The organism is Haloarchaeobius litoreus (genome assembly GCF_024495425.1).
In the GTDB taxonomy this organism is placed as follows: domain Archaea; phylum Halobacteriota; class Halobacteria; order Halobacteriales; family Natrialbaceae; genus Haloarchaeobius; species Haloarchaeobius litoreus.
The window spans coordinates 670,386-725,711 of the sequence record NZ_JANHJR010000001.1; the positions used below are offsets into that span (position 1 = coordinate 670,386).

A 55,326-nucleotide genomic window follows, 5' to 3' on the forward strand; every position below is an offset into this window, starting at 1 on the left:
TCCGGCTCGGTGATGTCGCCGTTCTGAATCATGCTCTCCGGCGCGCGGACGACCGGGAACACGATCTGGGAGGTCGCGACGTCCATCGGGACGAACGGGTTCTCCGCCGCCTTGTCGAACATGTACTCCAGCTCGTAGATGTCGCCGTTCATCTCCGTCGCGACGGCGGGCGTGAAGTGGTAGGAGCCGTACTGGCGCGGGATGGTCACCAGGTCCTCGACGTCGATGACGCCGTGGGTCTCGCGGCCCGCGCCGATCATCAGGTCGACCGCCTCGATGATGAGCTCGTTCACGCGGTCGTAGTCGCTCCCGTTCTCGCCGTCGAGGTGGGAGTTCGCCGCGAGCATCACCATGTCGGCGTTCTGCCCGCCGTCCCGGTTCCGAAGCAGCCGGGAGAGCCCCGACACCGCGTTGAAGTGGCGCTGGTCGGGCTCCCAGTAGTACGGCCAGACCGCCATCGCGACGTGGATGACGCTGTCCATCCAGGGCTCGCTCTCGCTGACCGTGAGCCCCTCCTTGAACTGGTCGACGACGAACGGGATGGAGCCGTTGCCGGTCCCGCCGCCGAGCGTGGCGACGTAGAGGAACGCGTCGGCCGTGTTGAACGTCTGCTTGATGTGGTTCGTGATGCGGTCGAGGTCCTGCTCTGCGGCCTGTCGGCCGTAGTAGTAGGAGTTGCCCGCACCCTGCTTGTCGCCGAACTCGAGCGCGTGGTTCTCGCCGATGTCGTCCGCGTCGGTGATGCTCGCGTCGATGCGGTCGATGGTGTTCCGGATGTCGTTCCGGTTCGTGTTCATCACGAGGATTCGGTCCTCGATGCCCGGGTTCTCCGACCGGTTGAAGAACTGCGATGCGATACGGCCGCCACCCTCGCCGGAGGCGATGACGGCCCAGCGCGTGTACTGTCCGCGCGACATCAGGCCTCACCCCCTGCAGGCTTCAGCAGGCCGTCGGCGGTCGTCTCCACGTCCAGCCCCGTCCCGGCGGCGAGCTCCTCGATGACCGTGTTCGGCACCGGAACCGAGAGGTAGTTCGACCGGATGCGTTCGTAGCTGAGCCGTTCCCCCTCGTCGAGGTTGTACTGGATGACGTTCATTATCTCCTGGGAGAGCTGCGAGTCGTCGTAGACGATGACCGTGCCGTCGTCGGTGCGGGTGACGGCGTACCCCTCGCGGTCCGCCCACTTCGCGAGCAGGCCGGGCACGAAGTCGTCGGTGATGGGGAACGCCATCTCCGTGCTGAGATAGCCCTCCTCGTCGAGGCGGTCGCGGAGCCTGGGCGCGAACTCGGTGACGTGCTCGGCGATCTCGTCGCCGCGGCCGTCGACGAGCTGTTCGACCAGCGTGACGGGCTCGAGGTCGACCGATACGTCGGTGTCTCCCTCGACGTGGACGGTCCGCTCGACGCGGCCGTAGTCGTCCTCGTCGGGGGCGACGACGAGCTCGTACTCGCCGAAGGGCACGTCCGCGAACGTCGCGGTGCCGACGAGGTGGGTCTCGACGACCTCGCGGCCGTCGTACTCGCCGCCGTCGAGCGTGACCGTCGCGCGTCGCTTGGCCTCGCTCCCCTCGTCGTATGACACCGTCACGTCGACGGCGTACGTCTCCACGTCGCCACGGTGGAGCGCCGGCGCGTCGGGGTCGAACTCCACGTCGGGGTTGCGCCGGAAGTAGAGGCCGAAGAACTGGCCGGCGTGGCGCACCGGGAGGTCGTCCTCGGTGACGGTGCCGTGCTGCCGGAGCTCCTGTTCGATGGTCTCGCTGACGTCGTCGTATGCCTCGACGACCGTCGCCTTCGTCTTCACCGTGCCGACGGCGTCCGCGAGGTCGGTGGCGGCCCGTTCCCACTCGCGGTCGAGGTCGCGGACGGGGCCGATGGCGCGCAGCTCGTCGACGTGGTCCTCGTCGACGACGTCCGGCCGACTGTAGTAGCCCGCGGGCAGGTCCGCGTCGTCGAGCGTCCGAACGTGGCGGTCGGCCTCGGCCTCGAGCGCCGAGACGATGTCGAGCGCGGCGGTCCGGACCGTCTGTCGGTGCTCGCTCAGCGAGCCCACGTCGAGCGCAGAGTCGAGCGCGTCGAGCTCGCGCTGGACCGAGCGAACCTGGTCGAACAGCTCGGCGTCGACGAACTGCTCGGCACCGGAGTCGAGGATGGTGTCGACGAACACGTCGAGCTCCTCGCGGTCCTGGTCGAACGAGCCCGAGAGCTCGCTCTCCAGCGTCGCCTGTGCCTCCAGCACCGCGTCGACGGCGTGCCCGAACTCGCCGTCGCGGCGGTCCGCCTCGGCGTCCTCGAGGTGTCGGTCGACGGCCGCCTCGTCGTAGGCGTCGGTCGCGTTGCGCTGGATGTCGCGGACCCGCGCGATGGCGTCGTCGACGGTCGCATCAGCCTCCGTACGGTAGTCGTCGAGCGCTTCGCCGACGGCGTCCCAGTAGGCGAGTCCGCTGGGTGCGCCCTGGTCCGGGGTCGGCGCCTCCGGCGGCTCCGGCGGTTCGGCAGCGATGTCGGCGTCCGCGAGCGCCCGCATGTCGCCGTGCAGTGCGTCGAGCTCGTCGCGGACGAAGTCGTACAGCTGGTCGTCGCGGTCGGCGGCGAGCGTCGTCACCTCGGCGTCGATGCGCTCCAGCTCCTGCAGCTCGCCGCTCGAAGCGCCCTTGCCGACGCTGAACGAGCCCGAGCTGCGGTCGAACTGGCCGCCCTGTCCCTCGTAGTCCGAGACCAGCGAGTCCGCCCGGGAGCGGAGCGTGCTCGCGTCGAATCTGGGATAGGCCTCCTCAATGGTCGAGAGCGACCGCCAGAAGTCCCGCAACGACTCCCCCACCTGTTTCGTGCGCTGTTCCACGTACTGTCCCGTGTTGTCCTCGCCGCTGAGGACGCCGCGGACGTACGCGACGGCCACCACCAGCAGGACGACCGGGATGCCACCGACCACGAAGTAGACGCCGAGTTGCGTGCTCGCGAACACGAACAGTCCGGCCCCCACCGCGGCCAACAGTACCGTCAGTGCGCCGATTCCGAGCGCGGCGCGCGTCTGTCCTTTCATAGTATCACCTGAAGTATCGAACCGCCGCTGGCCGCAGCCAGCACCCCGACCGTCGCCAGCAGGACGAGCACCCCGACGCCGACCGGGAGCCACTGCGCCTTCCGGCTGTACTCCGCCGACGAGTCGACCCGGATGCGGCCCTCGGTGTTCGACGCCGCCACGTACGGGACGACCCCGCCGAGGACGACACCGACCAGCAGGCCGCCGACGAGCCCGATCAGGAGGTTCCTCTGGACCGTCGACCGGGCGGCGTCGGCCCGGGAGTCGAGCGCCGACTCGTAGCTCGCCATCGCCTCGTTCGCGTTCGTCTCCGCGGTCCGTTCCTCGTCGCGAGAGGCGTCGATGGCATCGACCGCGACGCCCGGCGTGGGCGACTCGCCGGCCATCCGGAACAGGGACGACCGGTAGTCGTCGCCCTCGCTCGCCGTCGCGTTGGTCGCCGACGCGAGAGTCCGCAGCGTCTCCGTCGCGTTCGCCGCCCGAGCCCCGGTCAGTCCGCTGTCGTTCACCGTGGTCGCGAGCGACTCCAGTCGGTCGGACGCGGCGGCCGTCTCGTTCAGCGCCGTCCGGAAGCTCGCCTCGTGCTCGTCGTACACCTCGACGTCGTCCGCAGTCGGGAGGAACAGCGTCCCCTCGGCGAACGCCGGCTGGACGACGTTCGGTGATGGTTCGGTGAACGTCGGGCCGGTGTCGGTCTTCTCGGTCGGGCGAACCCGGTCTGCGAGCGCGAGCTGGCCGTACCCCTCGGTCAGCCGGATGGTCGCCCCGCTGTCGGTCGTGTTCAGTATCTCGTAGCCGTCGCCGTCCGTGAGGACCCAGGCTCCGTTCTCGCCGTAGGGCGTGACGACGCCGTCGGCGTCACAGAGCCGTATCGTGAGCACCGTCCCCGCGTACATCGCGCGGTCGTCGCGGATGGGCGCTTCGCCCCCAGCGACGGTCGCAACTGCGACCGTATCGGAGGCCTCGACGGAGTCACAGACGGCCACGTCGGTCGGCCCCGGCTGGGGGTGGGCGGTCACACCGCTACCGGTGACCGGCGCGGCGAACAGCAAGACGGCACACAGTGCGACGAACGTCGTTCGGAGGGCCGTCCCGTTCATTCGTAGGTCTCGTCGATCCGCGACTTCTGTATCCGGTACACCACCACACTCCCGAGCACGATGCCGAGCCCGAGCCCGATGCCGCCGCCGCCGAGGTACTGGAGCAGCGACCGGTCGGCCAGCGACTCCAGCTCGGCGACCCGTTCGGTCCGGTCGACCACGTCGGCGACGTTAGCGCCGTCCTGCGCCGCCACGGTTCCACCGACACCGGCGACGACGAGCAGGCCGAGGACGACCAGCCCCGCGAGGGCGATCCGACGTGTCCTCACTGGACCATCGCCTCGGTTCGGTCCTCGTACTCCGCGGCCTTCTCGTCGATCTCGGCGAGGCGGGAGACGTCCTCGCGCTCGTACGTGAGCAGTGTCGTCACCGTCGCGAGGTTGCGGTCGTTGAGCGCGACGCCGAGGTTCACCTCCTGCAGGGCGCACTGCGCCTGGAGGTACTCGCGGATGGTCGAGGTCTCGATGCGGTTGCCCCCACCGGTGAGGTAGCTCGACGGGGCGCGGACGAGCCCGATGGCCTTCTGGGCGTCGGACGGGTCGAGGTCGGAGACGGACTGCTTGCTCGTCGCCAGCCGCACGAGGGCGGCGCTGTCGACCTCCTTCTTGCCGACGAACGGGACGAGGTAGCCCGAGAGCGAGCGTGTCATCGTCGCGGCCCGGCCGAGTGCGGCGTAGCCGGCCTTCGAGTCGCCGCCGCCGACGCCGAACGAGAGCGACGTGACAACGTCCTGCACGTCGATGTCGGGCGTGTCGATGTCGGCGTAGTCGCTCGGGTCGATGCCGGAGAGGACGGGGCCGGCGACGAGGTCGTAGATGCCCGCCGCGACGTACTCGTTGTACTCGGCGAACTGGCTCTCGGCCGCCGCCTGGTAGGAGATGCGCTGGTTGTCGACGAGCACGATGCCGTCGACCTTCTCCTCCAGCCTGTCGAGTCCGTACCGGGCGTTCCAGGCCTGGCGGCCGGCACCGCCACCGCTCTCGCCGTCGCCGCCGGTCGTCATCGGGCCCATCGTGTTCGGGAGGATGGCAAGCGCGACGATGCTCGCCCGCCCGTCCGTGTACTCGTCGATGGCGTCGACGATGTGCGGTGCGATGCCACAGCCGGTGCCCCCACCGAGGCCGAGGCAGACGAACGCGAACTGGATCTCCTCGCTCTCGGTGGCGTCACTGGATTCTCCGCGAACCTCCGACTCCAGGTCCTGGACCTGGCGATCGACGTCGTCGTCCTCCCACCCATCGCCCGACTCCTCACCCCACTCGTCGTCGGGGTCGTCGTTCCAGCCGTCATCGCGTTCGTCGACGGGTTCGTCGTTCCAGCCATCGTCGCGGCCGTCGACGGGGTCGTCGTTCCAGCCGTCGTCGTACTCGTCGGTCCGGTCCTCCCCGTTCCAGCCGGGGTCGCCGCCGTCGGTCGCGAGTCCGCCACCCGACCCGAACCGGCGACGGAGCAGGTCGACGACCTCGTCGACGTGTTCGCCCATCACCTCGTCGGCCTCGACCGGGTCGCGCCCGAAGCCGCCGGTGACCCGCTCCTCGAACCCGGCGGTGGTCCCGTCGACGATCCCGTGCTGTTCGGCGATGCCGAACTGGTCCGCCTCGTCGACGTTCGAGAGGTTCTGCAGGTCTCGAATCGTCGAGTTGAACACCATGGGTTCTGCGAGCGCGGTGATGTCGTTGCCGCCGAACAGTCCGAGCGTCGAGTCGGACGTGTACTCGAACACGGCGTCGACGATAGCACTCCCGGCCTGTCCGGCCCCCACGAACAGATACGTCATTGATTCACTCGGGTGTCTGTTCCGCTATCTGGAATAAAACAGTACTGGCCACTGAAACGTTGTTTCACGTCGCCTGTTTTGCGTACGAAAGAGCGGGTGACGAGAACCGTCAGTTCGGGGACACACCCGGTATAAATCTCCCGGCCGATTCCCGTCAGCTCCCGCGGAGTCGGCGCAGCATGATGGAGAACTGGTTCCGCTCGTACAGCTGCTCCGTCGCGTCGAGCAGCTCGAGCGTCGCCTCCAGTGTCCCCTTCGCCCGCTCCGGGTCGCGCGGTGCCAGCCGCTCGCCTTCGTCGTGGAGCGAGCGCGCCAGCGAGACGAAGTGGCGGGGGATCGTATGGTTGTGGTCGTCGCGGAGCTCGTAGTACTCCTCGACCTCGCCGATACGGTCGCCCACCCGCTCGACGAGCCGGGACGGCGTCTCTGTGGCCGTCGCATCCGACCGCGTCGAGGAGAGCGTCGGCAGCAGCGTGTCGCGGTAGAACGAGAGCTCCTGACGGACCACGTACGGACGCACGAGGTCGGACTGGCCCGCACGGTCGAGCTCGCCCTGCAGGTCGGCGACCCGTTCCAGCAGCGCGGACTCGACGGGGTCCGAGGGGTCGAGGTCGCGCTTGACCGAGTTAGCCAGCTCCGTCACCGAGTCGCGGTCGACGCCGGAGACGAGCTGGCGCGTCGCCGCGTGCTCGTCGAGCGCGCCGGTCGCCGTCCGGAGCGCCGCCCTCAGGCTGTCCTCCTCGGTCGTGGCCGAGGTCTTCAGCTCGTCCAGCAACCGGACCGCCGCCGCGCTCTCGGGCGACTGGCGCGACTCCACGCTCGCCGCGACCGAGGCGACACCCGTCTCGCCCGTGCTAAAGGAGAGGTCGCCGCGCTCCAGCCGCTCGACGAGGTCGTCGCCGCGGGCGGCCGTGTCACCTCCGCGGAGCGACACCGTCGTATCGCGCTCCGCCCGGTCGCAGACGTCGGCGAGGACGGTCGCGTTCGCCGACTGGCTCGACCGCGTCTCGTCGAGGTCGGCCAGCGCGTCGACCAGTCGCGAGGAGACGGGCCGAAGCGCCGAGGCGAGGGGCCCGTCCACCTCGTGGAGTCGGTCGTCGAACGTCCGGGCCTGGTCAGGCCCCCGGACGTTCCCGGCACGCTCTGCCGCCTCCGTCACACGGTGGGCGCGGTCGAGTTCGACGACCGCCCGGTCGAGCGTGTCGTGGGTGTCGCCGCGCCGTGCGTTCGGCTCGGAGAGCGTATCGAGCAGGTCGCGGGCGGCCGGGGCACTCGGCGGGTGCGACGACCGGATCTCGGTCGCGACTGCGTCCACGGGCGGGCCGTCGGACGGCTGTGGGCCGCCACCGGTTACACCGTCAGCAGCGCCGGGACCGCCAGCCCCCGCATCGGCTGCCGCCCCGGGCTGCTGCTCGGTCAGGTGGAGGTCGCCGCGCGAGAGCGCCCGCGAGAGCGAGGTCAGGGCCTCCGAGCGGGAGTCTCCACGACTCACGGCGGAGGTGTCTCCTGCTGCCCGGAGCACCGAGTCAGTCGCCTTCGTCAGGCTCGTGAGCTCGTCGTAGACGGCGTTCGCGTCGGGCTCGGTCGACAGCGGCTGGGCGAACCGCGAGACGGGTGCGCCCGCGCTGGTCGAGTCGCCGGAGCCGCCGAGAAGTCGGGCTCCGAGCACGCCCGCGCCAATGCCCACGACCAGCGCGGCGACGGCGGCGGCGACGACGACCATCGTCGAGTGGCCGGTCCGTGTCGTCTGCTGCAACACCAGGTCGGCTGCGATAGCTGCGCCCATCGGGTCACCTCAGGGCATGTTCTTCCGACCGAGGCAGTCGAACAGCGGTTCCACCTTGTCCCAGACCTCGCGCACGCCGGCCGAGAGCTGGCTGTTGCCGTCCTGCTTCATCGTCAGCGCGTGCTCGTACATCTCCTCCAGCGAGGGCATCTCGGGGTTCCAGAGCGTGCCCCACAGATACACGTCGTCGAGGTACGGCGTCACCAGCTGGTGCGTGTGGATGTCGACCGTCTCGACGCCCGCGGCGTTGTCCCGGTCGAGGAAGTCCGGACTCCCGAGCACCTCCGTCAGCACGCCGTCGTTGACGAGCGGGGCGACCTTCGACATCTTCTCCTCCGGGCCGTAGATGAGGAACGTCCCGCCCCACGCCGTCGTCGGGTCGAAGTCCGCGAGCTTGTTCTGGAACAGCGCCTTCCGGGCGAGCATCTGGAGCTTCGACCGGTCGAACGAGTTCGCGTGGATCTTCCCGAGCACCGGCGCGAGCACGACCGCCGGGTTGTACGCCCGGTCCGGGTCGAACGGGTACTTGTCCTGCACCGGCCGGAAGCTGTCCGCCGGGTCGAACACCTCCCCGCGGATGGAGAGATCCGACTCCTGCTCTACGACCTGCGGGATCGAGGACATCGTGAACGCTTCGAGGAACGCGACGAGCGGCTTGTTCAGGTCGGCGAACTCCGGCGGGTTGTACCGCTCGACGCCGTGGATGCGCGGCTCGATGTCCTGCGTCGCCTCGCGCAGCTTCCGGTTGTCGAACGGGATGATGGCGTCCACGCTGGCCGCCGTCCGGGCCATCCCGATGACGCCGTTGACCATCGCTCTGCCCGACCGGTCGGCGTACTCGCTGGGGATGACGACCGACGAGAAGATCGGTTTTCCGACGACCTTGTCGGCGTCCAGCACCGCCTCGCGGAGCTTCTCCGCGATGACCGGCGTCGACCCACAGCCGGTGCCCTTCGTCACGCTGTGGACGAACATGATGGCCTGCGAGTCGCGCAGCTCGACCGGGTTCGTGTCCCAGCGCTCCTGGAACGGGTTGCCGCCGTCCTCGAAGTCCGCGAGCACGAAGTCGCGCCCGTGGTCCCAGCGATAGCCCGCCCCCGCGTAGTTGTGCACGCCCTGCCCGATGATGCAGTTCGCGACGATGTCGTGGCGGTTGTAGCCCTTCTCCTCCTGTGCGTAGTACGTCTCCTCGATCTCGGCGACGTTCGTGTTCAGCACGCCCGCCCCCGCGAGCCCGCCCTCCCAGATGCGGACTCGCTCCTCGTTCTCGTCGGCGAGCGTGTTCCGCCGCAGCAGGATGGCGTCGATGATGTGGTTCCCCGCCCCACCGACGCCGATCATGTACCACTTCTTCCCCACGGAGGAGAGCCCGAAGTCCGCCTCCGACCCGGCGTTCGCGCCGTTGCCGTTTCGGCCACCCGGCACGGGCGGTTCGTCCGCCCCCTCGTCCTCGGTCCAGTACCGCTCCTCCACGAAGATGGGGTCGTAGAGGTCCGGATACACCTGCTCTACCGACTTCGGTTCGTCTCGGTGCTCGTGAGCGATGTGGCTCTCCAGCGTGTCGTGGTCCCACTCCCCACGAGGAGAGACACAGATTTTACACGTTTCAGACATGATAACCGGCGGTCACTGTGGGGAACTGGCATCGGGGGCGATATGAACGTACTGGCCCCTGAAAGAAGGACGTGAGCTGGACCGCAGTGGTTCGGGGTGGCTAACGGATCGAGAGAACAATCGACGGGAGCGACGACCGGCTACACGTACTGCTCTTTGAACCGGTCGTAGAGTGCATCCAGTGCCGCTGGCGCGTCGTTCCGGTCGGTGAAGCGCACGTCGACGATGCCCGGCGGCGCGCCCGCGGGCAGGTCGAACGACTCCACGAGGTCGTTCTGGCGGTTGCAGAAGCGCTCGATCGCGGCCAGCGCCTCGGACTGCACCGCGTACTCCGGGAGGTCGCCGGTCTCGAGGTGGACGGTGTCCGAGCCGGCCTCGGCGACGGCGGCGAGCTCATCGAACAGCAACAGCACCTCGTCGACGTACTCCTCCGGGTTCACGTACTCGTCGCGACTGCTGCTGGAACTGGACGAGGTGGCCGTGGAACGACCCACCGACCGGTCCCGGTCGGCCGTCGGCGCTGCGGAGACGGGCTCGCCGCGCGTGTCGACGCTGATGTGGCCGTCTTCGACGTGGTAGTCGACGCCGTACTCGCTCTCGAAGGCGGGCGCGAGGTCGCGGGCGAGCTCGGGGTCGACCGCCTGTGGGAGGCTCACGCGGTCCTGCCCATGGTCGAGTGCGCCGGCGAGGCTGCCGAAGAACTGCACCGCCGTCAGCAGCCCATCTGCGGTGTCGCGCGCCTCGCCGACGAGCCGTTCGGCCTCGTCGAACCGACAGTCGTGGAGCGCCTCGCGGGCCTCGCGGAGCTGTTCCTCGACGCTGTGGACGCTGTCGACCCCGGGGTCGTGGCCGTCGACCAGCTTCTCCTCGACGCGGTCGCGGACCGCACCCTGGAGGCGTTCCAGCTCGTCACGGGTGCGCTCGACATCGGTCTCGGCTGCCTCGTGGGACGCGTGGAACGACTCCTCCGTGTCCGAGACGTGGCGCTCGATGCGCTCCTGGTGGACCCGGATCTCGCCCAGCGCGTCGGCGACCGTCGCGAGGTCCACGTCGTCGCGGCCGAGCAACCGCCCGATGGTCCGGTCGACCTCGGCGACGTGCGTGGGTTCGTTGCTCGGCGGGAGCCTGACCTCTCGGAACGTGCTCTGGAGGTTGACGACCTCGTAGGTCCGGCCGTAGCGCGAGCGCACCGTCAGGTCCACGTCGCCGCGTTCGACCGCTGTACGGACGCCGTCGGCGAGGTCCGACTGGATGCGGTCGACGGCCGCGTCGGGGTCGCGGCGCTTCGCGCTCTCGAGCAGTTCCGCGGCACGCCGGCGGCCGTCGCTGGCGTCCGCGACCGAGGACCGTACGTTCCCGATCTTCGATTCGAGTTCGTCGTAGCCCTCGCGCTCGCGCTCTGCGGCGTCCCGGGCCTCCGCGACGGCGTTCGGCGCGAGCTCCGCGACGGCGTCGAGCGTGTCCTCGCCGACCTGCCGTCTGTACTCGGCGTCGAACGTCTCGCGCTTGCGGGCGACGAGGTCCGACGCCTCGGAGAGGTCCTCGGCGGCGGCCGATTCGAGGTCGACCTCCCAGTCGCGGAGCCAGGCACCGCCGAGGGCGCCCGCACTGGCGACGAACGGGACTGCGAAGAACAGCCCGAGCTGGACGACGCCGATGCCGCTCCCGAACAGCGACGAGTAGACACCGAAGAACAGCACGAGAAAGAGCACCGAGACGAGGCCGGCGCAGGCGAACGTCACGTCGCGGTTCCGCAGCAGGCCCATCGCCACGCCCTGCCCGACCCACGCGGCGGCGATGAGGACGAAGAGCACGAGTACGACCGCCGTGCTCGCCTTGAACTGGATGGCGGCCTCCCTGAACACCTGCAGCGAGATGAACGCGTCCACGACACCACCGACGACCGGGAGCGTGCGCGCCTCCACGCCGGCGAGCGCGAACGCGGCCTGCAGGAACGTCCCGACGACGGGGAGTCCGGCGAGTCCCCACCCGGCGAACGGTGACAGCTGTCCGTCTTGCATACCCACACCTCAGACGGGTTGCATGAAAACGTTTGTCGCCGTCGCTCCGGGGGCGGTATCGGCAGCACCGCCGCTGCGAGGTCGGGGCGTCCGGTCTGTCGGTGGGCCGTTACTCCTCGCTCTCGTCGCGGATGGCGCGTGCGAGTACGGAGTGGAGCATCGGGTTGCCCTCGTCGTCGCGTTGGAACAGCGGCTCGCCGCCGAGTCGGTCCTCCAGCGTGTCCGTTCGCTTCTCGACGGTGCGTTCGGTGTACCCTGTCTCCTCGACGAGTTCGTCGAGTGTCAGCGGGCCGTCCGCCTCGGCGAGGGCCTCGGCGATCTCGTACTCGGACTGGACGTACTCCGAGGCCATCTTGTCGACGAGTGCGGCGACTTCATCCGGTATCTCCTCGGTCATGCCCCGGATTTGTACGCCGGGTGTCCTAAATGATTCGGGAACGGCCCGAGCGGGGCCGTGGTCGATTCCCAGCGGGTGACAGCACGGGCGAACACGTTCGGGAACAGCTACTCCGCCGAATTAGAACGAATATCGTCCATGGCGACGGAAACGGACTCGCAGACGGAGGACGTACCGTGGCCCCAGCGACTCCTCGACAGCATCTGGTTGCTCGCGCTCGCAGCCATCGTCTACTGGGTGCTCTCGTACATCGTCTGGGGGCTGATAGACATCTTCAGCGTCCCCATGGGGTGACCACGGATGGACTCACCGCTCGACAAGCCGGAGGGGAACTGGTGGAACGAGACCATCAACCGGCGCGAAACGCTGTGGATCGCGCTCTCGGCGGGCTGGGCCGTCACCCTGTTCGGGTGGATGATCGGCTGGACCGAGTTCGGCGACCAGAACAACGTCGGGCAGACGTTCAGCATCACGCCCGACGAGTTTCAGGGGAAGGTCTCCGCGTTCAAGGACGCGGCCGAGCAGACGGACCGGGGGTTCGTCCCCGCCGGCGACGACGTCTACGTCGGCGCGCTCCAGTGGGGCTGGGACGGACTGCCGGTCGTCCTGGAGGCGGGTGAGACGTACAGGTTCCACCTCGGCTCGTACGACGTCCAGCACGGCTTCTCGGTGCGCAACGAGGACAACCTGAGCCAGCAGATCTCGCTGCAGATACTGCCCGACTACGAGTGGGTCGTCGAGATGTCGTTCGACGAGCCCGGCACGTACCACGTCGTCTGCAACGAGTTCTGTGGCAACGGGCACCGGAGTATGCACAGCGCCATCCAGGTGGAGGAGTGATATGTTCGGACTCAGTACCTACGACTACGACGACGACGGCTTCCGCCGCTGCTCGGTGACCGGCCTCGACATCCACCGCTCGGCGGAGGACATGGTGAAACTGTACGGGCTGACGGCCATCCTGGCTCTCGCGGTGGGTGGCGTGTTCGCGGTGTTCGTCGCGCTCACGCGCTGGGAGCTCGTCGGGCTGCTCTCGCCCGGCGACTTCTACACCTACCTGAGCATCCACGCGTGGAACCTGCTCATCTTCTGGATGGTGTTCATGGAGATCGCGATCCTCTACGTCGGCGGCCCGTTCGTGCTCGGCAGGCGGCTCGCGCTCCCGTCGCTCGCGAAGGTCGGCTACGTCGTGATGCTCGCCGGCGCTGTGACGGTCAACGTCGCCATCTGGCTGACGAGCTACCCGAACAACGCGCCGCTGCTGACCTCCTACGTCCCACTGGAGTCGAGCTGGCAGTTCTACCTCGGGGCGCTCGTGTTCGTCCTCGGCGCGATAATCGCTGCACTGCCCTTCTTCGCGACGATGTGGAAGGAGAAGCGCGAGAACCCCGGCGACACGCTCCCGCTGGTCGCCTTCGGCGCGTTCGCGACCAGCATCATCGCGTTCGAGGCGCTGCTCGGCGGCGTGCTCACCTACGGGCCGGCGCTGCTCTGGCGGCTGGAGATACTCGCGACGCTCGACTCGGCGTTCTACCGCCAGATGTACTGGATCATCGGCCACGGCAGCCAGCAGATTAACCTGCTCGCGATGATCACCGTCTGGTACTTCATCACCCACGTCGTCGGCGGGGCCGAGGTCGCCAGCCAGAAGGTCTCCCGGACGGCGTTCGTGCTCTACCTCTTCTTCATCAACATGGGGGCGGCCCACCACCTCATGTCCGACCCGGTGGTCTCGACCGGCTGGCGGATGTGGAACACGTCGTACGCGGCCTACGGCGCGGTGCTGGCGAGCATGATCCACGCCTTCGCCATCCCCGCCGGGCTGGAGGCCGGCCGCCGCGCCAAGGGCAAGGGCGGCGGCCTCTTCGGCTGGCTCTGGAGCGGCCCGTGGGACGACCCCGGCTACTCCGCGACCATCCTCAGCATCGTCCTGTTCGGCTTCCTCGGGGGCATCACCGGCGTCATGATGGGCCAGATGCAGCTCAACATGACCTGGCACAACACGCTCGCGACGCCGGGCCACTTCCACGCGACGGTCGCCACCGGGACGACGCTGGCGTTCATGGGACTGGGCTACTACGTCCTCCGGCTGGTGTTCGGCCGGGACTGGGCGCTCGGTCCCATCGCGAAGATACAGCCGTTCCTCTACGGCGGCGCGATGGGCGTGACCGTCGTGATGATGATGTACGCGGGCGTCCTGTTCGGCGTCCCGCGCCGGCACCCGAGCGTGATGGACATCCCCGGCACCGAGTTCAGCTTCGAGGCGGCCACGCCGTTCTTCGCCGTCTTCGGCGTTGGCGCACTCGTCTCCATCACCGCCGGGGCGCTGTTCGTCGTCGTCGCCCTCGCCACGCTGTTCACCGGCGACGAGTTCGAGGGCGGCCCCGTCGGTGACCTGAGTCGGACCGTCGCGGACGGCGGAGAGGGGACGACCGAACCGCTCCACGAGCAGAGCATGCGCGGGACGTTCGTGCTGACCCTCGTGTTCTTCGCGACGTTCGTCGTGCTCACGGCGCTGAACTGGTACCTGCTCTCGAACATCTGGCAGATAGGCCCCTGACGATGGACCGGGACCTCCCGCGACAGCTCTGGTCGCTCGTCAAGCCCCGCATCGTGGCACTGCTCTGTGTCACGGGGCTGTTCGCGCTGCTGGCGGCAGGCGGCGGCCCGCCGAGCGTCGTCGTCGGCTTCGTCGTCGCGGGCGGGCTGATTGCGGCGAGTTCGGCCGCATTGAACTGCTGGTACGACCGCGAGCTCGACCGCCACATGGACCGGACCGCGGACCGGCCGCTCCCCAGCGGTGCACTCGACCACCGGGTCGCACTGGTGTTCGCCGTCGGCCTGTTCGTCGTCGGGAGCGCGGTCGGGCTGGCGACGCTCCCCCCCGGCGCTGTCGGCTACATGTGGCTCGGCGTCGCCGCCTACGTCGGGCTCTACACCGTCGGGCTGAAGCGCCGGCACTGGACCGGCGTCGTCCTCGGCGGCTCCGCCGGCTCGTTCCCCGTGCTCGCCGGCTGGACGGCCATCGCGCCGCTCTCGGTCGAGGCCGTCGTCATGGCGGCGGTGGTGTTCGCCTGGACGCCGGCCCACGCCTGGGCGCTCGCCCACGTCTACCGGTCGGACTTCGCGGCCGCCGGGGTGCCGACGCTGCCGGTCGTCGCCGACGAGGCGGTGGTCCGCCGGGTGGTGTGGTACTCCGTCTGGGCGACGCTCGTGGTCGCAGCAGCGCTCGTCCCGTTCGCCGGCCTGCTCTACTCGGTCACGCTGGCGGTCGCCGGGGGTGCGTTCCTCCTCGGCTACCGCGGGTTCCGGCACACCGGGGGCGACCCCGAGGCAGTTCGTGCGTTCTTCACGTCGAACCTGTTCCTGGCGACGCTGTTCGTCGCCTGGGGCGTCTCCGGCGTCGTCCCGGGGGCCGACACGGCGCTCGCGGCTATCGCCGTCGTCGCCGTCCCGGCGCTGTTCGTCGGGCTCTGGAACGCCCGGCCCGCGCTCCGGGGTGTCCGGGCGGAGCCCGGCCACGAGTGGCGGCCGGTCGTCCGCGCGCTGGTCGACGAGCTCCCGGTCGTGCTCCGGGAATACGTTCGGGACAACGACCACCCGCGTCCCACGGATAACTCCAACCGATGACGGACGAACCGACCGAGTCCACCGGTGCCGACGACGCCGCCTCGCCCGTCGCCCTCCTGTGCGAACTCGTCGGCAACGCGTGGAGCACGCTCAAGACGGTCTACTACGCGGACTCCGCCAGCTGGCGCGTCATGAAGGCCGGCGGGCTGCTCTTCTTCGGGCTGTTCTGCTGGGCGGGCTCGAACATCCTCTACTCGTACAACCAGGACCTCTGGTTGCTCCGCTACCCCATGGCCTACGGGTTCCTGCTCCTCGCTTACGGGCCGATCCACCACCTCGTCACGCTCCCACTTTCCTACCGCCTCCGGAGAGCGAACGGCTGGCTCCGGACGGTCGGCCAGCGGCTGCCCAACGGGATGCTCGTGGTCTTCCTCGTGGCGGTTCTCGTGCTCGGGACGTTCCCGGTCGGGGCGATGACCGTCGACTTCCGGAGCACCCTCGAGTCGAGCGGGGCCGACATCAGCCCGGACCTCCACTGCATCAAGTCCGACGTCGGGGACGACGTTGAGATACACTGCCACCTCTCCGAGTCCCGCGGGGTGGACAGCGTCGTCGTCCGCAGCGGTGGCAACGACATCCACGTCGACGACGACCCGCCCTACGAGTTCACCATCCGCGCGAGCGAGGTGGAGTCGGTCCGTGGCCAGCAGCAGTTCACGGTCGAGCTCCGCGACGAGGACGGGGGCCTCGTCCGGCGGTACGTGCGCCGCCTCACGCTCATCGAGGAGGGCTGACGGCACCAGAGGCATGTACCGTCGGGTCGAAGGGTCCTATCAGATGAGCGCAGCTACCGACCTCCGGGAGCTCCTCGCGGACGGGGAGGAACTGACCATCGTCTGCCACAACAACCCCGACCCCGACTGCCTCGCCAGCGCGCTCGTGCTCGGGCGCATCGCGGCCGAGGCGGGCATCGACGAGCGTCGTATCCTCTACAGCGGCGACATCTCCCACCAGCAGAACCGGGCGTTCGTCAACCTCCTTGAGATCGACATCCAGCAGTTCGACCCGGCTGTGGTCCACGACCGCCCCGCAGGGTCGCTGCTGGCGTTCGTCGACCACTCACGACCCGGCGTGAACAACCACGTCCTGGAGGGGACACCCGTCGACGTGGTCATCGACCACCATCCGGCCGACGGGGTCGAGGCGCGGTTCGTCGACCACCGGGAGGACGTGGGTGCGACCGCCACCATCCTCACCGAGTACGTCCGCGAGCTCGGGACCGAGGTCGACGACCGCATGGCCACCGCGCTGCTCTTCGCCATCCGCCGGGAGACGCTCGGCTTCCTCCGCGGTGCGACCCCCGCCGAGTACGAGGCGGCGAGCTACCTCCACGGCCTCGCGGACCGAGACCTGCTCAGGAAGCTGTCGAGTCCGTCCGTCAGCAGCGCGACCGTCGACGCCATCGCGGACGCCATCGATAACCGCGTCGTCCACGGCGGCGTGTTGCTCTCGCACGTCGGCCGGACCAGCGAGCGCGACGCGCTCCCGCAGGCCGCGGACTACCTCGCCACGCTGGAGGGCGTCGACACGACGTTCGTCTTCGGCATCGTCGGCGAATCCATCCAACTGAGCAGCCGGACGACCGACTCGCGGGTCCACGTCGGCGAGGTGCTCACCGACGCGTTCCAGGAGGTGGGCAGCGGCGGCGGCCACCGGGAGATGGCGGGTGCGGAGATACCGCTCGGCATCTTCGCGGACTACACGAGCGACGACGAGCTGCTGGTCGACATCGTCGAGTCTGTCGTCACGGCGCGACTGCTCGCGTCGCTGAACATCGAGCCGGACGACGGCGACAGCGAGGCTGAGAACGACTGACGGTTCCACGCCCCGACCAGCTACTCGGCTCGTCGGGCGACCCGGGAGGTCGGCTACAGTCCGAGTATCTCACGCGCCTCGGCGGGCGAGGCGACCGGGCGGCCGAGCTCCTCGGCGACGCGGACGACGCGTTCGACGAGCTGGGCGTTGCTCTCGGCGAGTTCGCCACGCCGGTAGTAGACGTTGTCCTCCAGGCCGACGCGAACGTGGCCGCCGAGGAGTACGCCGAGCGTCGCGAACGAGAGCTGATGTGGTCCGAACCCGAGGGTGTTGAACTGGGCACCATCGGGCAGGTCGTCGATGGCGTTGAGCAGGTTCCGAGGGCGTGGTCGGGTGAGCGTCCCGCCACCGAAGATGAGCGTCGCGTAGACCGGCTCGGCGAGGTCACGGCGCGCCAGCAGCCCGTGGGCTTCGTTGATGTGGCCGTCGTTGAACAGTTCGAGCTCGGGCTTGATGCCGCGTTCGACCATCTCCTCGTGGAGCGCGTCGACCATCCCGCGGGTGTTCTCGCTGGTGAGGTGGTCGTAGCGGTTCAGCGGGCCCATGTCGAGCGACGCCATCTCGGGTGCCGGGTCGGTCCGGAGCGGGAGGTGGCGGTCCGCGGCGGGCGCGGCGGTCCCACCCGTCGAGTGCTGGATGACGACGTCGTCCGCGTACTCCCGGACGGCGTCGTCGACCTCCTGGAAGCGTTCGGTGGCGAACGACCGCTCGCCGTTCGGCGTCCGGGCGTGGAGGTGGACGACCGACGCACCGGCGGCCTCCGCCTCGGCGGCCGCCTTCCCGATCTCCTCGGGTGTCTCCGGGAGGTTCGGGTTCGCCTCCTTGCCGTGGACGCCGCCGGTCAGCGCCGCGGTGACGATGACCGGTTCGCGGTCGAGGTAGTCGGTGTAGGCCACGTCACTCACCGACTCCGGACTCGGCGTCGCGGTATATCTCGCAGTGCTCGGCGTGGTCGAGGTCGTACCGGTCGTTGCAGACGTCGGCCCGCATCGGCTGGACGAACCCGTCGGTGACGGTGCAGTACGCTCGCGGCTCGTCGAACGTTCGTCCGTCGCCCTCCTGCCGGTACTCCAGATGAGGACAGCTCATGGCGGCCGTTCGCCGGCGACGGGAGTAAACGTTTGGTAGGCGGTGGCACGTGCCGTGGTCCCGTTCTGCCGTCACCGCTGGTCCCGTTCTGCCGTCACCGCTGGTCCCGCTCTCTCGTCGCCGCTGTGCGAAACGACATAGGGCGGCGGAGCGTACTCCGAGGTATCATGCAACACGATGCTTCCGGCGACGTCCGCTTCGAGTACGACTCGCCGACGCTCCGGCTCGGGAGGGGTTCGGTCGCCGACCTCGGCGAGGAGCTCGCTGCGGCGGGCTGTGAGCGCGCACTGGTCGTCTGCGGCTCGACGGTCGGCCAGACCGACGCCGTGATGGAGCCCGTCCGGGCCGGCCTGGGCGACCGGCTGGCCGGGGAGTTCGCCCGGACGACACCCGACAAGCGGCTCTCGAACGCCTACGACGGCGTCGCAGCGATGAAACGCCACGACGCGGACGCGCTCGTCGCCGTCGGTGGCGGGAGCAGCATCGACGTGGCGAAGGTGATGAGCATCCTGCGCGAGGACGACCGGGCCCCCGACCGGGTCGGTGCCGAACTCGCCGAGACCGGCACCATCTCCATCCCCGTCGGTGGGCTGACGCCCATCTTCGCGGTGCCGACGACGCTCGCCGGGGCGGACCTCTCGCAGGTCGCTGGCATCACCGCACACCCGTCGTCGAGCCTCGTCGAGGAGTTCGTCGCCGGCGGCGTCGGGGACGCCCGACTGATGCCGACCGCCGTCGTCGGTGACGCCGAACTCGTCGCGACGACGCCCGCGTCGGTGCTCGCAGGGTCCGCGATGAACGGCTTCGACAAGGGTCTCGAGACGCTGTACGCGAGCACCCGGACGCCGGTGACGGACGGTACGGCGAGTCACGGCCTCAGACTGCTCGCCGAGCACCTGCCGCGGCTCCGGAGCGAGGGTGCGACACCGGGCGTGCTCGAACCCGTCGTCGAGGGCATCACGCTGGTCCAGTACGGCATCTCGCGCCCCTCCGAGACGACGCTCTCGGTCGTCCACGCCTTCGGTCACGGGCTGACGCGGGGCTACGGCGTCCAGCAGGGCGTTGCCCACGCCGTCGTCGTCCCGCACGTCCTCCGGTACCTGTTCGAGCACGTCGACGGTCGCCGGGAACTGCTCGCGGAGGCCCTCGGCGTCGGCGACGCGGCGGAGCCGGCGACCGCGGTCGTCGACGCCGTCACCGCCGTCCGGGATGCGCTCGACCTGCCGACCCGGCTCCGCGACGTCGACGGGCCGGAGCCCGAAGAGTTCCCGGCCGTCGCCGAGGCCATCCTCGGCGACTCGTTCATGCGAAACGCACCGCCGGGGCTCGACGCGACACGCGAGGAGGTCGAGGCGGTGGTCGAGGCGGCGTACTGACTGAGGCGGCGTCTGCCGGTCGACCCCGCCCGGCACAACCGCCGGGCGAACATGTACCCGACAACGGTCAAACGGGGTCCACCACAACGACCCGTCAATGGCACTCGGGAGCGAACTCCTCCTCACGACAGTCACCGCCGCCGTCCTGTTCGCGGTCGTCGGCTTGGTCACGTCGCGGGTCGACTGGCGCACGTACGTCTACGCCGACGCCGGCTACGGAGCGGCTGGTGGGGAGGCAGTACACGTCGAGAAACCGGGCGGTATCGTTCGCTGGCTCACCACGGTCGACCACAAGGATATCGGCCTGCTGTACGGGCTCTTCGCCGTACTCTCGTTCGCCTGGGGTGGTATCGCGGTCCTGCTGATGCGGGTCGAACTGCTCACCCCGGCGAGCGACGTTCTCGGGTTCGAGCTCTACAACGGACTGTTGACCAGCCACGGCATCACGATGCTGTTCCTGTTCGGGACGCCGATCCTGGCTGCGTTCTCGAACTACCTCATCCCCCTGCTCATCGGGGCCGACGACATGGCGTTCCCACGCATCAACGCCATCGCGTTCTGGCTCCTGCCGCCCGGCGCGGTGCTCATCTGGGGCGGCCTACTGCTCGGCCCGTTCGTCGAGGGTATCTCGGGAGCACAGACCGCCTGGACGATGTACGCGCCGCTTTCGGTCGAGCAGCCGAACCCCGGCGTCGACCTGATGCTGCTCGGACTGCACCTGACCGGCGTCAGCGCGACGATGGGTGCGATAAACTTCGTCGCGACCATCTTCGCGGAACGCTCCCGCGAGGTCGGCTGGGACACGCTCGACATGTTCTCGTGGACCGTGCTGGTCCAGTCCGCACAGATACTGTTCGCGTTCCCGCTGCTCGGGAGCGCGCTGGTCATGCTGCTGCTCGACCGGAACGCCGGGACGACCTTCTTCACCGTCGAGGGTGGGTCACCCATCCTCTGGCAGCACCTGTTCTGGTTCTTCGGCCACCCCGAGGTGTACATCCTCGTGCTGCCCCCGATGGGGTTGATCAGCTACATCCTGCCGAAGTTCTCGGGACGGAAGCTGTTCGGCTTCAAGTTCGTCGTCTACTCGACGCTCGCACTCGGCGTCCTCAGCTTCGGCGTCTGGGCCCACCACATGTTCGCGAGCGGCATCGACCCCCGACTGCGGGCGTCGTTCATGGCCGTCTCCATCGCCATCGCGGTGCCGTCCGCGGTGAAGACGTTCAACTGGATCGCGACGATGTGGAACGGAAGGATCCGTCTCCACGCGCCGATGCTGTTCTGCATCGGGTTCATCGCGAACTTCATCATCGGCGGCGTCACCGGCGTGTTCGAGGCGTCCATCCCCGTCGACCTCGTCCTGCACGATACGTACCACGTCGTCGCCCACTTCCACTACGTCATCATGGGAGGCATCGCATTCGCGGTGTTCGCGGGCGTCTACTACTGGTTCCCCCTGTTCACCGGTCGATGGTACCAGCGGACGCTCGCGAAGGGGCACTTCTGGCTCACCATGGTCGGGACGAACCTCACGTTCTTCCCGATGGTGCTGCTCGGCTACGGGGGGATGCCCCGCCGGTACGCGTCCTACAACGTGACCGCCGGTCCGCTCCAGTACTTCACCGACCTCCACGTGCTCGCGACGGCGGGCGCGTTCGTCCTCGCGGTCGGCCAGATACTGTTCGTCTGGAACGTCGTGGTGTCGTGGCTCGAAGGGCCGCGCGTGGAGAGCGGCGACCCATGGGAGCTTGACGAGGACGGCACGCCAGGGCGGGAGTGGCAGTGGCTCGCCGACCATCGGAGACCCGCCGTCGCCGATGGGGGGACCGACGAGGAATGACCCCCGGCCTGTCGAGCGCGTTCGGTGCACCCTCGGAGCTTAGTGGCCTCGCCCCGGAGGTCCGGACATGAACACGGTGACCCTCTCGCGGTCCATCGACGCGCCCGCCGAGACAGTCCGGGAGGCGATGGCCGACCTGCAGGCGTTCACCGAAGCCGCCGGCTTCGACGACGTCGCCGTCGACGGCGACGAGGTGGTCATCACGAACCACGTCGGCCTGCTGGAGCTCCAGCTGGAACTCGTCGTGACCGTCGACGAGCCCGACCGGCTCGTCCTCGACCAGCGCGACGGCATCTTCGAGTCGATGGAGACGAGGTACACCGTCACCGGCGATACGGAATCGTGCGAGGTGACCGCCGAGACCGACTTCGCCCTCGACGTGGCCATCGTCGGGGCGGTGCTCGACGCCACGGTCATCGAACGACAGCGTTCCGCGGAGCTGACCCGGCAGCTCGACTGGTTGCAGGAGCGGTTCGAGGACGGCTCGTAGCCGTCCCGGTCGAGTACGAAGCAATTTTAGTTCCACCGGTCCGTCACTGTACGTATGGACTACGAGGACCAACTGGACCGCGCGATGGCGGAGACGCCCGAGATCAGCTCCACGGGCGAGCGCTTCAGCGTCCCCGACGCCGAGGTCCGCCAGGAGGGGAAGATGACCGTCTACGAGAACTTCAGGGAGACGACGGACGTCATGAACCGGGAGCCGTCGCACGTCATGAAGTTCTTCCAGGACGAGCTGGGGACCAGCGGCCACATCGACGAACGCGGCCGGGCGCGGCTGAAAGGCGAGTTCCGGCGGGACCGTGTCGCCGATGCGCTCGCGGAGTACGTCGACTCGTTCGTCCGGTGTACGGAGTGCTCGTCGCCGGACACGCGGCTGGTCACCGAGCAGGGGACGACGGTGCTGAAGTGCGACGCCTGCGGGGCGCTCTCGGCGGTCCCCGACCTGTAGTCACTGGAGCTGTTTCAGGGTCTCGAGGTCGCGTTCGGTCCGCATGAACTCCGCCAGGCGACGCGTCGCGTGGCAGGACGGACAGCTGTAGTTGCGTTTCGGCCCGGGGAGCTCGTCCGGTCCCAGCTCCCACTCCTTGTTGCATTCGGGACAGAGAAGCCGGACGTAGGTTTCCACCATGACACCGGATAACACTGCGTGGGGAGAAAAAGGTTGAGGCTACAGCTGGTGGTCACGAGCGATTCCCCGGCGTTCGAGCCGGGGGTGGATGGACCGTCTTATGCGGCCGCGAAGCCCGTATCCGAGGCCTCGAGCAGCTCCTTGTACCGGTTCCGGATGGTGACCTCGGAGATGTTTGCGACGTCGCTGACCTCGCTCTGCGTGACCTTCTCGTTGGTCAGCAGTGCGGCCGCGTAGATAGCGGCCGCCGCGAGGCCGACCGGCGACTTGCCCGAGAGGATGCCCTCGTCGCGGGCGTTGTCGAGCAGCTGGCGTGCCCGGCGCTCGGCCTCGTCGCTGAGGTCGAGGTCACTGGCGAACCGTGGCACGAACTTCTCGGGGTCGGCGGGCTGGATCTCCAGCTTCAGCTCGCGCACGACGTAGCGGTAGGTGCGGGTCAGCTCCATCTTGTCCACGCGGCTGACGATCGCCATCTCGTCGAGGCTGCGCGGCGTGCCGGCCTGTCGGGCCGCCGCGTACAGTGCGGCGGTGGCGACGCCCTCGATGGAGCGGCCGGGGAGCAGGTCCTCGGCGAGCGCGCGGCGGTAGATGACCGACGCGGTCTCGCGCACGTTCTTCGGCAGGCCGAGCGCGCTGGCCATGCGGTCGATCTCGCCGAGGGCCTGTTTCAGGTTGCGCTCCTTGCTGTCGCGGGTGCGGAAGCGCTCGTTCCAGGTGCGTAGCCGCTGCATCTTCTTGCGCTGTCGGCTGGACAGCGAGCGTCCGTAGGCGTCCTTGTCCTGCCAGCCGATGTTCGTCGAGAGGCCGTCGTCGTGCATCATCTTCGTCGTCGGCGCACCGACGCGGGACTTCGAGTCGCGCTCGCTGGCGTCGAACGCACGCCACTCGGGGCCGCGGTCGATGTTCTGGTCGTCGATGACGAGCCCGCAGTCGGTACAGACCGTCTCGCCGTGTTCGGCGTCGAAGCGGACGTCACCGGCGCACTCGGGGCACGTCATCTCGGCCTCGTTCGTCTCGGTTCGGGTTCGCTCGTCCGTATCTTTCTCCGTCGTCTGTGCCTCGTCCGTGAAACGTGTGGTTACTGAATCGCTCATGATGATCTCCTGAAGCTCGCCTCCGTTGGGGCCAGAAAGAAAGGGCGTTCCCGTCGGAGTACTCTTCACCCATAGTTAGTGCGGCAAGTATATAAACGTTTCCCTTACTTTATAAGCTAACTGCCGACGAGTACATGCTTTCCACGCTCAGCAGTGAAACACTTAAATACCACTGTGCCACCGATTCGCGTGCCAATATAAAAGGGTTCGTTTCCTCAGCGGCCGGCGCGCCGACGCGCGAGCCCAGCCGCCGCGACGAGCGCGACGAGCGCCACGGCGATGCCGAAGCCGGGCGACCCGCCGTCGCCGGACTCGCCGTCACCGCCGTCCGTCTCCTGCATCTCCGTCTCCTCCATCATCGTCGTGCCGTCGTCCATCGCGGTCGTCTCCATCGGGTCCTCCTCGCTGTCGGTCTCGGTCCCGCCGTCCATCCCGCCCGTCACGGTGGCGCTGGCGGTGTCGACGACTGCGCCGCCGTCGTAGACGTAGGGGCCGTCCGCTGCACCCTCGCTCTCGGCGAAGGTGTACGTCTCGTCACCGTCGCTGTCGTGATGCGCCATGGGGACCAGCGTCGAGTCCTCCTCCAGCGGCGCGTCGAGCGCGATCTCGACGTTCTCGTGCGTCCCCGGACCGAGGTACTCCGAGGTGCCGCGGATGCTCTCGAACACTGCGCCCTCGGTGACCGTCGCGTCGTGGACCGTCACGAAGCCGCCGTCCTGCAGCGTCACGGAGTCGACGACGACCGTCGTGCCGTCGGTCTCCTGGTCGTTCATCTCCACGAACGCGCCGACCTGCACGCGGGCGGTGTCGACGACTGCGCCGCCATCGTAGGTGTACGGACCGTCGGCGGCACCCTCGCTCTCGGCGAAGGTGTACGTCCCGTCACCGTCGGAGTCCATGTGGGCCATCGGGACCAGCGTCTGCGTCGAGCGGACCGGCCGGTCGAGCGTGACCGTCACCTCCTCGTGGTGACCGGCTTCGAGGTACTCGGACGTACCGAGGACGCTCTCGAACACCGCTCCGGCGAACAGCGAGCTGTCGTGGATGGTCACGAAGCCGCCCTCCGCGAGGTCCACGTCCTCGACGACGACCGTGCGGCCGTCGGAGGTCTGGTCGGCCATCGAGACGCTCGCGCTGAGCGTCACCACGCCGGTGTCGACGACCGCTGCGCCGTCAGCCGTGTACGGGCCGTCGTCCGCGCCTTCGCTCTCCTCGAAGGTGTACGTCTGGTCACCGTCGGTGTCCTTGTGTGCCATCGGGACCAGCGTGGTGCCCTCGGTGACCGGCTCATCGAGGATGACCTCGACGTCCTCGTGCGTGCCCGGTGCGAGGTACTGGGAGGTGCCGCGGATGCTCTCGAACACTGCGCCCTCGGTGACCGTCGCGTCGTGGACCGTCACGAAGCCACCCTCGGGCAGGAACACCTCGTCCACGACGACGCGCTCGCCGCCGGTGGACTGGTTCGCGAAGCGCACGGTCGCCTCGGTGCCGATGGTGACGACTGCCGTGTCGACGACGGCCCTCCCGTCGGCCGTGTACGGGCCGTCGGCGGCACCCTCGCTCTCGGCGAAGGTGTACGTCCCGTCACCGTCGGTGTCCTTGTGTGCCATCGGGACCAGCGTCGTGTTCTCCGTCAGCGGCTCCTCCAGCGTGATGCGGACGTTCTCGTGGACGCCCGCCTCGAGGTACTGGGAGGTGCCGCGGATGCTCTCGAACACCTGGCCCTCGGTGACCGTCGCGTCGTGGACCGTCACGAAGCCGCCCTCCGAGAGCTCGACGCGGTCGACGACGACGGTGTCGTTCGCGACGACGCCGTCGGCCATCGAGACCGTCGCGGAGACGGTGATCGCGGCCGTGTCGACGACGGCGCTCCCGTCGGTCGTGTACGGGCCGTCGGTCTCGCCGTTCGAGGCGACGAAGGAGTACGACCGGTCGCCGTCGGTGTCACGGTGGGGCATCGCGACGAGGGTCGCGTCCTCGCTCAAGGGGTCGTCGAGCGTGATGGTCACGTTCTCGTGCGTGCCAGCTTCCAGATAGCTGGACGTGCCCAGCACGCTGCCGAACACGGTGCCCTCCGTGACGCTCGCGTCGTGGATGGTCACGAAGCCGCCCTCCGCCAGCGTCACCTCGTCGACGGTCACCGTGTGGCCGCCGGAGGTCTGTGCTTCGAACGTCACCGAGGCGTGGTTCGCCTCGGCCGTCGTGTCGGTACCTGCCGCCGCCACACCCGCGACCGCGCTGGTGCAGAGTGCGACGACGACGATCAGTACTGTCAATCTGTCCCGCATACCCTGTCCGACGGGGATGTATTAAAAAGGAATTTTCCGAACTGCGGCCCGGCTCTCACCCAATTTCGTTCCACATGTAGCCGCAGTACTGTGGTTTTCGACTTCGAGAACGTCGCTCGCTGGCGCTCCGTCTTCCGGAACACGCCACTATAAACGAGTCTGGTAAGCAACCGGTCGTCTCAGCCGGCGAGAATCGCGAGGGAATCAGTCCCAGCTGACCCAGAGGAGGAAGGCGAGGCCGAACGACTGGAGCCCGTGGATTATCATCTGTGCCTGCCAGACGGGCGATATCTGGTCGTGCCACCAGCCCGACAGGGTCGGGTCCACGAGGTAGTAGTACAGCACGAGGGCGTTCTCCGCCAGCAGGAACACCGAGAATATGAGCAGTCCGAGCGTGTGCTTCGAACGGAACGTGAGGTAGTTGCGCCCCCAGATGTAGCCCAGCACCAGCAGCAACAGCACGTTGACGCCGGTCGAAACCTTCGCCAGGTCCACCCAGATGCTCATCTGTCTCCTCCTTTGGCGAGTCGCATGAAATACTCTTTCCCAATTTCGGCCATAGTAGTGCTCAGTCCACCTGTTCGATGATCTGCTCGACCGTGTCCCAGTGGTCGCGCGCCTGCCCCGTCGGGAGGTACACCGCGCCGTAGTCGTCGCCGCTGTTCTCCACGATGTCGTTCTCCATCAGCACGTCGAGGTGGTGTCGGACCGTCTTGTAGTCCAGGTCCAGCTCCTCGGCGAGCTTGTTCGCGTTTCGCGGCCGTTCGTCGATGGCACGCAGGATGCGGACCCTGTTCTCGCCGCCGCGGGTCCCGGTCATCACGTACCAGAGAACGGCCTCCATCAGTACGTCCCGACTCGGTCCCCCCTTGTAATTCCATCGCCAACGAACGGCGGTATCCCGGCAGCGGCAGGGCCTGCTTCGGGGAACACTTATAAATCGAGACCCACCGTGGGTGGGGTATGGACGACCGTCACTTCGAGACACGCGAGGTACACTCACACGCCAGGAAGGACCAGTACGGCGCGATGATGCCGCCAATCTACGCGAACGCCACGTACGAGTACGCGTCGCCGACGGAGCAGAAGGGCGAGCACCGCTACTCGCGCATGTCCGAGCCGACACGTGGCGCGCTCGAGGAGTCCTTCGCCGCGCTGGAAGGCGGTGCGCACGGCTTCGCCTTCGCCACCGGGATGGCGGCTATCGACGCCGTGTTCGCGTCGACGCTCTCCCCGGGCGACCACGTCGTCGCTGCGAAGAACCTCTACGCCGAGACCCACGACCTGCTCGCGGACGTCTACTCGGAGTACGGCATCGAGACGACCCACGTCCCGGTGAACGACGCGGACGCCATCGCCGACGCCATCGGGCCCGACACCGAGCTCGTCTACTTCGAGACGCCGACGAACCCCGTCCTCAGGGTCGGCGACATCGAAGCCGCCGCGGAGGCGGCCCACGAGCACGACGCGCTGCTCGCCAACGACAACACGTTCGCCTCGCCGTACCTCCAGCGTCCGCTCGAACTCGGCGCGGACATCGTCGTCGAGTCGCTGACGAAGTACCAGGGCGGGCACTCCGACGTGCTCGCCGGCGCGGTCGCCACGAACGACCCCGAGGTCGCCGAGGATATCGAGTACACCCAGTACACCCGTGGTGCAGTTCTCGGACCGTTCGACTCCTTCCTCGTCCTCCGGGGGATGAAGACGCTCTCGACGCGGATGGACCGCCACTGCGCGAACGCTCGCGCCGTCGCCGAGTTCCTCGACGACCACCCCGGCGTCGACCCGGTGTACTACCCCGGCCTCGAATCACACCCGAACCACGACGTGGCGGCACGCCAGATGGCGGACTTCGGCGGGATGGTAGCGTTCGAACTGGAGGGCGACCGCGACACCGTCGCCGAGTTCGCCGCGTCGCTGGAGGTGTTCGCGCTCGCGGAGAGCCTCGGTGGCGTCGAGAGCCTCGTCGAGGTGCCGGCGCTGATGACCCACCAGGACCTCTCCGCCGAGGAGCTCGCCGAGGCCGGCATCGACGAGGGGCTCGTCCGCCTGAGCGTCGGCATCGAGCACCACGAGGACCTCCTCGCCGACCTGGAACGCGCGCTCGACCTCGCACTCGACTGAGCCATGGCCGAGGAGCCCGACACCGACGAGTTCCCCGACGACGTGGTCGAACTCGCGGCTCACCTCGTCCGCATCGCGTCGGAGAACCCGCCGGGGAACGAGAAGCCGTGCGCCGAGTACATCGTCGAGTGGTTCACCCAACACGGCGTCGACGCCGAACTGGTGCCGACGCCCGGCACGGACCGCCCCAACGCGGTGGCGACCGTCGGCTCCGGCGGCCCGACACTCGTGCTGAACGGCCACACCGACGTCGTCCCGGCCGACGACCCCGACGAGTGGGCACACGACCCCTTCGGCGGTGAAGTCGCCGACGGCCGGCTCTGGGGACGGGGCAGCGCCGACATGAAGACCGGCCTCGCGCTGGCGATGGTCGCCGCCCGGAACCGCGAGCACGCCGACCGGGACCGACCCGGCACACTCGTCGTCCACGCCGCCGCCGGCGAGGAGACGGGCCTGCCCGGGACCCGGACCCTCATCGACGAGGGCTACGGCGGCGACTTCGCCGTCGTCCTCGAACCGACCGAGTTCCGCGTCGCCACGAGCGCGAAGGGCGTCGTCACCTACCGTATCGGCGTCCACGGCGAGTCGACCCACGCGAGCAACCCCGACGAGGGGACGAACGCCATCGACGCGGCACGTGCCGTCATGGACCGCATCGACGAGTACGATGCGCGACTCCGCGAGCGGTCCGACCCGCTCGTCGGCAGGGCGTACGCGAACGTCACCGCCTTCGAGGCCGGCACCGGTTCGAACATGGCCGTCGTCCCCGCCCGCGCCGAGTTCCTGCTCGACCGGCGCATCCTCCCAGAGGAGTCCATCGAGGACGTGGACCGCGAGGTCGACGACCTGCTCGCCGCCGCCGAGCGCGAGGACGGCGTCGTGACCGACCGCGAAACGGTCCAGCACTACGCCTCCGCCGGCATCGAACCGGACCACCCGCTCGCCGAACTGGTTCGCGAGCGGACCGGCGACCTCGCGCCCGCCGAGCCGTGGGGCATGGCGGCGGCGACCGACGCCCGGGAGTTCGTCGCCGATGGGGTCCCGGCCGTCGTCTGGGGGCCGGGGTCGCTCTCGGAGGCCCACACCGTCGACGAGTCCATCCCGGTCGCCGACGCGGAGCGTGCGCTTTCGCTGCTGGAGGGAATCGTCGACGACGTGCTCTCGGGAACACTCGACGGATAGGCACGAGAGCCGACGAGAAATCGTTTTTCAGATGGTGAACAGGTGCCCCTCGCGCGGTACGTCGAACAGACCGACCCGCGCACCCGCGTCCAGCCACGCGTGTCCATAGGAGAACGCCGCCAGCGCGTTCACGAGATCGTCCTCCTCGCGGAAGTGCTCGCCGTCGTCGAGGTACGACGCCGCCATCTCCAGGCAGTCGAGCGCGGCCTCGCCCATCGGCGTGTCCTCGGGTGGAGCGACCGTCACCTCGTCGAGTGCCTCGGCGAGCAGGTCGTGGTAGCGGTCGGTCTTCTCCTGGAGGTCCGCCGCCATCTCAGAGCCAGTCGGTCGCCCAGGACTCTATCTCGTCGAAGACGGGACAGAGCGACTCGCCCTTGTCGGTGAGGCTGTAGTAGGATGCGATGGGTGCGTCGGCCTCGACGCGCCGCTCGACGAAGCCCAGTTCGGCGAGGTCGTCGAGCACTCGCGAGAGGGTGCGCGAGCTCGCGCCGGTGGAGCGCTTGAGCTCGTTGAACCGCTTCTCGCCGTCGGCGAGGTCGTGGAGGACGACGAGCCGCCACTGGGAGCCGATCTGTTCGAGGGACCTGACGACGGGGCACGCGCCCTCGTTCTTCTCGGCGGCGGCGTTCCTGTCGGCGGATTCGAGTGCTTCCGATGACATCGATGTTATCTGGTTGTACACTTGTCCGCTGAAGTATATATAGGTTCGGAATCGAACCAGGTAACGTAATGAAACCAGACTACGAATCACGACTCGTATCGACTCGGAACTTCCAGAACCGCACGGAGGAGTCCCGGTGACGCTCGAGATAGCCGGCACCGCGGCTGTCGTCTTCCTCGTCGCGCGGGTGCTCGTCGGGGGTGTCGTCGCGTTCATGGGCCTCAACCACTTCATGAACGCCGAGGACATGGCTGGCTACGCAGGGATGAAGGGCGTCCCCGCGCCGGGGCTGATGGTCCCGTTCACCGGCGGGATGCTCCTGTTCGGTGGGCTCTCCATCGCACTGGGGTTCTACCCGGCCATCGGCGCGGGAGCCATCGCCGTCTTCCTCGTCGTGACGACGCCGCTGATGCACGACTTCTGGGCGATGGACGACCCCGAACAGCAGCAGAACGAGATGACGGCGTTCCTGAAGAACGTCGTCATGCTGGGCGCGGCGCTCGCCTTCCTCGTGCTCGCCGGCACCCCGTGGGAGTACAGCGTCGCGACCGGCGAGATCGCGGCGGCAGCCGTCGCACCGCTGTTCTGAGCGACGACTGACGAACTGCTTCGGCGATCTTCGCGTCAGAGCCGCCGCTCGTCGGCGAGCAGCAGCGCTTCGATCTTCGAGAGCGCGCGCTGGCACACCGGGACGTAGCCCGCCGCGAGCGGTGGAATCTCGAAGACGACACGACAGCGGTCCTCGCCGACCTCCTCGACGCGGTGACCGGTCGCCGGAATCCTCGCCACGTCCCACGTCCAGCGACCGTTTCCGCAGGACGTTATCTCGTAGGGGACCCACACGGCTCCGAGGACGTTCACGCGACCGTGCATCCCCGCCGAGATGAACCGGGTGGGACCGTCGACGTCCGAGACGGTCGGACCCCACTCGGGCCACCGCCAGGTGTCGGTCAGCAGCTCCCACGCGCGACGGGGGTCGACGGCGACCTCGCGGGCGACCTCGATGCGCCGCCCGTCGGGCGTCGAGCCGAGCCGGACAGTCGTTCCCGCTGGCACGGCCATCACTGCGGTTCGCGCGCCGATAAGCGTACCGTCGACAGCGTTCCGTCAGCATTGCACCGGCAGTTGCGTCGGTCGCCCCGGCGGCCGTCTCGTGTCAACAGAAGCGATAGACGGGGCCGGTATCTTCAAATCTCACGGGTCCTTGGCAGGGGACAACGGATGATAACGGTCGAGGACCTCCGCAAAGAGTACGACGGGTTCGTCGCGGTCGACGGCAGCACGTTCTCGGTGGGCCGTGGCGAGGTCTTCGGCGTGGTCGGCCCGAACGGGGCCGGCAAGACGACGACGCTCAAGACGCTCGCGGGGCTCATCGAACCGACGAGCGGGACCGTCTCGGTCGCCGGACTGGCGGCCGACGACCCCGAGATGCGCCGCAATCTCGGCTTCCTCCCCGAGGAGTCGCCGCTGTACGAGGAGATGACGGCTCACTCCTACCTCGAGTTCTTCGCGGACCTCTACGACGTTCCCGACGACGTGGCCGACGAGCGCATCACCGAGGCGCTCGACCGACTCGATCTCGAACACAGAGAGCGCCGCATCGGCGACATGTCGAAGGGGATGAAGCGGAAGGTCGCCATCGCCCGGTCGCTCGTCAACGACCCCGACGTGCTCATCTACGACGAGCCGGCGTCGGGGCTGGACCCGCTCACGACGAACTACATCATCGAGTTCACCGAACAGCTCGCCGCACAGGGCAAGACCATCGTCTTCTCGGCGCACAACCTCTACCACGTCGAGAGCATCTGCGACCGCGTCATCGTGATGAACCACGGCGAGATCATCGCCCGCGGGACGCTGGAGGAGATCCGCCGCGAACACGGCTCGACCGAGTACCACGTCTACACCGACGTGGAACTGGACGCCTCGGAGCCGGCGGGCGACGACCGCCACGAGTCGGTCGTGGGTGACATGGACGCCGTCGAGGCGCTCCGCTCGCAGGCCGCCGCGCTCGGCGGGTCGGTCGTCGACATCCAGACCCGCGACCCGAGTCTGGAGGACATCTTCCTCGACATCGCCGGCGAGACGCCGGAGCAGGCGAGCGAGGGCGAACGCGACCGGACCGTGGAGGCGGAGACGTGACACGGGGCTCGCGCCTCACGCTCTCACGACTCCGTTCGCTCCCGACCCGACTCCGCGACAGCTGGCCGCCGCTGTCCCCGCGCAAGACCCTCCGTATCGCCCGCTGGGAGGTCGAGAAGAGCGCCGGCACCGTCGACCGGGGGACCGCTGCGGTCGCGATCCTGCTCCTCGTCGTCGGCGGGCTCGCGGCCCCGGTCGTCATCTCGCAGGGCCCGGGGCTCGACGACGGCATCTACCGTGTCGGCGTCGAACCCGGCGACCCGTACCACGATGTCGTCCAGGAGAGCTCCCAGTTCGCGGCCAGACCGGACCACGCCTCCGCCGCCGCGCTGAACAACGGGGAGATCGACCTCCTCGTGACCGAACGCGGGCCACCCATCCCGCGCTCGACGCGGAAGGGACAGGCGGCCTACGCCGAGTTCCGGTCCGCCGTCGTCGAGTACAACGACGAACAGATGCGCGGGGACGACAACCAGAGCGCCGCGTTCCCAGTGGTCGTGGACGTGAGCTACGAGTCACGCGGCGGCACGACGTTCGAGCCCGAGAGCGGCTCCGGCACCGGCAGCGGAACCACGGACAGCACTGACGGCGACGGCGGTACCGGCACCAGCACGGGTGGGACCGACGACGGCGCTCCCGGCGGCGGAACGGACGACGGTACCGGGCCCAGCTCGGACGACGACGGCATCGCGGCCCCGAACCTCGGTGGCGGCGGCGGCTTCGGAGCGGGCACCAGCTCGGGCGACCCGAGCAGCATCAGTCCGCCGTTCCCGTTCAGCTCGCTCGTGCTCGCGTTCCTGTTCATCGTGCCGATGAACTTCGTCATCCAGGCGTACGGGAGCACCATCATCAACGAGCGCATCAACCGTCGTGGCGAACTCCTGCTCGTCGCACCCGTCTCCCGGCGGGACATCATCGCCGGGAAGACGCTCCCGTACTTCCTCGGACTGGTCGCGGTCACCGTCGGCATCGCGTGGGCCATCGGCGGCGGCGTGGCCTCGGTCGGCGCGGTCATCCCCATCGCGCTGCTCTTCCTCTCCGCGACGTTCGTCGGCGGGATGTTCGCCCGGTCGTTCAAGGAGCTCACGTTCGTCACCATCGCGGTGTCGGTGTTCCTCACCTCGTACGTGTTCGTGCCGGCCATCTTCACCGACGTGACGCCCATCGCGCTCATCTCGCCGCTGACCGTCGTCGTGATGGACCTGCAGGGGCAGTCGGTGGGGCTCGGCGAGTTCACGTTCGCCACCGTGCCGTTCCTGCTCACGTCGCTCGTGCTGTTCACCCTCGGCGCGGGCACCTACCGCGAGGAGGACATGTTCAGCCAGCGCGCGGTCCACCAGAAGGCGCTCGACGCCATCGCGACGCGGGTCCGGAGCGTCGCGTCGGTCTCCTTCGTGACGATGCTGCTGCTTCCCTTCGTCTTCCTCGCGGAGCTGCTCGCCATCGCGATGGTGTTCATCCTGCCCCGTTCGATCTCGATTCCCGCACTCTTTCTCACCGTCGCGGTCATCGAGGAGTTCGCCAAGAGCATCCACGTCTACGCGGGCTTCGAGTACGCGCGGTTCGACCGTTCGAAGTGGGCGGCGGTCGTCCTCGGAGTCGCGAGCGGTGTGGGGTTCTTCCTCGCGGAGAAGCTGACGCTGCTCGTCCAACTCGTCCAGCTCCAGACCCTCCCGGAGGGACAGAGCGTGTTCCCGGACGCGACGGTCGGGGATATCGACCCGCTGGTCGCCCTCGGGCTGCTGGCGATGCCGCTACTGTTGCACACGGTGACGGCGACCATCTCCGCGCTCGGGGCACAGCGCTCGAAGCGAGCGTACATCGGTGCGTTCTGCATCGCCGTCGCCGTCCACCTGCTGTACAACCTGGGGGTGAGCAGCCTTGTCGCGTGACGGCCCGCCGGTCCACCATGGCCGCGACGACAGCGAGCCGACCGGCGGCCGGAGCCGACGCGCCGCGATGCGGGCCCGTCTCGCCATCGCGAAGCGCGAGATCGCGTCGCTCCGGTCCGAGAAGACCATCGTGCTCGCGCTGCTCATCCAGCTGTTCGTGGCGTCGTTCTCGTCGTTCCTCGTCGTCGGGCTCGTCTCGCTGTACGACCCGGGGAGTGTCGAGGGATACACGCTGCAGATGGCCGTCGGCGGCAACGCCTCCGACGAGGTCATCGAGGTCGTCGGGAACGACGACAGCATCGAGGTCGTCCAGTACGAGTCCGCGGCCGAGGCTCGCGAGGGGTTCCAGAACCGGCGCGTCGACGCGATGTTGGTGGCGACCCACGCCGGCAACGGGACGGTGGCGGTCCAGGCCACGGTTCCCGACGAGAACCTGCGGACGACGGTCATCATCGTCCAGGTGCGCGAGACGCTGCAGGCGATGGAGGAGAACCTGCGACAGGAGTACCGGACCAGCCTCGACCGGGAGGTGCTCGACGTCCCACCGAAGCAGGGTTCCAGTCCGTACTTCGGGTTCACCTACACCGTGCTGGTGCCGCTGCTGATGTTCCTGCCGGTGTTCATCTCGGGCTCCATCGCGGTGGACTCGCTGACCGAGGAGAGCCAGCGGGGGACCCTCGAACTGCTCCGGGTCGCGCCCGTCACGCTCGGCGACATCGTCGACGCGAAGCTGCTCGCGACGGCGACGCTCGCGCCGGTGCAGGCGGCGCTGTGGCTCGGCCTGCTCTGGTTCAACGGCACCGGCATCTCGAACCCGCTCGTGCTCGTCGGGCTGGTCGGCGCGCTGGCGGTGCTCGTCGTCTCCGTCGGCATCGGCATCGCGCTCGCGGCGGCGGACCGCCGGCAGGCGCAGTTCCTCTACTCGACGGGTGTCCTCGGGGCCATCACGGTCGCGGGCCTGCTGCCCGAACACCCGGCGAACACGGTCGCCCGGCTGGCCATCGGCAGCCCCGGCGAGTGGACCTGGGCGTTCGTCGTCGTCTACGCCTGTCTGGGGGTCCTCGCGTACCTCGGGACGCGCCTCGGCGTCCAGTTCATGGACCCGGAGGGGCTCTAGATGTTCCGGTAGAACCAGGGGAGGACTTTGAAGTAGAGCGCGACGACGAACCCCATGAACGCGACGGAGATGCCCAGCATCCCAAGCACCGGCAGTGCCTGTGAATCGCCCCGCCCCGACGTGTACCGGAACACCTCGTAGTCGAGGGTGCGCGTCGTCGTCCCGGTGTCGTCAGTGACGGCGACGGTCACCGTCACGTTGCCCGTCTGCTGGAACCGGTAGCTCGCCTGCTGGGTCGTCGCTGTCGAGCCGTCGGGGAACGTCCACTCCACAGAGACGGCACCGGTCGCGTTCGTCACGGCCACCTCGAACGTCGACGTGGCGTTGTAGACGGCGCGGTCGGGCGCCTCGACGGTCACGTTCGGCCCGCTTGTGTCGGCCTCCTGGGTGGGTGTGGCTGCGACGGGGACGGCGGCGGTACACAGCACGAGACAGCACAGCGCGAGGAGGGTCTTCTGATACGCCGACATGTCCCGACGTGCTCCCAGCCCGAAAATAAGCGTTGCGCTCACGTTTTTGCCCCCTCGGTTCGTGGGACCGCCCATGGAGTACACGACTCTCGGCGATACGGGACTGGAGGTCAGTCGCATCTGCCTCGGCTGCATGAGCTTCGGCGACCCCGACTGGCGCGGGTGGGTCCTCGACGAGGACGAGGGAAAGGAGCTGGTCGACCGCGCGCTCGACCTCGGCATCAACTTCTTCGACACCGCGAACATGTACTCGGTCGGCGAGTCCGAGCGCATCCTCGGGGAGGCACTCGACGGCCAGCGGGACGAGGCCGTCGTCGCCACGAAGGGCTACTTCCAGATGGACGAGGACGACCCGAACTCCGGCGGGCTCTCCCGGAAGGCCATCGAGCAGGAGCTGCAGAACAGCCTCGACCGGCTGGGGATGGACACCGTCGACCTCTACCAGATCCACCGCTGGGACTACGACACACCCATCGAGACGACGCTCCGGGCGCTCGACGACGCGGTCCGGCGCGGCCAGGTCCGCTACATCGGTGGGTCGTCGATGTGGGCCCACCAGTTCGCCGAGTCCCTGCACACGGCGGACAGGCTCGGCACGGAGCGGTTCGTCACCATGCAGGACCACTACAACCTGCTCTACCGCGAGGAGGAGCGCGAGATGCTCCCCCTCTGTGCGAAGGAGAACGTCGGCGTCATCCCGTGGTCACCGCTGGCCAGGGGCTACCTCGCCCGGCCGCACGAGGAGTTCGACGCGACGGAACGGGGCGAGAGCGACCAGTTCGCCCGCGAGCATCCCTACTTCGAGGGTGGCGGGAAGGAGATCAACGAGCGCGTACAGGAGCTCGCCGCCGAACACGGCGTGACGATGGCCCAGATCGCCCTCGCGTGGCTGTTCTCGAAGGACGTCGTCGACGCGCCAATCGTCGGCACGACCACCATCGAACACCTGGAGCAGGCCGTCGAGGCGCTCGACATCGACCTCAGCCACTCCGACGTCGCGTGGCTGGAGGAGCCGTACGAGCCGGTCCAGGTCTCCGGCCACGAGTGACCGAGCGAGCTATTCGAACTCCCCGGCCACCTCCCGAACCGTCTCGTACTCGTCGTCGCTGTAGGCGATGAACCGTACGTCTGTCAGGCTGGTCGGCTCCCACGCGGCCAGCTCCTCGCAGATGATGCGTGCGCCCTCACGGAGGTCGAAGCCCGCGACGCCGCAGCCGAGCGCCGGGATCACGAGCGACTCACAGCCGCGTGCCTCCGCTGCGGAGAGCGCGTTCCGGGTCGCGTCGCGGATGCTCTGCTCGGTCGCCTTCCCGTCGCCGTAGTGCGGCATCGCGGCGGCGTGGACGACGTAGTCTGCGTCGAGGTCGAACGCGTCGGTGACGGCGCACTCGCCGAGGTCGACCGGCCCCTTCGCCATCGCGGCCTCGTTGATGCCCGTGCCCGCGCCACGGCGGAGCGCGCCCGCGACGCCCGACCCCATCCGGAGGCTCGTGCCGGCGGCGTTGACGAGCGCGTCGGCGGACTGTGCGGCGATGTCGCCCTGTACGACGGTGAACTGCATTGTCAGTGGTTGTGTGTTCGGTTGCTGGCTACCTCAAAATGGGGGCTGAACTCGACCATCGGTAGGGCAGCAGTCGTAGGACTCGCCGGTGATGACGACTGCCAGAAAACCCCCCGGTTATCGTGGGGACTGCTTGAACTACGAACGACCAGAAAGCCCCGGCCGTCTCGACTCCCACGGCCCGCTGCGGTCCTCACTCCACCTCGTCGTCTTCGTCGTCCTCCTCCCTCCCGTGGGGGTCGTACGCCTCGCGGGAAACGTCGTCCGTCGCCGGGTCGAACCGGTCGAACCAGCCGATGAGCTCCTCGAGACGGTGGATGGCACGGACGGGGGTGGAGATGTCGTGGCCGTCGTCGTAGATGACCAGCCGCGAGTCGAGCCCCTGCTTGCGGAGGGAGACGTAGAACTGCTCGGCCTGCTCCGGCGGACACCGGCGGTCGTTCGCGCCGGCGGTGAGCAGTGTCGGAGTGTCGACCTCCCCCACGTCCGGCAGGCTGGAGATGTCGTCGTAGGTGTCGCCGTCCTCCCAGGGCAGGCCGAACTCCTGGCCCCACCAGACGTGCGAGTCGTCGGTGCCGAAGGCCGAGCGGGCGTCGTAGATGCCGTGCTCGGCAGCTGCGGCGGCGAAGCGGTCGGTGCGGGTGACGAGGTACGCGGTGTTGATGCCGCCCTGCGAGAAGCCGGTGGCGAACAGCCGCTCGGGATCGGCCCAGCCGCGCTCGACGAGCTCGTCGGTGACCGCGAGGAGGTCGTCGACCTCGACGGAGTTCCAGCGGCCACGGAGCGCGCCGGAGAACGCACTGCCGTAGGAGGTCGAGCCGCGGTAGTTCACCCGGCAGACGATGTACCCTCGGGTCGTGAGAACGGCGTCGGCGAACTGGAACAGCGGCTGGTCGTAGAACGCCGGGCCGCCGTGGATGGCGAGGACGGTCGGGCGCGCGTCGGGGGCGTCCGGGTCGAAGTCCGACGGGTAGAACGTCCACGCGTCGACGGACACGTCGTCGGACTCGACGGTGAGTTTTCGGCAGCCCGGCTGCTCGTACCGGTCGAGCAGGTCGTCGTTGAGCGCGGTGAGCCGGGTTCGGGACACCTCGGTGCGAGCAACCAGCGCATCGACGTCGAGGCCGTACACGTCGACGCCGTCGTCGGGTGATGAGATTACCGCCGCGGCGGTGCCGCCCGCTGCGTCGAAGGTGAGCAGTGACTCGGTGGCGCGCTGGTCCTCGTACAGCCGCGTCGCGCCGCCGCCGTCGTCGTCGAAGCGTGCGAACCGGGTGCGCCCCTCGTCGCCGACGAGCGCGAGGATGTCGCCGTCGACCCAGCAGGGGCCGCCGAAGTACCAGAGTGTGCGGTCGAGCCCGGCCGCCACCGACTCGACGTCGCCCGACTCGCGGTCGAGCACGTGCGGCTCCGTCGGCTCGTACACGTCGTCTGCCGGGCTGGCGGCGAACGCGAGCCGGTCGCCCGCGTCGTCCCACGCGCCCCGGCCAGCGCTCACGCCCCCGTCGGTGTGGACGACGTGGTCGTCGCCGTCGGGCGCGATGCTGTGGAGGTCCCGCGCGTTGCTGTCGTCGGCGTCGGCGCGCTGGTTCGCGACGAACGCGATGCAGTCGCCGTCGGGGCTCCACGCCGGCCCGAGCCCCTGCGCGGCGGCCGCCGTCGCGGTACCGGTGTGGTCGAGTCGTCGTTGCTCGCCGGTCTCGACGTCCACGACGAACAGGTACGTCGCCACCTCGTCGAGAAAGCCCTGCCCCTCGTGGACGTGCTGGAGACGCTCGGTCTCGGTCTTCACGGGTCCGTCCTCGCGCGCCTCGGCGTCGGCCTCCGCTCGTTCGCTCGGGTCTCGGGCCGAGACGACGAGTCGTTCGCCGTCCGGTCCCCAGTCGAATTCGGCGACGCCCTCGTCGAACTCGGTCACCTGACGGGCGTCGCCGCCGCGGACGAGGTCGAACAGCCAGACCTGCGACTTCGGCTCGTCGCCGTTGCCGCCGCCAGTGCCCTCGCCGTCATCCTCGGCACCGTCTTCGTCTTCGCCCGCTTCGGGGTCGGTGTCGGCTGCTTCCTCGGTTTCGTCCCCGGCCACCGTCAGCCCGAGGTCCTCGTCGCGGGCGGCCACGAACGCGAGTCGCTTGCTATCAGGGCCCCACTTCGCTGGGCCGGCGTCGGAGGCGCGGTTCAGTCGATGCGGCTCCCGACTGCCGTCGGTCGGCACGACGAACAGCGAGCCGTGCGGGTCGTCCGCGTCCGCGTCGAACTCCGCGACGGTGTAGGCGACGCGCTGGCCGTCCGGCGAGACCGCGAGCTGGAACCCCGGCGACGTGAGATCGTAGTAGGAGTCGAGTGGTAGACCGTCCATGGCGGCCACTCTCACGGCGAGTTCATCAATCCACCTACGTCGTTTAGGCGAACCAAAACCATTATAGCTTTAGGCTCGCCTAACTCCAGTTGATGAGTCAAACGCCGCGTCAGGAGCCCACCGAGGAAACCGTCGTCAGGGCCAACGAGACCGCCCCCGGGAAGGTCGTCTTCTCCGAGGACGACAACACCGACGCGTGGATCGCGACGGACCTGACGGTCGACGTTCAGCGATAACGAAGAACTCCGGCCGGTTCCCCGGCCCCTTCGAGCTGTTCTACTGCTTCAGCGAGTCGTCCTCGAGGTAGTGCTCGAGGTGGTGGACGTTCTCCTCGAGCTCGGTGAGCTCCTCGCGGAGGATGTGCGCCGTCGCGTGGTCGCCGAGGTTCTGGGCGACCTCGACGTGCTCGCGCATCGTCTCGATGATGTCGCCACCCATCTCCAGGTCGTTCTCGAGCGAGGTGCGGATGTCGTAGACGTCCTCGTCCTCGGGCTCGACGGGCGAGCGCTCGGCGAGTGCCGCCATCCCGGCGACCGGGACCCCACCGAGGGCCTGGAGCCGCTCGGCCTGCTCGTCGGCGGCCGCCTCGAGGTCCTCGGCGAACTCACCGAGGAAGATGTGCAGGTCGCGGAACTCCGCGCCCTCGACGTTCCAGTGGTGCTTGCGGATCTGATGGTAGAACGTGTACGTCGCGGCCAGGTCCGTGTTCAGCGCGTCGATGATCTGCTCCGCCTTCTCGACGTCGAGCCGTAGCGAACTCTCCTCGACTGTACCCGCCTCCTGAAGGACCGTCTTCTGGGTGCTCATTGCGAATCCTAGTTCGCGCGCCACCCACTTAAAAATTCACACGAATCAAATAATTCTTTGGCTTTCCTAAACTCTGTTTACCTCTCTCGGGCCGGTTGGCATCCAACAGCCAACGACGAATTCTTTACTCACGCTTTCAGGCTCTTTATTCACCCATGAGTAAATTTTTGTGCTCCGCCCCCGTTACAGTGAGTATGGCTACCAGAACCGCACAGCGAAAAGAACGGTTGCTCGTCGACGGCGAGTGGGTCGACGGCGCAGACGTCATCCCGGTGACGGACCTCGCCGACGGCGGTCACTTCGCGGAGGTCGTCGCCGCCACGCCCGAGCAGGCAGAGGACGCCCTCGCCGCCGCACAGCGCGCGGAGGCCACGATGCGCGAGACGACCATCGTCGAGCGCGGCGAGTGGTGCGAGGAGATCGCGGACCGACTCGAGGCACGGACGGAGGAGATCGCGGAGGTCATCGTCCGCGAAGCCGGGAAGCCCATCGGGAGCGCACGCGGCGAAGTCGGCAGCGCCGCAGAGCGCTTCCGCCGCGCCGCCGAGGAGATTCGCCACATCAAGGGCGAGTTCCGCGAGGGCACCACGTCCGGTCACGAGGGCTGGGAGGCCGTCGTGAAGCACGAGCCCGTCGGCACCGTGCTCTGCATCACGCCGTACAACTACCCCCTCGCGACGACCGCACTCCAGGTCGCGCCCGCGCTCGCCGCCGGGAACAGCGTCGTGCTCAAGCCCGCGACGAAGACGCCCGTCAGCGCGGCCATCCTCGCCGACGTGATGCGCGACGTGGTGCCCGAGGGCGCCATCAACCTCGTCACCGGCCACGGCTCCGAGATCGGTGACGTGCTCGCCGGCGACGACCGCGTCAACGCCATCGCGATGACCGGCTCCTCGGGGGCCGGCAAGCACGTCGCCTACGAGTCCGGGATGGTCAACCTCCACATGGAGCTCGGCGGCAACGCGCCCCAGCTCGTCTTCCCCGACGCCGACCTCGACGAGGCCGCAGCGGCCGCGGCGAAGGGCTCGCTCAAGTACGCCGGCCAGCGGTGCTCGGCCATCTCGCGCGTGCTCGCCCACGAGGAGATCCACGACGACCTCGTCGCCCGCATCGACGACGCCATGGACGACTGGAAACAGGGCGACCTGTTCGACGAGGACACCGACCTCGGGCCGCTCATCTCCGAGGACCAGGCGGACTGGGTCGAGGAGCTCGTCGAGGACGCCCTCGACAAGGGGGCGACGCTCGTCCGCGGCGGCGGTCGCGACGGCCTCACCTACGAGCCGACGCTGCTCGCCGACGTGCCCCACGACGCCCGCATCCTGCAGGAGGAGCAGTTCGGCCCGGTCTGTGCGGTCACCTCGGTCGCCGATGAGGACGAGGCGGTCGACATCGCCAACGGCGGCGACCTCGCGCTCGACGCCTGCGTGTTCACGGCCGACTACGACCGCGCGATGCGGCTCGCAGACGTGGTCGACGCCGGCGCGGTCCGCATCAACGGCGCGCCGAGCCACGGCCTCGGCGACATCCCGTTCGGCGGCAACCGCGACTCCGGCATCGGCCGCGAGGGCATCGACGCCTCCATCCACGCGTTCATGCGCAAGAAGAGCATCGTGCTCTGAACGGCGGCGACGCGACTTTTCAGGTTGCAGTGCGTGGCGATACCTCAGTTCGGCGTGAAGCTCCCGAGCACCTGCGTCGTGCCGTCCAGACGACCCGGACTGGTGTCTCCGCGGCCGAGACCGCTCATGTCGACCGTGACCGACCAGACCGCGGTCGTCTGCGTGGCGGTCTGCGTCGCCGTCGGTGTCTCGGTCGGCTCGTCACCGTCGCTTGCGTCGTCGAGACAGCCGGCGAGCGTCAGGGTGACGGTCGTCGAGCCGAGGCCCGCGAGGAGCCGTCGTCTGGAGGGCGTTCCCTTACTGGATTCGTTGACGAACCGGTGTAAAAAGCCGCTGTCCGTCTGACGGAGAGGGTTCGCAGTCGGTCGTGGCTCCGTCAGGGAACCTGTGCCTGCGCCAGCATCTGGCTGTTCCTGCCGTCGGACCAGAGGACGAGGACGTTGGTCCCGCTCTCGACGTTCGAGACGTCGACCGAGACGCTGTCGCCTGCGGTGACCTCCTCGTACTGGTCGGCGAACTGGCTCCCCGCGGGACTGTCCCCGACGACGAGCGAGAGGTTCGACGCCGTGATGCTGTCGCCACCATCGTGGGAGACGGTCATCGTCCCATCCTCGAACTCGAACGCGATCTGGACCTGCGGCGCGTCCGTAGCACTCGACGACTCGCCCGGCGTGCCCGCGCTGAGGAGGTCGAACTGGTTCGTCGCGATGTCGCCGGTGACGAAGACGGTTCGTCCCTCGACCGAACTCCCGACGTTTCCGTAGTCCGAGAAGGCGTCCTGCTCGGTGAGATAGGAGGCCAGCGCCGACGGCTCGGCCGTCTCGCCCTCGGTGTAGGTGACGCCGATGGTGATGTTCGACGTGTCGGCGTCGAACTGCCAGCCGTAGCCGAGTGCGATCGCGCCGTCCAGCGACGGGTCGTTGGACGAGGCGTCCTCGGGGCGCTCGGCGACGACGAGCAGTTCCGACTCGCCGATGGCATCGACGGTGGTTCGCACCTCGCCGTTGTTCGACAGTAGCCGGGCCGTCTCGCCGGAGCGCGCCGCGAGCACTGTCTCGACCGCGTTCTGGGCGTTGGAGCCGAACGACTGGACGACGACGCCCTCGACGACGGCGACCGTGGACTGCGTGCTGTTCACCGCACCCTCGAAGATGGTCGCGTCTCCCTGCGTGCCGGTCTCCGAGAGCCCGGCGTCGGTGACCGCCGTGGCGAGTTCCCCGGCGCTCATCGACGTCCGGAGGACGATGGTGAACGCGGGAACGATCTGGACGACGTGCTCCCGGCTCTCGGGCGGGACGATGTCGACGAGTTCCGCCCCGAGCAGGCTCTGTGCGACGCGGCCGTACGTCCCGGTGTAGAAGTCGCTCTCGTGCTCGGCGAGGGCGGTGAGGTCGGCGTCGTAGTAGCTCGCGGCCCGAACGTCGAACTCGAACGCGTCCGAGACGGGGACCCACCGCGCGAGCTGGTCCGCGCCGACGGGCTCGCCGGAGCCGCCGGTGTCGGTTCCGTCGTCGGTCGTCGGTTCCTGGGTCGCGGTCCCGTCCGTCGTCGGCTCGGACGTTCCGGTCGGTGTGCCGTCGCCGTTGCCCGAGTCGGACGAACAGCCGGCGAGTGAGAACGATGCGGCCGCCGCACCTGTCGCCGCGATGAGACGCCGTCTGGAGGGTCGTTTCATGTGAATCTGTTTCCGAGGGCTCGTAAAGGTCTTCTGACCTGTCTGGACCGTCGGGTTCCTCACCACTCGGCGACGCTGCCGTCGGCCCGCCGCCAGACAGGGTTGTGCCAGTCGGGTTCCCGGCTCGCCGCGGCGAGTGCGTCCTCGTCGACCGCGACGCCGAGGCCGGGACCGTCGGGTATCTGGACGAAGCCGTCCTCGTAGTCGAACACGGAGGGGTCGGCGACGTAGTCGAGCACGTCGGCGCTCCCGTTGTAGTGGATGTCGAGGCTCTGCTCCTGGATGAGCGCGTTCGGTGCCACGGCGTCGACCTGGAGACAGGACGCGAGTGCGACCGGGCCGAGCGGGCAGTGCGGCGCGAGCGAGGCGTCGTACGTCGCGGCGAGGTCGGCGATGCGCTTGCACTCGGTGATGCCGCCGGCGTGGGAGAGGTCCGGCTGGACCACGTCGACCGCGCCCGCCTCCAGCAGCGGCCGGAAGTCGGTCCGGTGGTAGCACCGCTCGCCCGTCGCGATTGGGGTCGACGTGCGTTCGGCGATGCGCGGCAGCGCGTCGGCGTGCTCCGGCGCGACGGGCTCCTCGACGAAGAAGGGATCGTGCGGTTCGAGCGCCTCGACGAGCTGTTCGGCCATCGCGACCGTCGCGCGGCCGTGGAAGTCCACGCCGACGTCGACGTGGGGTCCGACGGCATCGCGGACCACCCGGAGGCGGTCGGCCGCAGCCTGCACCGTCGCCGGGGAGTCGATGCGTTCCAGCTCCGGCGTCGCGTTCATCTTCAGCGCGGTGAACCCGGCGTCGACCTGCTCGCGTGCTGCGTCGGCGACCCCCTCGGGCCGGTCGCCGCCGACCCACTGGTACACCCGGACGCGGTCCCTGACTGGTCCACCGAGCAGTTCGTGGACCGCCGCACCGAAGTGCTTGCCACGGATGTCCCAGAGCGCCTGGTCGATACCGGCGAGCGCGGAGGAGAGCACCGGGCCGCCGCGGTAGAATCCACCGCGGTACAACCGTTCCCAGTGGTCGGCGACTGGCAGCGGGTCCTCCCCGAGCAGGTAGTCCTCGACCAGTTCCACCACTGCGGCGCGGACCGTGTGGGCGCGACCTTCGACGACCGGCTCCCCCCAGCCGACGGTGCCGTCGCTGGTCTCCAGTTTGAGGAACAGCCAGCGGGGTGGGACCGGATACAGCTCGTAGTCGACGAGTTCCATCGACTCGGGGGTTGGCTCCAGGGTACTTGGACGTACCGTTGCGGTTTTGCCTGCGCCCGTCGAACCGCCGGGCGTGACAGTCGACGCCGCCCGGCGTGCCCGCGGTCACGTCCTCGACGAACACGCGGCCCTCCTCACCCGCCTCGGCGACTGTGCGGACCGCGTCGCCGCGGCCTGGGAGACGCCGCCGACCGACCGGGCTGCCGTCGTGGAGCCGCTCCGGGCGGTGCTCACCGAGTCGGGTGCGCTCGACGCGCTTCCGGGACTGCTCGGCGGCGCGGTCGAGGCGGCCGGGTACGAACTGCAGGCGTCGCCCGTCGCCGCGCCGCCGTACGTCGCCGTCACGAGCATCGGGCCGGTCTGTCGAGCGACCGTCGCGGACGGCCGACTCGTCGTCACGTTCGAGCTGTTCGAGCTGGACCGGTCCGGCGTCGAGCCGACTTACCATCGGCGCGACTGCCCGCCCGAGGAGAGCGTCGAGGTGGAACTCCGTGACTGATTATCGACCCTCGAACTCGGGCTCCTCGTCGCCGAAGAACGCCTCGTAGCCCGTCGCGTAGTCAGCACTACCGGAGAGGCGGGTGATGGCGTCCTTCTCGGCCGCGAGCTGGGCCGGCAGGTCGCGGTCCTCGCCGCGGGCGAGGAGTCGCTTGATGTTCGCGTAGGCTCGCGTCGGGCCGTCGGCGAACCCCCGCGCGACCTCGTCGACGCGGGCCTCGAACTCGTCGCCCGGGACGGCCTCCGTCGCGAGCCCCGCTGCAGCCGCCTCCTCCGCGGAGATCGGCTCGTCGAGCAGCGCGAACTCGCGGGCCCGACGGTAGCCGAGCAGCCGCGGGAGGAACCACGTCGAGCCGCCGTCGCCCGACAGACCGATGCGGGTGTACGTGAACTCGAAGCGCGCGTCCTCGTGGGCGAGCACCACGTCGGCGGCGAGCGCGAGGCCGAGGCCGCCGCCGGCCGCGACGCCACCGACGGCCGTCACGGTCGGCTTCTTCGCGGTCGCGAGCGTCTCGACGGTCTTGTGCAGCGGCGTCGCCACCGAATCGAGGCGCTTCCGGTCGGTCTCGTCGCCCGCGAACGACCCGAGGTCCGCCCCCGAACAGAAGGCGGGGCCGTTGCCGCCGAGGACGAGACAGCGAACGTCGTCGTCCTCGGCGAGTTCGACGATCGCGGCGCGGAGGTCGCGGGCGGTCGCCGCGTCGAGGGAGTTGTACGCCTCCGGTCGGTCCAGCGTCACGCGGCCGACCCCGTCGTCCCGGGCGACGGTCACGTGGTCGAACCCTGTCGTGGCTCCGGTGTCGTCGGATCCGTCTGTCATGCGCGGACCTGCGTGTGGCTCCGTGAAAAATCCGCCGAGCCGGTTCAGGGGGTTTAATACGCCGCCATGAAACCAGTCTGGGTATGGAACACGTGGACGTGGCTATCGTCGGCGGCGGTCCAGCGGGGACCAGCGCCGCCATCGAGGCGGCCTACCACGGTGCCGACACCGTGGTGCTGGAGAAGGGCGTCCCCCGCGCCGACCGCGAGGGGCTCGGTCCCGACTCGACCGACGCGGCCGGGATGCTCGACTACTGGATCGACATCATGGACCTCGATGTCTCCGAGCTGCCCGAGGGCGTCGTCCTGCAGGAGCTCGACGGCGTGGACTTCATCGGGCCGGCGACGACGACACACATGAGCAGCACGGGCATCGACTCGTCGTACGACCGGTTCGGCTTCACCTTCCAGCGCGCCCGGATGGACGACTGGCTCCGCGAGCGCGCCGAGGACGAGGGGGCACAGTACCGCGTCGGTGTCTCCGTCAGGGGCGTCGACTCGGACCTCGACGCGGAGTACCGGCACACGGTCCACCTCGCCGACGGGGAGGACGTGGCTGCGCGGTACCTGATCCTCTCGGACGGCCCGCAGCGCACGGTCACCATCCCGACGCTCGACCAGTTCCTCCCCGGAGACCGCAGCGTCGCGGACGTGATGGCCTCGACGAAGGCGAACCACATCGCCTACCAGGAGCACCGGCGCGTCCCCGAGGAGGTGTTCGAGGAGAACGTCCTGAAGTTCTGGTGGGGCTGGATGCCGGGCGAGACCGCCTACCCGTGGATCTTCCCGAACGACGGGAACATCGCCCGCATCGGGCTGACGATGCCCATCGGGATGACGCTCGAGGACGTCGAGCACCCGGAGGCGTTCCGGCTGCTCGAACCCGGGGACGAGAGCCTGCCCCGCGCCGGGGAGTACATCCGCCGGCTGCTCGAGATCGAGTACGGCGACGAGTACGACATCGAGGAGGACTTCCCGCTCGTCGAGGACCGCGGCAAGTCCGGCGGCACGGAGACCTACCCCATCTCCTCGACGCGACCCATCGACTCGCCCGTCGAGGCGGGTGTCGCCGTCACCGGCGGCGCGATGGGCACCACCTCGGCGTTCCACGAGGGCGGCTACCACGTGGCCGCCCGCTCGGGCAAGCTCGCCGGTCGTCTCGCCGCGGTCGACTCGCTGCACCGCTACAACGACGTCTGGAAGAACATCATCGGCGAGGAGCTCGTCCGGAACCTCTCCTTCGCGGACATCGTGAAGTCCTACGAGCCGGACGACTGGGACCGCACGTTCGGCATCGCGAACGACCTCATGGCCGACGCGGCGAGCGAGCTCATCGAGACGAACTTCTCCGGCGGTATCGGGGGCCTGAAGCTCGTCTACCAGTACAAGAAGCGCAAGCGGAGCTTCATGAAGAACGGCTACGTCCAGATCCGCGAGGACGAGTACACCGTCTGAACGGCAGACCCGCAAGACCTTACCGCGTCGGCCGGCTACCCACTCCTGCGTGCCATTAGTCCCCGCCCGAGCGCACCCGTTTCGGGAGCGATGAACCGGCGGAGAACCCAGGCACGCGACATCGTTTGCCGGCCGCTCCGCGGCCCGCCGACCAGGTTCACGCCGGTCGGCACCCGGCAGTGCTGGCTCACTGCCCGCCCGGCACGAGGGTTTCCCGGTCGACTTGGCACGCCGCCTCGGGATGAGACCGGCCGTTAGTGTTCCGGGCGTACATTTTGCGTCCGTCCATCGTATCGACCGCACTGAGCGGGGAGTGCGTCTGCATCGTCGAGGAGCGTTCGTCTTTGAAGGAGCGGGACGTTCTCCTGTGCGCGGCGTCTCGTGGGAGACTGCTGTGGGCTTTATTGTGTTTCCGACCGAATTACCGGTATGGCCCCCGATATCGAGGTTCCGGAACCACCGGACCTCTCGAACCGAGGAATGCCGCGTGACTTCGAGTGGGAGGAGGAGACGCTCGGATCGGAGGACTTCTACCGCGAGGACGTCGAGGACCTGCTCCAGGAGGGTGCGTGGAAGGAGGGGTTCAACGAGTGGACCGAGTACACGAGCCTCGACGAAGCGCAGGTTCGGCTCGTCGACGACCTCGGCCTGTTTCAGGCGTTCGACTTCTACTGGGACCCAACCGAGGACCGACTTCGCTTCGACGCCCCGACGGTTCCGGACGACTGGCGGGAGCTAGACGCGACCGAGTCGCTCTCTTCGAGCACGGTTTCGATGATCGACGGGGCGCTGGACGACCTCGGACGGGTGGTCCAGGAGGTTCTGGAGGACTACATCGAACGGAACGACGAAGCGTCCAACTACGGGTGGGGCGACGAGACGTACGGCAGTCGCGAGGAGTGAGTCCTGCCGGGCGCAAGCCGTCTGGCCGACGGAATCCCGCCCGGTCCGTGAGTCCTGGGGAACGTTAATTGATACCGTCGGCGAAGTGTGTGGCATGGGATACCTTGTCAAGATGCCCAAGCTCGGGATGGACATGGACCAGGGAACGGTGGTCGAGTGGTTCGTCGAGGAGGGCGAGGCGGTCGAGTCCGGGCAGGTCATCGCCGAGATAGAGTCAGAGAAGACCACGGGCGAGGTCGAGGTCAGACAGGACGGCGTCGTCCACCACATCCTCCTCGACGTCGGGGGGAGCGTCGAGCCGGGTGGGAACGTCGCCGTCGTGGGGACCGCCGACGAGGACGTCTCCGACCTGCTCGCCGAGGCCACCGGGGGCGAGGCGGCGGAGGAAGGCGAGGACGCCGATGCCGGGGCTGCCTCGACTGCCGAGGCGTCGGCAGAGGGTTCATCGGAGGGCGGCGGGACGGTCGACACGTCCACTGGCGGTGCAGCATCGACGACACAGGTGAAGGCGACACCGCGCGCGAAGAAGCGAGCGGAGGAACTGGGCGTCGACCTCGCTGGCGTCGAGGGGACGGGGCCACAGGGTGCGGTTTCGGAAGCCGATGTCGAGGCTGCCGCCGACTCGGGCGGTGACACGACCGCGGCAGAGGACGTGAAGGCGACGCCACGCGCGAAGAAGCGCGCGGAGGAGCTGGGCGTCGACCTCGCCGGCGTCGAGGGAACCGGGCCGCAGGGCGCGGTCTCGGAGTCCGACGTCGAGGCGGCGGCCGAGTCGGCGGCCACCGAGACAGACGAGGCCGCAGCGACGACGGAGCCCGAGGCTGCCGCCGCGACCGGGGCGACGACGGAGCCCGCCGCCGAGGACGCGGCCGCCGGTGAGCGCGTCTTCGCGTCCCCGTCGGCCAGGCGACTCGCCCGCGAGCTGGGCGTCGACGTCGAGCAGGTCTCCGGCACGGGGCCGAGCGGACGGGTGGGCGAGGCGGACGTCCGGGCGGCCGCAGGGGAGGATGCCGAAGCGGGGGCCGCCGAGGCGGAGCCGCCGGGGACCAGAGACGAGGAACGACCCCTCACCGGGATGCGACGGACCATCGCCCAGCGGCTCGGGGAGAGCTACCGCGAGGCGGTCCACGTCACGGCACACCGGACGGCGGATGCGGAGGCGTTGCTCGCCGCCGCGACGGCCGCCGACGACGGCCTCGACCAGAAGGTCACGGTGAACGACGTCCTCCTCGTCGCGCTCTCTGCGGCGCTCGACGAACACCCGGCGTTCAACGCCACATTCGAGGACGACGTCCACCGCCTGCACGAGACGCAGAACGTCTGCATCGCCATCGACATCGACGCGGGACTCGTCGCTCCCGTCGTCCGGAACGTCGGCGGGCTCTCGCTGGGCGAGCTGGCCGAGAAACGCCGGGCCGTGACCGAGCGGGCGCTCTCGGGCGAGTACACGATGGACGACCTCAGCGGGGGGACGTTCACCGTCTCCAACCTCGGCGTCCTCGGCGTGGAGTCGTTCGACCCGGTCATCAACCCGCCGCAGGTCGCCATCCTCGGGGTCAACGCCATCGAGGACGCCGTCGTCCCCACCGAGGACGGGGTCGGGGTCCGAAAGCAGATCTCGTTCGACCTTTCGTTCGACCACCGGATCGTCGACGGCGCGGACGCGGCCCGCTTCCTCGGCTCGCTGGTCGAACACGTGGAGAACCCGTGGCCGCTCGTCATCGCCGCGGGCGGGCGCTGACCCGTCAGACGGAGTCAGTCCGTCCTGAAGTAGCCCTCGGCGGCAGCCTGTTCGTACACCGCGTCGATGTCGACGACGACCGGCCCGTCCGCGACCGGCCGGGCCTCGATGGTGGCCTCCCTGATCTCCAGTTCGCGCTCCCCGTCGACGGAGAGCACGCCGCGGGGGAGCTCGAAGGCCATCGGCTCGTCGACCGCGAGTTCACCCCACTCCCGAACGCCGAGCCGGTCGACCACGCCCGGGACGGTGATGGCCCGGACGGTCTGTGGACACTCCCCTGCAGGGCCGAGTCGGAAGCCGACGCCACCGGCCTCGTCGGGGCGGTCGACGGTGAGCCCGCCGGCGATGCCCGACAGCCCGATCTCGGTGGGGAACGCCCGCGAGACGACGCCGCCCACGACGGTGTCGGCGTCGAGGATGGCGCGCGTCCCGATGAACTGCTGGTCGAGGACGCCGAGCGTCGCCAGCCCCCGGATGGTGTGCTCGCCGGTGGCGGTGTCGGCGACCGCCTCGACCATCCCGTGGCGATAGGTCGTCCCCTCGCGCGACACGGCACCTGTCGCCACGAGGGCGGCCGCGCCGCCGGCGACGGTGCCGTCGACCGCGGTGGGGAAGACGTTGTTCGTCCCCGTCGACACGCTGACGACCGGCACGTCCCCCGACTCGTGTGCGACGTCCCGGTTGGTGCCGTCGCCGCCGAGGACGACGACGGCGTCGGCCTCGGCCGCGAATCGCGCGGCGGCGCGCCGCGAGTCCTCGCCGCTCCCCGTGACGCGCGTGTCGAGCAGGCTCGTCGGCAGGCCGTCGGGGGCGTCGTCGACGAGTCGCTGGCCGAGGTTCCCCCGGTCGGGCATGACGAGCACCTCGACGTCGTCGGCGATGGCGAGCCCGGCGAGGACGCACTCGGCGGTCCGGCGTTTCTCGTAGTCGCCACTCACGCTCGCACCGCCGGTGAGCCGGCGGATGTCTCGGCCTGCCGCCGGGTTGACGACGAGGCCGACCGTGGCGGTCACTCAGACCACACGGTCGATGGCCGCACGGACGCCGTCGGCGTCGGGCAGGACCTCCTCCTCGAGGGCGGGACTGAACGGGATGTGTGTGTCGGGGACGCCGACGCGCTGGATGGGGGCGTCGAGGCTGAAGAACGCCTGCTCCTGGACCCGCGCGACGACCTCGGCGTGGGTGCCGTACGAGAGCGGGCTCTCGTCGGCGACGACGAGTCTGCCGGTCTTCCCGACGCTCTCGACCAGCGTCTCCGTGTCGAGGGGGTAGAGCGACTGGAGGTCGATGACCTCGACGCTCGTCTCGCCGTCGAGCTCCTCCGCGAGGTCGAGGGACTCGCCGACGAGCCGCTGGGTGGCGACCACCGTGACGTCGTCGCCCTCCCGCTCGACGCTCGCCTGCCCGAGCGGGACGGTGTAGTCCTCGTCGACCGGCACCTCGCCCGCCTGTTCGTAGATCATCTTGTTCTCGAAGAAGAACACCGGGTCGTTCGAGCGGATGGCGGTCTTCAGCAGCCCCTTGGCCGCGCGCGGCGTCCCGGGGGTGACGGCCATCACGCCGGGGAGGTGGGCGAACCACGTGTGGATGGTCCCCGAGTGCTGGCTCGCCGCACCCATCCCGCCGCCCTCGGTCGTCCGGACGGTGACGGGCATCTCGGTCTTCCCGCCGAACATGTAGCGGTTCTTTGCCATCTGGTTCAGTATCTGCTCGGAGCAGACGCCGAGGAAGTCGGAGAACATGATCTCGACGACGGGTCGCGACCCCGTCGCGGCCGCCCCCACGGCGGCCCCCATGAATCCGGCCTCGCTGATGGGTGTGTCCCGGACGCGCTCCTCGCCGAACTCCTCGACGAGGTCGCCGGTGACGCTCAGGACGCCGCCGAACTCTCCGACGTCCTCGCCCATGATGAAGGCGTCCTCGTCGCGCTCGAGCTCCTCTCTGAGCGCGAGGCGGATGGCCTCGCGGATGGTCATCTCCTGTGTGTCCGATACGTCGTCTCCGGGCTGGCTAGTCGTGCTCATTGGGTCTCACCGCCGTCGGCGCGCATCTGCGCCCCGAAGTCGTTGATCTCGGGGACCGTCATGCCGAACATGTCCTCGTACGCTTCGCTCGGGTCGGGGTAGTCGGCCTCCTTCGCCGTTTCCGCCGCCGTCTCGATCTCGTCGTCGATCTCCGACTGCATCGACTCGAACTCCTCCTCGGTGATCGTCCCGGCGTCGACGAGGCGGTTCTTGAACGTCTCGATGGCGTCGCGGTCCTTCCAGAGCTCGATGTCCTCCTTGCTCCGGTAGGGCTGGTGGTCCCCCTCGAAGTGGCCCTCGTAGCGGTAGGTGTCCGCCTCGATGAACGTCGGGCCCTCGCCGGTGGCTGCCCGCTCGCGCGCCTCCGTCACCGCCTCGTAGACGGCCGTCACGTCCATCCCGTCGACGGTGAACCCGGGGATGTCGTACGCCTCGGCCGTCGCGCTCAGGTGTTCGACGTTGTGCTGTTCCTCGACCGGTGTCCCCTCGCCGAACTGGTTGTTCTCGACGACGAACACCACCGGGAGGTCCCACGTCGCCGCGAGGTTGATGGCCTCGTGGACCTGCCCCTGGGCCACCGCACCGTCGCCGAAGAACGCCAGCGCGACCCTGTCCTCGTCCTTCATCTCGGCCGTGAGCGCCGCCCCTGTCGCCAGCGGCGGCCCTGCGCCGACGATCCCGTTCGCGCCGAGCATCCCGGCGTCGACGTCGGCGATGTGCATCGAGCCACCCTTGCCGTTACAGTACCCGTCGCGCTTGCCGTACAGCTCCGCCATCATCTCGTAGGTGTCGAGCCCTTTCGAGATACAGTGGCCATGGCCACGGTGGGTGCTCGTGATGTAGTCCTGCTCCTCGAGCGCCGAGACCGCGCCCACCCCGACGGCCTCCTCCCCGATGTAGAGGTGGACGAACCCCGGGAGCTCGCCGTCGGCGAACAGCTCACCGGCTTTGGTGTCGAACGCGCGTATCGTCAGCATCCGGCGGAGGATCTCGGTCTGTCCCTCCGCAGATTCTATGTCTAATGTTACCATACAACACCAATGTTCGTCAGAACAATCATAATTGTTCGTGTTAGTATCGTCTACCCAACGATTTCGCCGACTGCATGGTCTCATCGCTGCCGGACCAGCTGTCGCGAGGTCGCGGCTCGGCCGAGTCGGGCAGGCTGCCCGACTCCGGACCGGCCGCTTCGGCACCGGCGGGTTGCAAGCTCGCCCGGTCGACCGCGTCTCGCTGCCGCGGTCGGTCAGCCGTCGTCCTGTGCAACCTCGATGCGGTCGATGTCCGCGAGCACCGCCTCGAACGACACGGAGCCGTCCTCGGCCTGGATGTTGCTCGGGTCGAGGGCGTCCGTGTCGAGGACCTCCTGCGGGGTGAGCCACACCCACTCGAGGTTGACGTTCTCGCCGGGTCGGCTGAAGTGTTCGAGCTCCCCTTCCAGGAACTGCTTGCTGAACGGAGCCAGCAGCGGCGGCGGTCCGGGGTCACCCTGGAACGTGTCCTCGTAGGACGGCACGTCCTCCTCGGCGAGCTCCCCGACGACGAGCCGCATCGCCATTCCGAGGATGTGGTGGGGCGCACAGAACACGTCGTACAGCCCCGGTTCGTCGAACCGGTACAGCCACGCGCCACCGGCGCCGACGACCGGTGACGAGAAGGGTGGTACGCCCTGTGGGACCCGCTGCTGGTAGCCGTGTGCCGGGTGGTACGCTGTGACCGAGTGGTCCGGCGTCTTGAAGGTGAACTGGACGACCTCCCCGGGTTCGACGGCCAGTCCCACCGGCTCGAAGTGGAACAGCGGGCCGTGTACGGTGTCCTGGGGCCGTCCCGGTTCCCAGGGGCCACCCTCCTCGACGTGGAGCTCGACCGTGTGGTCCGGCTGGAGACCGGATGGGACGGCGCTCGCGTCCGGCGTCGCGTACCCGTACAGCGGGTCGATCTCCGGCTGCCCGGCGTCGGACTCGGCCGTCACGGGTGCGCTCCCCGCCGACGTGAGCGCGGCCCCCGCACCGAGCGCCCAGAGCAGTGCCCGCCGTCCGACACCGGTCCCCGTGTCCGGCGGTTCGACCGGACCATCGGTGGCTGTCGATACGTCTCCGCGACCGTCCGCACTGGTGTGAGTCTTGCGTGGCATCGTCCTTCTGCTGCTGTCACTTCCGGGCCACGACCATCGTGTCCGGTCCGGGCAGGGGCGTGGCCTCCCCGCCCTCGAACCCGGCCTGGTGGAGCCACTCGATGCACTGGCCGGGGGTGTAGTCCGAGCCGTCGGGTGTCTCGATGAGCATGTTCAAACTCATCAGGAGCGGCAGTACGGCGTTCCGGCGGTCCTCGTCGATCATCGTTCCGTAGACGACGACGGCCCCACCGGGCTCGACCGCCCCGTACACCTTCGAGAGTATCTCCCGTCTGTCGTCGAACGACCAGTCGTGGAGGATGTGGCCGAGGACGTAGACGTCCGCGGCGGGCAGCGACTCGTCGGCGAAGAAGTCGACGGTCCGGAACTCGATGCGGTCTGCGGCGGGGCTCTCCCGGGTGAAGCGCTGGAAGTGCGGTTCGATGCGCGGGAGGTCGGCCCCGACGGCCCGGACGTGGTCGTTCACCTCGACGATACGCCGCGGAACCACGCCTTCGCTGGTCCCGAGGTCGACCACGGAGTCGTGGTCCTCCCACGGGAACTCGTTGGCGATGACGTCAGCCGCGGCCATACTGAGGCTGGTCATCGCGCCGACGAACTGCTCGAGGATGTCGTCGTCGTGGTAGATGACTCCCTCGAACGGGTGTGTCCCCTCGTCCTCGAGTTCGTTCTGGGGGCGTCCGGTTCGGAGTGCGGTTTCCAGGTCCCCCCAGAACGGATAGAGGCGGTCGTCGACCATCTCGAACCAGCCGACGAACGACGTCGGTTTCCCCGCGACGAGGAACGCCGCTGCCTCGGGTGTGTTCCGGTACTCGTACGCCTCGCGCTCCAGCAGGTCGAGCGCGACGAGCGCGTCGAGGAAGTCACGCGAGGCCCTCGGATGCAGACCGAGCGACTCTTCCAGCTCCTCGACGGTGAGCGGTCCGTTCCGGTCGA

General features: G+C 68.8%; 55 protein-coding genes (2 of these 55 running past the window's edge). 24 read left to right on the forward strand and 31 right to left on the reverse strand.

Features of this window, described 5'->3' with window-relative positions; genetic code table 11:
* The 9 genes from NOW55_RS03330 to NOW55_RS03370 all read right to left on the reverse strand — a co-directional run.
* A protein-coding gene (locus NOW55_RS03330) for an FtsZ/tubulin family protein (RefSeq protein WP_256398646.1) crosses the window boundary here: on the reverse strand, positions 1-917 show its 5' portion. The gene continues 283 nt to the left of window position 1, outside the view; only the first 917 of its 1,200 coding nucleotides appear in the window; the start codon lies at positions 915-917; its stop codon lies off the left edge, out of view.
* Complete coding sequence (locus NOW55_RS03335; RefSeq protein ID WP_256398647.1) at positions 917-3,043, reverse strand: hypothetical protein; 2,127 nt, start codon at positions 3,041-3,043, stop codon at positions 917-919. Before NOW55_RS03335 ends, NOW55_RS03330 begins: the two co-directional genes overlap by 1 nt.
* Positions 3,040-4,143, reverse strand: coding sequence for a hypothetical protein (locus NOW55_RS03340; RefSeq protein ID WP_256398648.1), 1,104 nt, complete (start codon positions 4,141-4,143; stop codon positions 3,040-3,042). Before NOW55_RS03340 ends, NOW55_RS03335 begins: the two co-directional genes overlap by 4 nt.
* A complete protein-coding gene (locus tag NOW55_RS03345; RefSeq protein ID WP_256398649.1) occupies positions 4,140-4,412 on the reverse strand; it encodes a hypothetical protein in 273 nt (90 codons plus the stop codon). The genes NOW55_RS03340 and NOW55_RS03345 overlap by 4 nt, the downstream gene beginning before the upstream one ends.
* A complete protein-coding gene (locus NOW55_RS03350) occupies positions 4,409-5,920 on the reverse strand; it encodes an FtsZ/tubulin family protein (protein ID WP_256398650.1) in 1,512 nt (503 codons plus the stop codon). Before NOW55_RS03350 ends, NOW55_RS03345 begins: the two co-directional genes overlap by 4 nt.
* A 154-nt stretch (positions 5,921-6,074) precedes the next feature.
* Positions 6,075-7,706, reverse strand: coding sequence for a hypothetical protein (locus tag NOW55_RS03355; RefSeq protein WP_256398651.1), 1,632 nt, complete (start codon positions 7,704-7,706; stop codon positions 6,075-6,077).
* A 9-nt stretch (positions 7,707-7,715) separates the two neighbouring features.
* Entirely contained in the window at positions 7,716-9,320 is a 1,605-nt protein-coding gene (locus tag NOW55_RS03360; RefSeq protein ID WP_256398652.1) for an FtsZ/tubulin family protein, read from the reverse strand.
* A gap of 140 nt (positions 9,321-9,460) precedes the next feature.
* Positions 9,461-11,341 carry a hypothetical protein gene (locus tag NOW55_RS03365; RefSeq protein ID WP_256398653.1) on the reverse strand — a complete coding sequence of 627 codons (1,881 nt, stop codon included), beginning with the start codon at positions 11,339-11,341 and terminating at the stop codon, positions 9,461-9,463.
* A gap of 109 nt (positions 11,342-11,450) precedes the next feature.
* Entirely contained in the window at positions 11,451-11,738 is a 288-nt protein-coding gene (locus tag NOW55_RS03370) for a hypothetical protein (protein ID WP_256398655.1), read from the reverse strand.
* Between the two features lie 138 nt (positions 11,739-11,876).
* Between NOW55_RS03370 and NOW55_RS03375 the strand changes: the two genes are divergently transcribed.
* From NOW55_RS03375 to NOW55_RS03400, 6 genes are read left to right on the forward strand one after another with little or no spacing between them, the layout of a single operon-like run.
* A complete protein-coding gene (locus NOW55_RS03375) occupies positions 11,877-12,032 on the forward strand; it encodes a hypothetical protein (RefSeq protein ID WP_256398656.1) in 156 nt (51 codons plus the stop codon).
* Between the two features lie 6 nt (positions 12,033-12,038).
* Positions 12,039-12,578, forward strand: a complete 540-nt coding sequence (locus NOW55_RS03380) for a cupredoxin domain-containing protein (RefSeq protein ID WP_256398657.1) — start codon at positions 12,039-12,041, stop codon at positions 12,576-12,578.
* Position 12,579: 1 nt separating this feature from the next.
* Complete coding sequence (locus NOW55_RS03385) at positions 12,580-14,298, forward strand: cytochrome c oxidase subunit I (protein ID WP_256398658.1); 1,719 nt, start codon at positions 12,580-12,582, stop codon at positions 14,296-14,298.
* 2 nt (positions 14,299-14,300) lie between these two features.
* A complete protein-coding gene (cyoE, locus tag NOW55_RS03390; RefSeq protein WP_256398659.1) occupies positions 14,301-15,368 on the forward strand; it encodes a heme o synthase in 1,068 nt (355 codons plus the stop codon).
* Complete coding sequence (locus tag NOW55_RS03395; protein ID WP_256398660.1) at positions 15,365-16,102, forward strand: hypothetical protein; 738 nt, start codon at positions 15,365-15,367, stop codon at positions 16,100-16,102. The genes cyoE and NOW55_RS03395 overlap by 4 nt, the downstream gene beginning before the upstream one ends.
* 43 nt (positions 16,103-16,145) lie before the next feature.
* Positions 16,146-17,183: a DHH family phosphoesterase gene (locus tag NOW55_RS03400; RefSeq protein WP_256398661.1), complete on the forward strand. Its 1,038-nt coding sequence runs from the start codon at positions 16,146-16,148 to the stop codon at positions 17,181-17,183.
* Between the two features lie 53 nt (positions 17,184-17,236).
* Here NOW55_RS03400 and NOW55_RS03405 read toward each other — a convergent pair whose 3' ends face one another.
* Both NOW55_RS03405 and NOW55_RS03410 read right to left on the reverse strand, forming a co-directional pair.
* A complete protein-coding gene (locus NOW55_RS03405; RefSeq protein ID WP_368407732.1) occupies positions 17,237-18,079 on the reverse strand; it encodes a beta-keto acid cleavage family enzyme in 843 nt (280 codons plus the stop codon).
* 1 nt (position 18,080) lies between these two features.
* Positions 18,081-18,272, reverse strand: a complete 192-nt coding sequence (locus NOW55_RS03410) for a hypothetical protein (RefSeq protein WP_256398663.1) — start codon at positions 18,270-18,272, stop codon at positions 18,081-18,083.
* 167 nt (positions 18,273-18,439) lie between these two features.
* Here NOW55_RS03410 and NOW55_RS03415 point away from each other — a divergent pair, with 167 nt between their 5' ends.
* The 4 genes from NOW55_RS03415 to NOW55_RS03430 all read left to right on the forward strand — a co-directional run bounded on the left by NOW55_RS03415 (position 18,440) and on the right by NOW55_RS03430 (position 22,437).
* A complete protein-coding gene (locus NOW55_RS03415; RefSeq protein ID WP_256398664.1) occupies positions 18,440-19,648 on the forward strand; it encodes an iron-containing alcohol dehydrogenase family protein in 1,209 nt (402 codons plus the stop codon).
* 97 nt (positions 19,649-19,745) lie between these two features.
* Positions 19,746-21,485: a cbb3-type cytochrome c oxidase subunit I gene (locus NOW55_RS03420; protein WP_256398665.1), complete on the forward strand. Its 1,740-nt coding sequence runs from the start codon at positions 19,746-19,748 to the stop codon at positions 21,483-21,485.
* Positions 21,486-21,552: 67 nt separating this feature from the next.
* Positions 21,553-21,975 (forward strand): SRPBCC family protein, encoded by a 423-nt coding sequence (locus NOW55_RS03425; RefSeq protein WP_256398666.1) that lies wholly within the window; start codon positions 21,553-21,555, stop codon positions 21,973-21,975.
* A 54-nt stretch (positions 21,976-22,029) separates the two neighbouring features.
* Complete coding sequence (locus NOW55_RS03430; RefSeq protein ID WP_256398667.1) at positions 22,030-22,437, forward strand: translation initiation factor IF-2 subunit beta; 408 nt, start codon at positions 22,030-22,032, stop codon at positions 22,435-22,437.
* Here the strand turns inward: NOW55_RS03430 and NOW55_RS03435 are convergent, their stop codons facing one another.
* The 5 genes from NOW55_RS03435 to NOW55_RS03455 form a co-directional block, all read right to left on the reverse strand.
* Positions 22,438-22,617 carry a DUF7836 family putative zinc-binding protein gene (locus tag NOW55_RS03435; protein ID WP_256398668.1) on the reverse strand — a complete coding sequence of 60 codons (180 nt, stop codon included), beginning with the start codon at positions 22,615-22,617 and terminating at the stop codon, positions 22,438-22,440.
* 98 nt (positions 22,618-22,715) lie between these two features.
* The gene (locus NOW55_RS03440; protein WP_256398669.1) at positions 22,716-23,711 is read right to left on the reverse strand and encodes a transcription initiation factor IIB; all 996 of its coding nucleotides are present in this window, start codon (positions 23,709-23,711) and stop codon (positions 22,716-22,718) included.
* 215 nt (positions 23,712-23,926) lie between these two features.
* A complete protein-coding gene (locus NOW55_RS03445; RefSeq protein ID WP_256398670.1) occupies positions 23,927-25,999 on the reverse strand; it encodes a DUF7282 domain-containing protein in 2,073 nt (690 codons plus the stop codon).
* A 204-nt stretch (positions 26,000-26,203) separates the two neighbouring features.
* The gene (locus NOW55_RS03450) at positions 26,204-26,506 is read right to left on the reverse strand and encodes a DUF8036 family membrane protein (RefSeq protein ID WP_256398671.1); all 303 of its coding nucleotides are present in this window, start codon (positions 26,504-26,506) and stop codon (positions 26,204-26,206) included.
* A 61-nt stretch (positions 26,507-26,567) separates the two neighbouring features.
* Positions 26,568-26,843: an ArsR/SmtB family transcription factor gene (locus NOW55_RS03455; RefSeq protein WP_256398672.1), complete on the reverse strand. Its 276-nt coding sequence runs from the start codon at positions 26,841-26,843 to the stop codon at positions 26,568-26,570.
* 119 nt (positions 26,844-26,962) lie between these two features.
* On the opposite strand from NOW55_RS03455, the gene NOW55_RS03460 reads away from it, so the two are divergent.
* Both NOW55_RS03460 and NOW55_RS03465 read left to right on the forward strand, forming a co-directional pair.
* A complete protein-coding gene (locus NOW55_RS03460) occupies positions 26,963-28,123 on the forward strand; it encodes a trans-sulfuration enzyme family protein (RefSeq protein ID WP_256398673.1) in 1,161 nt (386 codons plus the stop codon).
* 3 nt (positions 28,124-28,126) lie between these two features.
* Complete coding sequence (locus tag NOW55_RS03465) at positions 28,127-29,305, forward strand: M20 family metallopeptidase (protein ID WP_256398674.1); 1,179 nt, start codon at positions 28,127-28,129, stop codon at positions 29,303-29,305.
* A 27-nt stretch (positions 29,306-29,332) separates the two neighbouring features.
* Here NOW55_RS03465 and NOW55_RS03470 read toward each other — a convergent pair whose 3' ends face one another.
* Together NOW55_RS03470 and NOW55_RS03475 are read right to left on the reverse strand one after the other, a co-directional pair.
* Entirely contained in the window at positions 29,333-29,617 is a 285-nt protein-coding gene (locus NOW55_RS03470) for a DUF357 domain-containing protein (RefSeq protein WP_256398675.1), read from the reverse strand.
* Position 29,618: 1 nt separating this feature from the next.
* Positions 29,619-29,966 (reverse strand): winged helix-turn-helix transcriptional regulator, encoded by a 348-nt coding sequence (locus tag NOW55_RS03475; protein ID WP_256398676.1) that lies wholly within the window; start codon positions 29,964-29,966, stop codon positions 29,619-29,621.
* A gap of 136 nt (positions 29,967-30,102) precedes the next feature.
* Here NOW55_RS03475 and NOW55_RS03480 point away from each other — a divergent pair, with 136 nt between their 5' ends.
* Complete coding sequence (locus NOW55_RS03480; RefSeq protein WP_256398677.1) at positions 30,103-30,555, forward strand: DoxX family protein; 453 nt, start codon at positions 30,103-30,105, stop codon at positions 30,553-30,555.
* A 35-nt stretch (positions 30,556-30,590) separates the two neighbouring features.
* Here NOW55_RS03480 and NOW55_RS03485 read toward each other — a convergent pair whose 3' ends face one another.
* Positions 30,591-31,022 (reverse strand): SRPBCC family protein, encoded by a 432-nt coding sequence (locus tag NOW55_RS03485; RefSeq protein WP_368407686.1) that lies wholly within the window; start codon positions 31,020-31,022, stop codon positions 30,591-30,593.
* Positions 31,023-31,187: 165 nt separating this feature from the next.
* On the opposite strand from NOW55_RS03485, the gene NOW55_RS03490 reads away from it, so the two are divergent.
* From NOW55_RS03490 to NOW55_RS03500, 3 genes are all read left to right on the forward strand, one after another.
* The gene (locus NOW55_RS03490; protein WP_256398679.1) at positions 31,188-32,108 is read left to right on the forward strand and encodes an ABC transporter ATP-binding protein; all 921 of its coding nucleotides are present in this window, start codon (positions 31,188-31,190) and stop codon (positions 32,106-32,108) included.
* A gap of 71 nt (positions 32,109-32,179) precedes the next feature.
* Positions 32,180-34,000, forward strand: a complete 1,821-nt coding sequence (locus NOW55_RS03495; RefSeq protein WP_256399334.1) for an ABC transporter permease family protein — start codon at positions 32,180-32,182, stop codon at positions 33,998-34,000.
* Entirely contained in the window at positions 33,990-35,117 is a 1,128-nt protein-coding gene (locus NOW55_RS03500; RefSeq protein ID WP_256398680.1) for an ABC transporter permease, read from the forward strand. The genes NOW55_RS03495 and NOW55_RS03500 overlap by 11 nt, the downstream gene beginning before the upstream one ends.
* Here NOW55_RS03500 and NOW55_RS03505 read toward each other — a convergent pair.
* A complete protein-coding gene (locus tag NOW55_RS03505; RefSeq protein ID WP_256398681.1) occupies positions 35,114-35,587 on the reverse strand; it encodes a PKD domain-containing protein in 474 nt (157 codons plus the stop codon). The genes NOW55_RS03500 and NOW55_RS03505 overlap by 4 nt on opposite strands.
* Positions 35,588-35,660: 73 nt before the next feature.
* Here NOW55_RS03505 and NOW55_RS03510 point away from each other — a divergent pair, with 73 nt between their 5' ends.
* Entirely contained in the window at positions 35,661-36,635 is a 975-nt protein-coding gene (locus NOW55_RS03510) for an aldo/keto reductase (RefSeq protein WP_256398682.1), read from the forward strand.
* Positions 36,636-36,644: 9 nt separating this feature from the next.
* Here the strand turns inward: NOW55_RS03510 and NOW55_RS03515 are convergent, their stop codons facing one another.
* Positions 36,645-37,148 (reverse strand): macro domain-containing protein, encoded by a 504-nt coding sequence (locus NOW55_RS03515; RefSeq protein WP_256398684.1) that lies wholly within the window; start codon positions 37,146-37,148, stop codon positions 36,645-36,647.
* A gap of 193 nt (positions 37,149-37,341) precedes the next feature.
* The gene (locus NOW55_RS03520; protein ID WP_256398685.1) at positions 37,342-39,504 is read right to left on the reverse strand and encodes an alpha/beta hydrolase family protein; all 2,163 of its coding nucleotides are present in this window, start codon (positions 39,502-39,504) and stop codon (positions 37,342-37,344) included.
* A 92-nt stretch (positions 39,505-39,596) separates the two neighbouring features.
* On the opposite strand from NOW55_RS03520, the gene NOW55_RS03525 reads away from it, so the two are divergent.
* Positions 39,597-39,740 carry a hypothetical protein gene (locus tag NOW55_RS03525; RefSeq protein ID WP_256398687.1) on the forward strand — a complete coding sequence of 48 codons (144 nt, stop codon included), beginning with the start codon at positions 39,597-39,599 and terminating at the stop codon, positions 39,738-39,740.
* A 40-nt stretch (positions 39,741-39,780) separates the two neighbouring features.
* Here NOW55_RS03525 and dpsA read toward each other — a convergent pair whose 3' ends face one another.
* Complete coding sequence (gene dpsA / locus NOW55_RS03530; RefSeq protein ID WP_256398688.1) at positions 39,781-40,311, reverse strand: DNA starvation/stationary phase protection protein DpsA; 531 nt, start codon at positions 40,309-40,311, stop codon at positions 39,781-39,783.
* Between the two features lie 194 nt (positions 40,312-40,505).
* Here dpsA and NOW55_RS03535 point away from each other — a divergent pair, with 194 nt between their 5' ends.
* Together NOW55_RS03535 and NOW55_RS03540 are read left to right on the forward strand one after the other, a co-directional pair.
* Positions 40,506-41,933, forward strand: coding sequence for an aldehyde dehydrogenase family protein (locus tag NOW55_RS03535; protein WP_256398689.1), 1,428 nt, complete (start codon positions 40,506-40,508; stop codon positions 41,931-41,933).
* 126 nt (positions 41,934-42,059) lie between these two features.
* Complete coding sequence (locus tag NOW55_RS03540) at positions 42,060-42,278, forward strand: hypothetical protein (RefSeq protein ID WP_256398690.1); 219 nt, start codon at positions 42,060-42,062, stop codon at positions 42,276-42,278.
* A gap of 31 nt (positions 42,279-42,309) precedes the next feature.
* Here the strand turns inward: NOW55_RS03540 and NOW55_RS03545 are convergent, their stop codons facing one another.
* Positions 42,310-43,608, reverse strand: coding sequence for a hypothetical protein (locus NOW55_RS03545; RefSeq protein ID WP_256398691.1), 1,299 nt, complete (start codon positions 43,606-43,608; stop codon positions 42,310-42,312).
* A gap of 59 nt (positions 43,609-43,667) precedes the next feature.
* The gene (dgoD, locus tag NOW55_RS03550; protein ID WP_256398692.1) at positions 43,668-44,816 is read right to left on the reverse strand and encodes a galactonate dehydratase; all 1,149 of its coding nucleotides are present in this window, start codon (positions 44,814-44,816) and stop codon (positions 43,668-43,670) included.
* Positions 44,817-44,889: 73 nt separating this feature from the next.
* On the opposite strand from dgoD, the gene NOW55_RS03555 reads away from it, so the two are divergent.
* A complete protein-coding gene (locus NOW55_RS03555) occupies positions 44,890-45,315 on the forward strand; it encodes a DUF7988 family protein (RefSeq protein WP_256398693.1) in 426 nt (141 codons plus the stop codon).
* Here the strand turns inward: NOW55_RS03555 and NOW55_RS03560 are convergent, their stop codons facing one another.
* A complete protein-coding gene (locus tag NOW55_RS03560; RefSeq protein WP_256398695.1) occupies positions 45,316-46,134 on the reverse strand; it encodes an enoyl-CoA hydratase/isomerase family protein in 819 nt (272 codons plus the stop codon). It lies immediately after the preceding gene.
* Positions 46,135-46,217: 83 nt separating this feature from the next.
* On the opposite strand from NOW55_RS03560, the gene NOW55_RS03565 reads away from it, so the two are divergent.
* The 3 genes from NOW55_RS03565 to NOW55_RS03575 all read left to right on the forward strand — a co-directional run bounded on the left by NOW55_RS03565 (position 46,218) and on the right by NOW55_RS03575 (position 50,232).
* Positions 46,218-47,588 (forward strand): NAD(P)/FAD-dependent oxidoreductase, encoded by a 1,371-nt coding sequence (locus NOW55_RS03565; RefSeq protein ID WP_256398696.1) that lies wholly within the window; start codon positions 46,218-46,220, stop codon positions 47,586-47,588.
* A gap of 429 nt (positions 47,589-48,017) precedes the next feature.
* Positions 48,018-48,491: a DUF7992 family protein gene (locus NOW55_RS03570; RefSeq protein ID WP_256398697.1), complete on the forward strand. Its 474-nt coding sequence runs from the start codon at positions 48,018-48,020 to the stop codon at positions 48,489-48,491.
* 112 nt (positions 48,492-48,603) lie between these two features.
* Entirely contained in the window at positions 48,604-50,232 is a 1,629-nt protein-coding gene (locus NOW55_RS03575) for a dihydrolipoamide acetyltransferase family protein (RefSeq protein ID WP_390293326.1), read from the forward strand.
* Between the two features lie 14 nt (positions 50,233-50,246).
* Here NOW55_RS03575 and NOW55_RS03580 read toward each other — a convergent pair whose 3' ends face one another.
* The 5 genes from NOW55_RS03580 to NOW55_RS03600 form a co-directional block, all read right to left on the reverse strand.
* Positions 50,247-51,245: an NAD(+)/NADH kinase gene (locus NOW55_RS03580; RefSeq protein ID WP_256398700.1), complete on the reverse strand. Its 999-nt coding sequence runs from the start codon at positions 51,243-51,245 to the stop codon at positions 50,247-50,249.
* Positions 51,246-52,256 (reverse strand): alpha-ketoacid dehydrogenase subunit beta, encoded by a 1,011-nt coding sequence (locus tag NOW55_RS03585; RefSeq protein ID WP_256398701.1) that lies wholly within the window; start codon positions 52,254-52,256, stop codon positions 51,246-51,248.
* Positions 52,253-53,287: a thiamine pyrophosphate-dependent dehydrogenase E1 component subunit alpha gene (locus NOW55_RS03590; RefSeq protein ID WP_256398702.1), complete on the reverse strand. Its 1,035-nt coding sequence runs from the start codon at positions 53,285-53,287 to the stop codon at positions 52,253-52,255. Before NOW55_RS03590 ends, NOW55_RS03585 begins: the two co-directional genes overlap by 4 nt.
* A 215-nt stretch (positions 53,288-53,502) precedes the next feature.
* A complete protein-coding gene (locus tag NOW55_RS03595) occupies positions 53,503-54,390 on the reverse strand; it encodes a cupredoxin domain-containing protein (protein ID WP_256398703.1) in 888 nt (295 codons plus the stop codon).
* 16 nt (positions 54,391-54,406) lie between these two features.
* Positions 54,407-55,326, reverse strand: the 3' portion of a protein-coding gene (locus tag NOW55_RS03600) for a methyltransferase (protein WP_256398704.1). The gene runs 106 nt beyond the window's last position; only the last 920 of its 1,026 coding nucleotides appear in the window; its start codon lies off the right edge, out of view — the gene reads right to left on this strand; the stop codon is at positions 54,407-54,409.

Coding starts and splice junctions, on each gene's coding strand:
- NOW55_RS03335 (WP_256398647.1), bottom strand. CDS start 3,043: ATGAAAGGACAGACGCGCGCCGCGCTCGGAATCGGCGCACTGACGGTA.
- NOW55_RS03340 (WP_256398648.1), bottom strand. CDS start 4,143: ATGAACGGGACGGCCCTCCGAACGACGTTCGTCGCACTGTGTGCCGTC.
- NOW55_RS03350 (WP_256398650.1), bottom strand. CDS start 5,920: ATGACGTATCTGTTCGTGGGGGCCGGACAGGCCGGGAGTGCTATCGTC.
- NOW55_RS03355 (WP_256398651.1), bottom strand. CDS start 7,706: ATGGGCGCAGCTATCGCAGCCGACCTGGTGTTGCAGCAGACGACACGG.
- NOW55_RS03360 (WP_256398652.1), bottom strand. CDS start 9,320: ATGTCTGAAACGTGTAAAATCTGTGTCTCTCCTCGTGGGGAGTGGGAC.
- NOW55_RS03365 (WP_256398653.1), bottom strand. CDS start 11,341: ATGCAAGACGGACAGCTGTCACCGTTCGCCGGGTGGGGACTCGCCGGA.
- NOW55_RS03370 (WP_256398655.1), bottom strand. CDS start 11,738: ATGACCGAGGAGATACCGGATGAAGTCGCCGCACTCGTCGACAAGATG.
- NOW55_RS03375 (WP_256398656.1), top strand. CDS start 11,877: ATGGCGACGGAAACGGACTCGCAGACGGAGGACGTACCGTGGCCCCAG.
- NOW55_RS03380 (WP_256398657.1), top strand. CDS start 12,039: ATGGACTCACCGCTCGACAAGCCGGAGGGGAACTGGTGGAACGAGACC.
- NOW55_RS03385 (WP_256398658.1), top strand. CDS start 12,580: ATGTTCGGACTCAGTACCTACGACTACGACGACGACGGCTTCCGCCGC.
- cyoE (WP_256398659.1), top strand. CDS start 14,301: ATGGACCGGGACCTCCCGCGACAGCTCTGGTCGCTCGTCAAGCCCCGC.
- NOW55_RS03395 (WP_256398660.1), top strand. CDS start 15,365: ATGACGGACGAACCGACCGAGTCCACCGGTGCCGACGACGCCGCCTCG.
- NOW55_RS03400 (WP_256398661.1), top strand. CDS start 16,146: ATGAGCGCAGCTACCGACCTCCGGGAGCTCCTCGCGGACGGGGAGGAA.
- NOW55_RS03410 (WP_256398663.1), bottom strand. CDS start 18,272: ATGAGCTGTCCTCATCTGGAGTACCGGCAGGAGGGCGACGGACGAACG.
- NOW55_RS03415 (WP_256398664.1), top strand. CDS start 18,440: ATGCAACACGATGCTTCCGGCGACGTCCGCTTCGAGTACGACTCGCCG.
- NOW55_RS03420 (WP_256398665.1), top strand. CDS start 19,746: ATGGCACTCGGGAGCGAACTCCTCCTCACGACAGTCACCGCCGCCGTC.
- NOW55_RS03425 (WP_256398666.1), top strand. CDS start 21,553: ATGAACACGGTGACCCTCTCGCGGTCCATCGACGCGCCCGCCGAGACA.
- NOW55_RS03430 (WP_256398667.1), top strand. CDS start 22,030: ATGGACTACGAGGACCAACTGGACCGCGCGATGGCGGAGACGCCCGAG.
- NOW55_RS03435 (WP_256398668.1), bottom strand. CDS start 22,617: ATGGTGGAAACCTACGTCCGGCTTCTCTGTCCCGAATGCAACAAGGAG.
- NOW55_RS03440 (WP_256398669.1), bottom strand. CDS start 23,711: ATGAGCGATTCAGTAACCACACGTTTCACGGACGAGGCACAGACGACG.
- NOW55_RS03445 (WP_256398670.1), bottom strand. CDS start 25,999: ATGCGGGACAGATTGACAGTACTGATCGTCGTCGTCGCACTCTGCACC.
- NOW55_RS03450 (WP_256398671.1), bottom strand. CDS start 26,506: ATGAGCATCTGGGTGGACCTGGCGAAGGTTTCGACCGGCGTCAACGTG.
- NOW55_RS03455 (WP_256398672.1), bottom strand. CDS start 26,843: ATGGAGGCCGTTCTCTGGTACGTGATGACCGGGACCCGCGGCGGCGAG.
- NOW55_RS03460 (WP_256398673.1), top strand. CDS start 26,963: ATGGACGACCGTCACTTCGAGACACGCGAGGTACACTCACACGCCAGG.
- NOW55_RS03465 (WP_256398674.1), top strand. CDS start 28,127: ATGGCCGAGGAGCCCGACACCGACGAGTTCCCCGACGACGTGGTCGAA.
- NOW55_RS03470 (WP_256398675.1), bottom strand. CDS start 29,617: ATGGCGGCGGACCTCCAGGAGAAGACCGACCGCTACCACGACCTGCTC.
- NOW55_RS03475 (WP_256398676.1), bottom strand. CDS start 29,966: ATGTCATCGGAAGCACTCGAATCCGCCGACAGGAACGCCGCCGCCGAG.
- NOW55_RS03490 (WP_256398679.1), top strand. CDS start 31,188: ATGATAACGGTCGAGGACCTCCGCAAAGAGTACGACGGGTTCGTCGCG.
- NOW55_RS03505 (WP_256398681.1), bottom strand. CDS start 35,587: ATGTCGGCGTATCAGAAGACCCTCCTCGCGCTGTGCTGTCTCGTGCTG.
- NOW55_RS03510 (WP_256398682.1), top strand. CDS start 35,661: ATGGAGTACACGACTCTCGGCGATACGGGACTGGAGGTCAGTCGCATC.
- NOW55_RS03515 (WP_256398684.1), bottom strand. CDS start 37,148: ATGCAGTTCACCGTCGTACAGGGCGACATCGCCGCACAGTCCGCCGAC.
- NOW55_RS03520 (WP_256398685.1), bottom strand. CDS start 39,504: ATGGACGGTCTACCACTCGACTCCTACTACGATCTCACGTCGCCGGGG.
- NOW55_RS03525 (WP_256398687.1), top strand. CDS start 39,597: ATGAGTCAAACGCCGCGTCAGGAGCCCACCGAGGAAACCGTCGTCAGG.
- dpsA (WP_256398688.1), bottom strand. CDS start 40,311: ATGAGCACCCAGAAGACGGTCCTTCAGGAGGCGGGTACAGTCGAGGAG.
- NOW55_RS03535 (WP_256398689.1), top strand. CDS start 40,506: ATGGCTACCAGAACCGCACAGCGAAAAGAACGGTTGCTCGTCGACGGC.
- NOW55_RS03540 (WP_256398690.1), top strand. CDS start 42,060: ATGTCGACCGTGACCGACCAGACCGCGGTCGTCTGCGTGGCGGTCTGC.
- NOW55_RS03545 (WP_256398691.1), bottom strand. CDS start 43,608: ATGAAACGACCCTCCAGACGGCGTCTCATCGCGGCGACAGGTGCGGCG.
- dgoD (WP_256398692.1), bottom strand. CDS start 44,816: ATGGAACTCGTCGACTACGAGCTGTATCCGGTCCCACCCCGCTGGCTG.
- NOW55_RS03560 (WP_256398695.1), bottom strand. CDS start 46,134: ATGACAGACGGATCCGACGACACCGGAGCCACGACAGGGTTCGACCAC.
- NOW55_RS03565 (WP_256398696.1), top strand. CDS start 46,218: ATGGAACACGTGGACGTGGCTATCGTCGGCGGCGGTCCAGCGGGGACC.
- NOW55_RS03570 (WP_256398697.1), top strand. CDS start 48,018: ATGGCCCCCGATATCGAGGTTCCGGAACCACCGGACCTCTCGAACCGA.
- NOW55_RS03575 (WP_390293326.1), top strand. CDS start 48,604: ATGCCCAAGCTCGGGATGGACATGGACCAGGGAACGGTGGTCGAGTGG.
- NOW55_RS03585 (WP_256398701.1), bottom strand. CDS start 52,256: ATGAGCACGACTAGCCAGCCCGGAGACGACGTATCGGACACACAGGAG.
- NOW55_RS03590 (WP_256398702.1), bottom strand. CDS start 53,287: ATGGTAACATTAGACATAGAATCTGCGGAGGGACAGACCGAGATCCTC.
- NOW55_RS03595 (WP_256398703.1), bottom strand. CDS start 54,390: ATGCCACGCAAGACTCACACCAGTGCGGACGGTCGCGGAGACGTATCG.